The following is a 54,396-nucleotide window of genomic DNA, read 5'->3' on the forward strand; positions in this document are numbered from 1 at the left end:
TGTGGCCGGTGCCATGTTCGGCGCCTTCCAGGGTTTCGTCTCGCCGGAATCCTTCTCCCTGACCGAATCCATTGCCGTGCTGGCCATGGTGGTGCTGGGCGGCATCGGCCACATCCCCGGCGTGGTGCTGGGTGGCGTGATCCTGGCCGCGCTGCCGGAAGTGCTGCGCCACGTGGTGGAGCCGCTGCAGATGGCCATTTTCGGCCGTGTCTGGATCGATGCCGAAGTGCTGCGTCAGCTGCTCTACGGCCTGGCCATGGTGGTCATCATGCTGACCCGCCCGGCTGGCCTGTGGCCCTCGCCGCGCCATGAAGACCGTCCCGAAGTGGACCATACCAAAGTCGGCACGACCGGCGAAGTCAAAGCCTAAGCTGGAGCACAGAACATGACACAGACACTGCTCAAGATCCGCGACGTCAGCAAGCGTTTCGGCGGCCTGCAAGCCCTGAACGGCGTGGGCATCACCATCGAGCGCGGCCAGATCTATGGCCTGATCGGCCCCAACGGCGCCGGCAAGACCACCTTCTTCAACGTCATCACGGGCCTGTATCAACCGGACACCGGCAGCTTCGAGCTGGACGGCAAGCCCTATAGCCCCAGCGCCCCGCACGAAGTGGCCAAGGCCGGCATCGCCCGCACCTTCCAGAACATCCGCCTCTTTGGCGAGATGACCGTGCTGGAAAACGTGATGGTCGGTTGCCACGTGCGCACCAAGCAGAACGTGTTTGGTGCGGTCTTCCGCCACAAGGCAGCCCGTGACGAAGAAGCGGCGATCCGCGCCAAGTCGCAGCAACTGCTGGACTTCGTGGGCATCGGCCAGTTCGCCAAGCGCACCGCGCGTCACCTGTCGTATGGTGACCAGCGTCGCCTGGAAATCGCCCGTGCCCTGGCCACCGACCCGCAACTGCTGGCGCTGGACGAACCGGCAGCCGGCATGAACGCCACCGAGAAACTGGGCCTGCGCGAGCTGCTGGTGAAGATCCAGGCCGATGGCCGGACCATCCTGCTGATCGAACACGATGTGAAGCTGATGATGGGCCTGTGCAACCGCATCACGGTGCTGGACTACGGCAAGCCGATTGCCGAGGGCGTACCGGCCGACGTACAGAAGAACCCGGCGGTGATCGAAGCCTACCTGGGCGCGGGACATTAACTAATGGCGGCCTCGAAATCGGTTGCGCAGCCACTTGCCGTTCGTCCTGAGTAGCGGCGCAGCCGCGTATCGAAGGGGCGCAGGCGCGTCTTCGATACGGCCATGAATGGCCTACTCAGCCCGAACGGTAGTGGATTGATTTCAGTACAGCCTCCAAGCAGCTAGCGAGAGCACAAAACATGACAACGAACATCCTCAAAGTCGAACAACTGAGCGTGGCCTATGGCGGCATCCAGGCCGTCAAGGGTATTGCGCTGGAAGTCAACGAAGGCGAACTGGTGACCCTGATCGGTGCCAACGGCGCCGGCAAGACCACTACCTTGAAAGCCATCACCGGCACGCTACCCAGCAGCAAGGTAGATGGCCACGTGTATTACATGGGCAATCCGCTGAAGGGCAAGAAATCCTTCGAGCTGGTCAAGGACAAGCTGGCGATGGTGCCGGAAGGGCGGGGCGTCTTCACGCGCATGAGCATCCAGGAAAACCTGCTGATGGGTGCCTACACCAGCAATGACAAGGGCCAGATCCAGGCCGACATCGACCGCTGGTTCGAGGTCTTCCCGCGATTGAAGGAACGGGCGGCGCAGATGGCCGGTACCTTGTCGGGTGGCGAACAGCAGATGCTGGCCATGGCACGCGCGCTGATGAGCCACCCCAAGCTGCTGTTGCTGGACGAGCCCTCGATGGGCCTGTCGCCGATCATGGTGGAGAAGATCTTTGAAGTGATCCGCAATGTGTCGGCCCAGGGCATCACCATCCTGCTGGTGGAACAGAACGCCAAGCTGGCGCTGGAGGCGGCGCATCGCGGTTACGTGATGGAGTCCGGCCTGATCACCATGGAAGGCGAGGCCAAGCAGATGCTGGATGATCCACGGGTCAAGGCGGCTTACCTGGGTGAGGGTTGATCATTGGCATTCGTGACGATGCGATAGATGATTGACTGCGTCCTCCATGAGATGCAGGTAACGTTGACGAAAAAAAGCGCAGCCTGGCTGCGCTTTTTTTTCGTCCATCCGCTCGGCATGCCGATGACACGGCAGTGACGGCCGGGTGCGGTATCAGGCCGCCTTGCGTGCTTTCACCTGATTGCGCAGGCTGCGCACCTTGTCGTGATTGGCCAGCACACCTTGATACTGGCGCTCCACGATCAGGCGGATATCGGTAGGCAGGTCTTCACTCAAGGCCTTGCGGTAGGCGTTGACGGCGGCATCCTCGCCGCGTTCGCATTCGTCCAGGATGCTCTCGTCATCGCGCCCGGTGATGGCGCTCTTCAGATTCACCCACTGGCGATGCAGGGTGCCGCCCAGCGTGCTGTGGCTGGCCGGTTCACCGCCCAACCGGCGTACCAGGTCCTGCAGGTCCAGCGCCGTCTGCGCACATTCGGTGGCGCGCACCATGAAGGTGTCCTTGTAGGGGATGTAGCGTTCCTGTGCGTCGTCGGCACAGGCGCGGAAACCCTTTTCGCCGTCGATGGAAATCTGGATCAGGTCATTGAGCGTGGAAATCAGGTGTTCGTTGGTCATGTTGCTCTCCTTTCTCGCTTGCTTTACGCCAATCGACACCGGCCCGCAGCCCGCAGGCGGCGCTGCCGGTATAGATGGGGTCAGTGGACGAACAGATAGATCAGCACCAGCAGGAAAGCCGGAACGCCACACAGCCATGCCAGGAAATACTTGCCCATGATGTTCTCCTTCTTGTTTATCGGATTCAGTTGGGTGGACGCCGCTCCCGATGCGGGAAGCCTGGGAGCCTGGGAGTCGGCGCTGCTTTTCGATTGCATGCTGTCATCCTATGAGCCCACTCCGGTGATTTCCATCGGACGGCGGCGCAAGCGCATGTAGGAAACAGCCCTGCTTTCCCTTCCGCAAGCATCCCGGCAAAAATCCGCTCGCCAGCCTCTATCCGGAATATGCCGGAATGCCGCAATCCCAATGCCGACAAGACTTTGCGCTTTGTCCTACAAGACAATCGGCAGGCGTCCTATAGAGCCCGACAGTAGGGCCTCGCTATCATTTTTCCCCATGTTGTACAGGTTTCCCGGCGTAACAGGGCAAGGCCTGATGGCCTGGCCCGGCCGATGATCCGCAGGCCCGGATGATCCGGGTCCGGATCAAAGATGTGATCCCCCGACCACCCTGACCACGAGGAGACGCACCATGAACAAGAAGACCATCACCGGCCAATTCCAGTTTGCCCTGGGCAAAGTCCAGGAAGGCGTCGGTAGCGTGCTGGGCAATGTGCAGCTGCAACGTGCCGCCCAGCGCCGCCAGATGGATGGTCGCATCATGCACGCGGTCGGCGAGGCGCAGGATCTGATCAAGCGTTCCCTGCGCCAGCGCGCGGGTTCGGTGTGAAGCCTGTGTAAATCAGGCGTCAGCCATCAGCTATTACCTGCGGGAGACGAGATGAGTATTGCCAGAAAATTGTTGTGGGCTGCCGGCATGGCCGGGGTCGCCGTCTGCGCCACCCTGCGTGTACTGGCCCGTGATGCAGCGCGTCGTGACCAGCGCCAGCAGAGCCTGGCACTGCAGCGCTGGGAAGACGAAGGCGGCAGCGCCCGCACCGTGGCCCAACGTGGCCGCCGTGGCGCCGATAACCGCGGCAGCCGCGGTAGCCGTGCCGTGCGGTAGTGCAGCACCCGGGCGCCTGGCTTATTGTCCTACAAGGCAATCGGGCTGGCGCCGATAGCGAGCGCAACAGGGGCTCAGTATCTTGAACCTACTCGCTGACGTGATGAAGGACGTAACGAAAGCAAGCAATGCCGATGCATTGAAAACGGTAAGAAAACCGTAAGTGAAGGCTCACAAGAACTCACAAGCAACGAAGGCGCCGGAGACTGCGTCGCACTATCGCAATCACCAGGAAAGTCGCCGGCACGATGAAGAACAACGGAGGAGGAGATCATGGACAAGCTCGTGCTCGGATGGCTTCTGGGTGTGCCGGTGCTGATGCTGATCGTTCTGCAGTACCTGATGTGAGCAGATTCTGAAGGCGCCAACGACGCTGGCGACGCTATCAGCGCGTGCCATTGAACCCGAAACGAATACATGGAGGGCAAGTATGCAAGCCAACAAATTCAAGACCGTCCGTAGCGATGTGCAATCGCTGCTGCAACAAGCCCAGGACCTGTTCGCCGAAGCGGCCAACACCACCGGCAAGAAGGCCGATGACCTGCGTGCCACCGCCCAGGATCTGCTGGAGCAGGCCCTGAGCACCGCCCAGGATGCACAGGCCGCCGTGGTGGAAACCGGTCGTCAGATCGTCACCAGCACCGATGACTACGTCCAGTCCAATCCGTGGCGTGCCATTGCCATCGGCACCGGTATAGGCCTCCTGGTCGGTCTGGCCGTCGGTCGCTGCGCTGACCACGACTGATTTCCCATTCCGTTGCGATGCCTGCGCGGCATCACGGCTGCAGCCAGGCGCTCCGCATGCGGGATACAGGACAACACCCCCATAGCGAAGTGCATTAGTCAAGAAACCGGAGAAAAGGAATGACCACCATGACCAAGAATCCCCCGAAGACCGACGTCAAGAAAAAAGCCGATTTCCACCTGGACAAGGAAGCCATTCGCGCCGCCGCCAAGAAGATCGATGACGGTGCCGTGACCGAAGGCTATCGCGGCAACCGCGAGGAAGTCGTCGCCATGCTCAACGATGCGCTGGCTACCGAGCTGCTGTGCGTGATGCGCTACAAGCGTCACTACTACACCGCCAAGGGCCTGGAAATCGAGGCCATCAAGGGTGAGTTCCTGCAGCACGCTCAGGAAGAGCAGAGTCACGCTGACCAGATTGCCGAGCGCATCGTGCAGCTCAATGGCGAGCCGGATTTCAACCCGAAGACCATCGCCGAGCGCAGCCATGCGCAGTATGACGAGTCCTCCGATATCAAGGACATGATCCGCGCCAACCTGGTGGAAGAGCGTGTGGCCATCGAGGCCTACCGCCAGATGATCGAGCGCATCGGCGACGATGATCCGACTACCAAGCACATGCTGATCCAGATCATGGCGCAGGAAGAAGAGCACGCCGATGACATGAGCGATCTGCTGGGCCTGTAGATCCGGCAACCGTTGCAAGCATGGGCGCGAGAGCGCAAGCGAGAAGGTAATGAGAACGTAACGAGGGGCCATCCCCCTCGATCTGAACCCCAACCCACAACGAGGAGATCACCATGAACTGGGACATCGTGGAAGGAAACTGGAAGCAATTCAAGGGCAAGGCCAAGGAACAGTGGGGCAAGCTGACCGACGACGACCTCGACGTCATCGCCGGCAAGCGTGACCAACTGGCCGGCCGCGTGCAGGAGGCCTATGGCGTGAGCAAGGACGAAGCCGAGAAGCAGATCCGTGATTTCGAGGATCGCAACAAGGACTGGCGTCAGTAAGCCGCCTGCCTCGAGCAAGCCCGCACCGGAGTTGGAGTGAGTGTGAGTGAGACCGTGAGCAGCAAGCGCAAGTGAAATCGCAGGACCGCAACATCGTAGTACGCAGGCCGCTCACCCGGCCTGCATAAGAATACGGCCCCAGGCCGCAACCCAGGCTATCAAAGCAAACCATGAGGAAGGACAACACAATGAAAAAAATCATCGCAACCATGATCTTCGGCGCTGCCGCCATCGGCATGCACGGCGCAGCCTTCGCAGCTGACCCGGCCGCCGCACAATACAAGGCCGACAAGTCGCGCGCCGATGCCGACTACAAGGCAGCCAAGAAGAAATGCGGTCCTTTGAAGGGTAACGACCAGGACGTGTGCGAGAAGGAAGCCAAGGCCGCCCACGAATCGGCAATCGCTGATGCCAAGGCCAAGCGCAAGGGTAGCGAAGCCGACAAGGATGCGCGCAAGGACAAGAACGATGCCAACTATGACGTCGCCAAGGAAAAGTGCGACGCCGTGAGCGGTGACGCCAAGGACAAGTGCGTGGCCAACGCCAAGGCCAAGTACGGCAAGTAATCCGGGTTCTTCGGCCGTAGGCCGATAAACCATCGATTGACCATCGATTGACCATCGATTGACGATCATGCGGTTTGCGCCCGGTAGATAGTCCGTGGCGCGGCCGCCAGACCAAGCTTATCCCCCAACAACATAGGAGTTTCATCATGTCGCTGACCAAAATGTCCCTGACCAAGCGTTTCCTCGGTTTCTTCCTGGCCCTGTTCATGGTTTCCCTGGTGGGCTGCGCATCCAGCCCGGGCAAGGAAGGTACCGGCGAATACGTCGATGACGCCGTCATCACCACCAAGGTGAAGGCCGCCATCTTCAACGAGCCGAACCTGAAGTCCTCGGAAATCAATGTCGAAACCTACAAGGGCGTGGTCCAGCTGTCCGGTTTCGTCTCCAGCTCCACCTCGGCTGCCCGTGCTACCGAACTGGCCCGTGGCGTCAAGGGTGTGGTCTCGGTGCGTAACGACCTGCGTCTGAAGCAGTAAGGTCGGGAACTTGTGAGCGCGCGACCGGTCTGTTGACCGGTCTGCGCTTGTCCCGCTTAAGGACTTGCTGCTTGCAGAGCGTCTCGGAACGATCCGGTGCGTTCCGCAAGAAGACAGGTCAGGTGCAGTCGGGTATAGTTGGAATCCGTTGCTGCCGGGCATGCGCAAAGCCGGCCAGGGAAGGGCGGCGCGGCGGGAAAGCGGGACCATCCCGCGGACTTGATTACCGCGTAAAACGGCGTAGAACCAGAGTACAACTACAAATCGTACCAAGCAGCGCCCACGGCGCTGGCGTTTCAATTCACTGCTCAAAATTGCCATGACAAAAATACTTGTAGTCGATGACCACGCGGTCGTACGGGCAGGTGTACATCATTTCATTTCGGAAATACCGTCGATGGAAATCGGCGGCGAGGCCAGTACGGCGGAAGAAGCCATCCGTCTGGTGCGGACCCAGGACTGGGACATCGTCCTGCTCGACATCGCAATGCCCGACAAGAGTGGCGTCGAAGTCTTAAAGCAGATCAAGCGGGAAAAGCCGGAGTTGCCGGTGCTCATGCTGTCCATGCATCCAGAGAGCCGCTATGCGGTGCAGGTGCTGCGCAGCGGTGCATCCGGCTACGTGCAGAAGGAGGCGCTGGCCACCGAGCTAGTCAACGCCATCAATACCATCCTGCGCGGTCACAAGTACATCAGCTACGGCGTGGCCGAGCTGCTCACCAGCGAGCCGGTGGATTCCGAAAAGCCGCTGCACGAGACGCTTTCGCAGCGGGAATACGAGATTTTCTACAAGCTGGGTCAAGGGCAGGGCGTGACCCAGATCGCCGACGAGCTGTGCCTGTCGGTAAAGACGGTCAGTACCTATCGTTCGCGCGTGCTGCAGAAGATGAGCATGACCAATAACGCGGACATCATTTATTACGCGATCAAGAACAACCTGATCGACTGAGATCCGGCGACCCGGGCGGTTCCGGCCAGGCAGCACAGGCTGCAGAGGCTGCATGAACCAGACGGGGTCGCAGGCAAGGAAGAGTGGTACATCGCATCATGGACGACATTCTCAACATCAGGCCCCAGCGCGACGGCGACGGGACGATCCTGCGGCTCTTCCTGGTGGAAGATTCGGAGGACGTGCGGGACCTGATTGTCGAGAGTCTGGCCGAAATTGCCGGTGTGCGCCTGGTGGGTTACGCCGAGACCGAACTGGAAGCCCTGCGTCATCTGCAGGAGAGCAGCTATGACGTGCTCATCCTGGACATCCAGTTGAAGCAGGGCAACGGCATGAGCCTGTTGCAGTCGCTGGCGCGCTCCAATACGCGCCGCCAGAGCGAGGTGAAGGTGGTCTTCAGCAATCACGTCAGCCCCACCTATCGGCGCGTGGGCGTGCAATGCGGCGTACAGCACTTCTTCGACAAGTCCTCCGAACTGCCGCTGCTGTGTGACCTGTTGCAGGAATTGGCCAAGCAGAAGGGGGGCAAGTCCGGGCGGACCTCGTCGAACAACAATTCGCCGCAAGGGCCGGCCCAGGCGGGTGGGGTATAAGCAGGATTTTGCTGCATGATTTGTGCAGCCAACGATCGCGGCGCCAGGGCTGTTCGGCGCGACCGCGGTGCACCAGACAACGAGAACCGATCATGGCACGCAGCCTGCCCGGAGTCCGAAAGACCCTGACGCAGGCTTGATGTCCGAAACGTACGGACAGCGCGGACAGCACGGATCGCACAAGAACGAGGGATTCCCGACGATGCAGAAGAACCAAGACGGACTTCGTCCGTCCTCCGCCGACATCCAGAACAGCGCATCGGTCGAGTATTTCGCGGCATCGCACGCCAATTACAGCGGCATGGTGACGCTGGCCATGGGCCTGTCCATGGCCGTGATCCTGCTGGGCATCGTGGTCCTGCTGACCGGTTTCCTGGGTGAGGAGTACCGGCGACTGCTGTCAGGCCTGCTGGCCGTGCGCGAACTCACGGCCGGTGGTTTCATCGTGGGCGCCCTGGCGCTGTACCTCAATTGCATGAATTCTGCGGTGCGCCGCCCGCTGCTGCGGCGCATCGCCGTCGGGCTGGCCGTGCTGCTGCTGGTCGGCGGGCTGGCATCGCTGGCGCACGGTGTCATGTACGCGCTGGGCTGGCTGCCGCTGGAGGGCGCCGACACGATTTCGCCACTGGCGATCCCGCCCTTGCTGTCGCTGGGCTTTGTGCTCATGGCGACCGCCTTGCTGCTGCATGACTGGCGCCTGCTAGGCGGCTACTATCCGGCCGAATACCTGGCCTTTGCCCTGATCGCGCTGTCCGCCATTCCGCTGGTCGGTTATCTGTACGACGTCAGCCAGTTCATCTATCTCGATTTCCCGCTGCCGGTGTCGTTGCTCTCGGCGCTGGTGTTCGCACTGCTGGGGGCGGCCTTGCTCATGGCACGCCCGGCACATGCCCTGATGGCGGTGATCATGCGCATCGCGCCGGGCGGCCAGATGTTGCGCCATCTGTTGCCGCAGACGCTGTTCCTGCTGCTGGCCTTCAGCCTGTTGCTGAACTGGGGCATGACGCATGGCTGGATCGTGCCGGAGCTGGTCTTGCCGACGCTGACCCTGATCAATGGCGCGATCGTGCTCTTCATCTTCTGGGGCTCGGCCAGTCGGCTGGATAGCGAATATGGCGAGCGTACCCGCAATGCCCAGAAACTGGCCGAGACCAGCGCCTTGTTGAACGCCGTGAGCGAAAGCACCAGCGACCCGATCTTCGTGAAGAATCGCCAGGGCCTGATGATCTTCGCCAACCCGGCTACCCTGCATAAGCTCGGCAAGACCTGGGAAGAGGCCATGTACCGCTCCAGCCGCGAACTCTTCCTGGTGCAGGAAGAGGCCGATACGGTGGACCGCGATGACCGTCGTGTCATGGCCTCGGGCAAGCCCGAGAAGCTGGAACAGACCCTGCATTTGCCCGAGGGCGTGGTCACCTTCCAGACCGCCAAGGTGCCCTGGTTCGGCAAGGATGGCAGCGTGCAGGGCGTCATCGGCATCAGCACCGACATCACCGAGCGCAAGCAGGCCGAGGATGAACTGCGCCAGCGCGAGAGCCAGCTGGAAAAGACCGTGATCCAGCGTACCGCCCTGCTGCGCGAACTGACCAATCACCTGGAAACCGTGCGCGAAGAAGAGAAGCGCGCTATCGCCCGCGAGCTGCACGACAACATGGGCGCCTCCCTGACCGCCCTGTCGATGCACCTGGAAGGGGTCTACCAGATCCTGCCGCCGGATGAAAAATGGGCCGACCGCAAGACCCGCATGCAGGGCCTGATGAAGTCGCTGGTGGCCACCACCCGACGCATCCAGACTGAACTGCGGCCCAATACCCTGGACCTGTTCGGTCTGAAGGCAGCGATCTCGGAACAGCTCGACGAACTGCACGAGCGCACCGGCATCGCCTGCCACGCCAGCCTGCCGGACGAAGACGTGGATGTGGGCCACGAGATGGAGATTGCCATCTACCGCATGCTGCAGGAGATGCTCAACAACGTCACCAAACATGCCAAGGCCAGCAAGGTGGATGTGATCCTCGATATCGACGAAGACCACGTGGCCCTGACCGTGCGCGACGATGGCGTGGGCATTCCCGAAGAGCGGCGCGACAATCACAAGACCTATGGTCTGCGCGGCCTGCGCGAGCGGGCTACCTTCTTCGGCGGCGAGGTCGATATCCGCTCCACGCCGGGCAAGGGGGCCTTTATCAGCATCAGCCTGCCGATCCGTCCCGAGTTGGCGCCCAGCGAGGCCTGAGCGGCGCAAACCGAGTCCTTTCCCGCACATCCATCACCCTTCCGAAAGCCGCCCCCAGGGCGGCTTTCTGCGTTTTTGTGAGGATTTTTCGGCACCGCTTTTCCTGCACGGTTTTTCGTTTTTTCCTACGCGCGAAAGGGCGACTCTCTTATGGGCCTGGCGCAGGCTCATCGATACCATGGAGTCATCGTCGCAGTCTGACCCAAAGGGTGGACCAGGCGGCGGTGCCGGCAAGCAGGCAGGAATGTCCTGACGTTGCAGCCGGGACCTATCAGGCAATCAACCACAAAGGAGCCATCATGAACAAGGATCAAGTCAAGGGTAGCTTGAAGGAAGTGGCAGGCAAGGTGCAAGAGAAGACCGGTGAACTGACTGGCAATACCAGCCAGCAGGTCAAGGGCGCTGCCAAGCAGGTGGAAGGCAATGTCCAGAAGTCCTATGGCGACGCCAAGGAAGCTGCAAAGAACTAAGTGAAGTGGGCGCGCCGTCGCCGTGAATGCCGCCCGGGTTCTGAGGAGCCCAAGACATTTGCGGTGGCCGGCGGGATGGCAGTGTAGGAATCTTCCTACGCCAGAATCGGAAACGGCTGATTTTGTGATGCAGCAATTTCCGCGACCATGTCGTCATGGTGCTGGTAGAGCCGGGAAATGGAAAAGAGTTCTCGGGTTGCCGCATGAAATTTTTGCTCACCGCCAAGAAGGGACCCCTGAAAGGGCAGACCATGAAAAAAACAGTCGGTATTTGCATGCTGGTAGCCGTTTCGGCTCTTGCCTCCTCCGCTTATGCAGCACCCCGTCAGGCTGATGACAGCGCAGCGCGCTGGTCGGCCTCCACGATGGATCGTCACATGCCGGTCGATGCGACCCGCCTGCAGAAGGCAGGTCAAAAGAAGTTCCGGTACATGGACATGGCCGAAGGCCGTCGTTCCAGGTTCATGCGCGAAGCTGTCCTGCTCTATGGGCAAGAGGCTGGTGTGTACACCCCGGACGTCGCCCGCGAAGCCGCCAAGGCTGCGCCGCAAGCTCCGGCTGCGCGCGTGATCATGCGTCCGATGACCTGATGCCCTTTCGGTAATCCGTTCGTTGGACTCTATTCGACAATGAGGAAGGAGTAGTCATGAAAACAATTCAAAAACTGGCAGTGACTTCGGTAGCCATCTTTGCCTTTTCCGCGATGACCGGCTGCAGCAACATGTCCGCGCGCGACAAGAACACAGCCATCGGTGCAGGCGCCGGTGCGGTGGGCGGTGCGGTGCTCACCGGTGGTAGCGCCATCGGTACCGTCGGCGGTGCCGCCGTGGGTGGCGTGATCGGTAACCAGGTGGGCAAGTAAGCCGGGCTGACCAGGTTGTCAGCTACAGCGTGCAGGCTATCGAGGCCTGCGCTCAAGGAATGCATCAAACGCCGTAACGATGGCCATCGTTACGGCGTTTTCCATTGGTGGCTTGCACTTGGGGCCGGCGCAGGGGTACCCCCTGCAGCCAGGCAGCAGGCTAAACCGGCATTGGCTCAGGAGGCCGGCTTGGCGCCTGTCGCCTTGTAGTCGTCATAGATGCGGCGGGCGCGCGCCGCATCGTCCTTGCGGGCTGCGGCGGCTTCCTTGCGGCAGGTGCTGGCCTGCTTGCCACGCTGTGCCTTGCAGTCGGCCAATGCCTCGGCGTAGGCAGCGGCGGTCTCCTGGTTGAGATTGCGCAGCCGTTCCTTGGGAGTGTCGGCGTTCTGATACCAGCGGGCTGGATCGCCATTGGCCAGCTTGTCCTCGCCGGCGTGGCTGGATGCGGCCGTCAGCATGGACAACGCGGCCAGGCAAACGGGCAGGGAGGATGCGAGGAATTTGTTCTTCATCTGTTATAGGCCTCATCACGCAAACGCGAAAACTTCATGGGGATGGGCCATCTGCCGTGCCCGCAGCGTATAACAAGCCAGCTGGACACAAGGCAAACGGCGCGGTCGGTGACAGGGCACCGACCGCGCCGTGTTCCCTTCCGCAGGCCGATGGTATCAGGCTTGCATCCGGGAGGGGAGGGTCGCGGGGAAAGCGTCAGGGGCGCTGGCAGCAGGGCGGATTCAACCGCATTGCTGCCGCCCCGTCTTATATCTTCCCGAGCAGCAACAGGATCAGCAGGATGATGACGATGGTGCCGGCGATACCGCTGGGACCATAGCCCCAACCGCGGCTGTGCGGCCAGGCCGGGATCACGCCGAGCAGGATCAGGATCAGGACGATGAGCAGGATGGTGCCGAGGGTCATGGAGTTTCTCCTTTGTTATTGAATTCGTTCTTGCCCGCCAGGGTGCAAGCGCCGGGTCGTTCGTTGTTGCTCGTTGTTGCTCGTTATTGCTTGATGTTGCTCGTTGATGCTGAGCCATCATAGGCCCGGCCCCCCTGTCCCCGCGATCAGCGCCCGTCGCAATATGCTGTAGGAAAACCCGGCAATGCCGGGTAGGCGGGCGCCTCGGTCCGTCCCCAGCGGAGGACCCAATGGGCCGCTGATCACTCCGCCTTGCCGCCAACTTGGTGCAAAGCACAAATGAAGTGCGGCCCGAGCTCATGTTGACGGTGCGCGAACCCCCTCGCCGGACCGGTCTTGAGTCTTGGTCAGGGCGCCGTCAGTGCAGGCCGGGTGCGGCTTTGCGGGCGATTATCATGCGCTGGCACAGTCTTTGCTGAATTGACGACATAGCGCAGACAGTGCGCAACAGATGTGAAGGTGTGACCAACGGCGGTCGCATCGTCCCGGACAAAGGCGTCTTCCGACATGGTCATCCATGACGGGACACGCCTTTTTTTTGTTGATGGCTTTCGTCAATGTCAATTCGCAACGCAAGGGGAAGGGTGCTATGGAATTCAACGCTCAGGCGGACCAGGCAGGCAAGCTCGCAGATATCGAACCGGCCACGCCGGCAGGGACGGTCGACATGGTGGACGGCAAGCGCCGCAAGCTGATACAGGGTGCAGGCCTGGCGGCCGGGACCGGCATGCTGGGACTGACCAGCGGCGGCGCCTGGGCCGCCGGTTCGGACAAACCGGAAAAGGAAGAGGTCAAGATCGGCTTCATTCCCCTGACCGACTGCGCTTCGGTGGTGATGGCCTCGGTGCTGGGCTTCGACAAGAAGTACGGCATCAAGATCGTCCCCAGCAAGGAAGCCTCCTGGGCCGGCGTGCGCGACAAGCTGACCAATGGCGAGCTGGATGCGGCGCACGTGCTCTATGGCCTGATCTACGGCGTGCAGATGGGCATCGGCGGGCAGAAGAAGGACATGGCCGTGCTCATGGGCCTGAACCACAACGGCCAGGCCATCACGCTATCCAAGAAGCTGGCCGACAAGGGCGCCGTCGATGGCGCTTCGCTGGCCAAGCTGATGCAGACCGACAAGCGCGAATACACCTTTGCCCAGACCTTCCCCACCGGCACCCACGCCATGTGGCTGTATTACTGGCTGGCCGCCAACGGCATCCATCCGATGAAGGATGCCAAGGTGATCACCGTGCCGCCGCCGCAGATGGTGGCCAATATGCGGGTGGGCAACATGGACGGCTTCTGCGTGGGCGAGCCCTGGGGCCATCGCGCCATCGTCGACGGCGTGGGCATCACCGCCATCACCACCCAGGACATCTGGAAGGACCACCCGGAAAAGGTGCTGGGTACCTCGCTGGAGTTCGTCCAGAAATACCCAAACACCTGCCGCGCCATGATGGCCGCCATCCTGGACGCCAGCAAATGGATCGACGCCTCGCTGGCCAACAAGAACAAGATGGCCGAGGTCATCGCCGACAAGTCCTATGTCAACACCAGCAAGGACGTGATCGACCAGCGCATCCTGGGCCGCTACCAGAACGGACTGGGCAAGACCTGGGACGACCCCAACTACATGAAGTTCTACGACGAAGGCCAGGTCAACTTCCCCTTCCTGTCGGACGGCATGTGGTTCATGACCCAGCATCGCCGCTGGGGCCTGCTCAAGAGCGATCCGGACTACCTTGCCGTGGCCAAGTCGGTGAACCAGATCGATCTCTACAAGGAGGCTGCCGCCATGACCAAGACGCCCCTGCCCAAGGAAGTCATGCGCAGCTCCAAACTGGTCGATGGCGTGGTCTGGGACGGCAAGAATCCGGCTGCCTATGCGCAGTCGTTCAAGATCAAGGTGTAAGCCTCGGCGGCCAGCGCTGGCAGTGCAGCCAAAGCGCTGGCCGTCACAGTGAAGTGTCATCAGCAAGGGGAAAGCGATGAGTGCAGTCATGGAAAACATCATGGGCGATAACGCCAAGCCCGCCGGCAACAGCCAGGTTGCAGCAGTGGCTGCGGCCAGCCAGGCGCAGCCGGCATCGGTGGCACCTGCCACCACGACCAGGGTACGCAGCGCCAGGAAGCGCCTGGCCGCAGGCGGGCTGTTCATGCGGGTGGTGCCGCCGGTCCTGGGCGTGGCGCTGCTGGTACTGGTGTGGCAGATCATTGCGCTGAAGACCGCAAGTTTCCCCACGCCATGGGTCACCCTGAAGGAGGCCGGCGTGATGTTTTCCGATCCCTTCTATCGCAACAGCCCCAATGACCAGGGCATAGGCTGGAACGTGCTGGCCTCGCTGCAGCGGGTCGGCATGGGCTTCGGCCTGGCGGCGCTGGCGGGCATCCCGCTGGGGTTTGCCATCGGCCGGGTGGAATTCCTCTCGCGCATGTTCGGCCCCATCATCAGCCTGCTGCGCCCGGTTTCGCCACTGGCCTGGCTGCCCATCGGGCTGCTGGTATTCAAGTCGGCCAATCCGGCGGCGATCTGGTCGATCTTCATCTGCTCGATCTGGCCGATGATCATCAACACCGCCGTGGGCGTGCAGCGGGTGCCGCAGGATTACATGAACGTGGCGCGCGTGCTGAACCTGTCGGAGTGGAAGGTGCTGACCAAGATCCTGTTCCCCTCGGTATTGCCCTACATGCTGACGGGCGTGCGCCTGTCCATCGGCACCGCCTGGCTGGTCATCGTGGCCGCCGAGATGCTGACCGGCGGCGTGGGCATCGGCTTCTGGGTCTGGGACGAATGGAACAACCTGAACGTGCCGCACATCATCATCGCCATCGTCGTCATCGGGGTGGTGGGGCTGGTGCTGGAGCAATTGCTGGTGGCTCTGGCCAAGGCCTTTACCTATGAACAGGTCAACAACTGAACAGGCGGGAGCACATCATGGATAACATCAACGGCAAATTCATCGACATCCACGGCGTGGAGATGGTGTTCCATACCAGAAAGGGTGACTTCCACGCGCTGCGCGAGATCAACCTGACGGTGGCCAAGGGCGAGTTCATTACCCTGATCGGCCACTCCGGCTGCGGCAAGTCGACCCTGCTCAATCTCATCGCCGGCCTGCTCAAGCCCAGCGACGGCGTGCTTCTGTGCGCCAACCGCGAGATCGGTGGCCCGGCCCCGGAGCGGGCGGTGGTGTTCCAGAACCATTCGCTGCTGCCCTGGCTGACCTGCTATGAAAACATCTACCTGGGCGTGGAACGCGTCTTCGGCGCCAGCGAAAACCGCACGCAACTGCGCGACCGCACCCGCGCCGCGCTGGCGCTGGTGGGTCTGGGCGCGGCCGAGACCAAGCGTCCCAATGAAATCTCCGGCGGCATGAAGCAGCGCGTAGGCATTGCCCGTGCACTGGCGATGGAACCCAAGGTCCTGCTGATGGACGAGCCTTTCGGCGCCCTCGATGCACTGACCCGCGCGCACCTGCAGGATGAACTGCTCAAGATCGTTGCCAAGACCGAATCGACCGTGGTCATGGTGACCCATGACGTGGACGAAGCGGTACTGCTGTCGGATCGCATCGTCATGATGACCAACGGCCCGGCCGCCACCATCGGCGAAGTGCTGGAAGTGAAGCTGGCCCGGCCGCGTGACCGGGTGGCGCTGGCGCAGGACGCGCAGTATGGCCTGTACCGCACTGCGGTGCTGGAATTCCTGTATCGCAAGCAGGCCCATCCGGCACGCGAGGCGGCCTGAGTCGCCCTGGCCTGGAGTCTGGGCTCCGGCCCCGGCCCTCGCGCAGGCGCGCAGATGCTCAGTGTGTTGCGCGCCTGTCCGCTTTTCGTTGCATCGTTGGAAGGAAGCCTGCCATGTCCACCCTGGCCTTGATCGATACCGCACCCGACCGCGAGGCCGAGGATGCATCCACCGTGCCGTTGTCGGGAGAAGTCTTCGGCGCCATGATCAATCTTTCCGGGCGCCGCCGTTTCACCTCACAGCGCCTGGTGCTCTACGCAGTGCTGGCCTCGCAGGGGCAGCAGGGAGCCTGTGCTACCGCCCGCGAGGCGCTGGCCCTGTTCAGCAATGCCCATGCGGCCCTGCTCAAGCGGTCGGGTGATTTGCCCGGGGTGTTCTGCCCCGAGCTGGAAGAGGTCTATTACGGGCGGCCAGCCGGCGACGCCCGCATCACCGCATTTGCCGCACTGGCGCAGCGGACCCTCAACGCCATTGAAGACCGTCTCAAGAGCGGCCCCGAACTGCTGGCGCAACTGGTGCAGGAGACCACGCCGCTGCTGGGCGTGCTCAACGAGATCACGGCGGTCTACGAGGCGCAGTCCAGGAAGCATGCGCGGCTCATGCGCGAGCAGTTGCGCGGGATCATGACCGACATCGAGGTCATCGCCCGCGAAGCCAAGATGGTGGCCTTCAATGCGCGCATCGTGGCGGCCCGTTCGGGGCAGGCGGGCAAGGAATTCTCGGTGGTGGCTGGCGTGCTTTCCAACATCACCGGCGAGATCGATGAACTGGTCAAGGAAGCCCTGAGCGGCGCAGCGGCCTGAGTGGGTTTCAGGGGGCTTCAGCGGGTTTCAGTGGACATCACACTTCGCGCCTGCAGGCGGCCCATGCCACCAGCAACCAGGCGGCCAGGAAGGCCGCCCCACCCAGGGGCGTGATGGCGCCCAGGATGCGCGTTCCCGTCAGCGCCAGCAGGTAGAGGCTGCCGCTGAAGACGACGATGCCGGCCAGCATCAGATTGCCGGCCCAGCGCATTGCCGCACCGGCCATGCGCGGCATGAGCAGGGCGATGGCGATCATGCCCAGCGCGTGCATGACCTGGTAGGTCACGGCGGTATGCCAGATCGCCAGCATCTCTTCCGAAATCATCCGCTTCAGGCCGTGCGCGCCAAAGGCGCCACAGCCGACGGCGATGAACATGTTGATGGCGCCGGCGGCGATCAGGGTGCGTTCTTTCATCGGTGGCTTTCTTCGTATCCGGGGCGGCTCAGTACGGGCGCTGCGACCTGCCCAGCCGATATTCATGACGCAGCACGAACTGTGAGGTGGCAATCAGACCGGATAGCCCCAGGATCAGTTGCGTGAGCGTATCGGGCGGCAGTACCCAGACCGAGCCGGCAGGGGCGGGGACATTGGCGGCTGCGCTGATGACGGGGGCCGCCCAGGCAGCTTCCTCGCTGACATCCAGCAGGATCTGGCCTTCCGGTGTGGTGTGCAGATAGATCTCGCCGCCCAGTTCCAGTGTGAAGCAGATGCCCTGGCCGGCGTTGACGGTGTTCATCTTGTGGCGGAACACCACTGCCTGCAGTTCGCGGTTGTAGGTATCGATCCAGGTTTCCACTTCGTGGACGTTCTGCAGGACGATCCAGCGTCGCGGCGCGGGGATGGAATCGGCACCGGCAACGGCGTCATCCGGGAAGATCGGTTCGGGGGCTTGATCGGACATGTCGGTGGGCAGGGCAGGCAGACTCGGTAAAACCGGAAGTATACCGGATCAGCTCTCCCGCGCCGTGGCCGGGTCCTGCCGGGTGCCTCGATCAAGATGCCAGGCCACCGATGCCTGGCCGGCCAGTTCGCGCACTTCGCGCAGGCGGGCCATCTCGCTGTGGGACAGGCGTTCGCTGTGGCGGCGCAAGCCACCCAGGTCGTGCAGGGCGGTCTCGGCGTCGATGCTGGCCAGCCCGGCCTGGCGCTGCAGGCGACGCAAGGTCGATGGCGGCTGGTGGGCGACTACCGCCTCCAGATAGTCACGATTGGCCTTGAGACCGAGCGCGATGCGTTCGCGCGGCGAGGCGCCCAGTTCGGGCCATAGCGCCAGGGCGGCCAGCAGGGCGACGGCGCTGCCGATCAGGTTGTCCAAGGCCCGGGCCGAGGCGATGCCGACACCAGGTTGCAGCATTTCCGTCACGCAGATGAACAACATGGTCAGGAACACCACGAACACCGTGTAGTTCACCAGCCGCAGGGCGATGGCCAGGCCGGCCAGCATCACCGCCACCAGCGGCAGCACCCAGCTCATGCCGGAAGCCACATGGAGCAGGCTCAGTGCCAATGCACCGCCCAGCAGGCTGCCCAGGATGCGTTCCAGGCAGCGCGTCCAGGTCTGGCGTGCCGCACCTTGCAGTACTACCACCACGGCCATCGTGGCCCAGTAGGGATAGCCAAGCTGGAACACCTGGGCCGCATAGAATACCGCCGCCACACCAGCGGCCTGGCGGGCGCCCTGTTGCAGGCCCCGGCCCAGCCCGGTGCGCCAGGCGGGTTGCAGTGTGGGTGGCACGGCGGCGGCGGGCGACGCATCGGGTTCATCGCTACCGTGCTCGGCCCGGTATTGCGCCCAGGCGGGATCGGACAGCAGCAGCGTGTGGGCCTGCATCAAGGCCGACAGGCAGCCAGTCATCAACGGGTCGGCCAGCTGGCTGGCGCGCCTTATGTCGATGGGGCGGGACTGGTTCGATGGCAGCGGGATCTGTGGCGGCAGCGTCAGCCTCTGGTAGGCGCGCAGCACTACGATACGCGCCACCCTTGCCACGATGCGCCGCTCGGCGGCCGAGCCCAGTTGCTGGATGGCGGCGTGTTCCAGCGCGATCAAGGCGCTGAAGATCATTTCACAGGCCTCCAGCAGGCGCCGATAGGGCTGGGCTCTGTGGCCGGAGGAGCGTTCATGAGGCTGCAGCATCGAGCGCAGCCGTTCCAGGGCCAATCGCACGGCGCGGCGGTGTTCGCCGTGTTCGCTGTGCCATTGCTGTTCCCGATGCTGGCCGTCGCGCGCGGCGAGCAGGTCGCGGCTCATGTCGAGCATGCGCAGCAGCGCCGCCTGCGCGGCCTGGCGCAGGGCCGTGTGTTCGTCGATACGCCAGAAAAGATTGATCAGCAGCCACGCCCAGAGCGCGCCGATCAGGAAAGATGCGGCCTGCAGCGCCGCCAGCGCCGGCGCATGCGGGAAGCCCGCCGCTACCACCGCCACCACCGCCAGCAGCGTCCCCAGCAGCGCTGCGGACTGGATCGCACCGGTCAGCGTGACGCTGAGCAGCACCATCACCGGTGCGGCGAGCAGGGCCGCATGACTGCTCCAGGAGGCGCTCCAGGAACCGATGAATGCCACCGCCGTGCCCGCCACCGCAAAGCCGGCCAGCAGGCGCCGCCGCTGGGTATGCGGCCCCGGGGCATCGCACAGGCAGGTCCAGAAGGCGGCGAACACGGCCCAGGCCAGCCAGTGCTGACCGCTGATCATGGCCGCCGCCAGCGGCAGCGCGATGGCCAGGCAGGCGCGCCAGCCTTCCTCGGCACTGAACTGCTCCTGCAGCAAGGGGAAGGAGCGCAACTCCAGCCGTCGCGCGGCACGACGGGTGAATGCGGCCATCCGGCTGGCAAGCCGGCCATGGCGGTGCGGCAGGGACGGACGGTGAAGGAAGGTGAAGGGCGTACGGGCGGTTTTCATCGGGACTGCATCAACGCGGTGGGACCACTTTGAAAGGATATGAGGAGTTTCTTTCACGAATACTACAGGCGACCTGCATCAATGCGCAGGGCCTGGAGGTAGTAGGTCTGGGAGGTCGGGGGCGGTCGATCTCTTCGCTACCTCCCGTGCCAAGCACTTTCCATGCCGGTGGTGTTGCCGCCGGTCGGGTTTGGCGGAGATGGGTTGCGGTGAGGGGGAGCCGGCAGGCGGGGAAGTGCCTGCGCGGGGGGGGGACTGGCGGGACCGCGCCTTCAGGCCCCGAAGCGCTGCAATACCGTCACTGCCTCGGCGCCCAGCAAGGGACCTTCCACGCTGACCGCAGGTGCAGAATCTTGCACCACGTCAGCTGCGCGCAGGGGAAGTTGCGGCCCGCCCAGCGCGTCGCCGATCTGCGCAGTGGAGGCGGCATAGATCACGCGGCCGATGCCGCCCCAGAACATCGCGCCGCAGCACATTGCGCAGGGTTCGCCACTGGCGTAGACGGTGGCGCCGCGCATGGCTTCCAGCCCCAGCTCTTTCTGTGCGCGCCGCACCAGCACCATTTCGGCGTGGCCGGTGCAGTCGGCGGCGGTGTTCTGGTTGTTCATCGCCGTCATCAGCACCTTGCCGTCGGGCGCGACCAGGGTGGCGCCGAAGGGCATATCGCCGCGCTTGAGCGCTTGTTCGGAGGCATCGATGGCCAGGCGCATGGCGGCGTGGTCTTGTTCGTTGAAGGGGACGGGGATACGCATGGTCGGCCTCACATTTCGTCGATCGGGGTGGTGGCTTGTGCTTTGTCGAGCGTGAAGCGGCCGCTGGCGTTGAGGTAGAAGCTGGCGCCGAAGCGGCCTACCGGATGATAGTCCTGCAGGCGCACGCGCCATTGTTCGGTATCGACCAGGCCATCGCGCGCGGCCAGCCATTGCACGCGGCCGATGAAGATGTAGCGGCTGGCCGTTTCCAGTTTTTCATGCAGCACGCATTCAAAGGCGACCGGCGCCTCGGCGATGCGCGGCGGCCGGATCGTCTGCGCCGGCACGGGGTGCAGGCCGGCGTGCTCCAGCTCGCTCTGGTGTGGCGGCAGGGTGGCAGCGCAGGCGTCCATTTGCGCGCACATGGCCTCGTCGGTCAGGTGCACGACAAACTCGCCGGTGCGCAGGATGTTGGCTGCGGTGTCCTTGAGTGCGCCGTCCTGCAGGCGGTTGATGCTGACCATCACGATAGGCGGATCTTCGCCGAGCATGTTGAACATGGAGAACGGCGCGGCGTTGACCGTGCCGTCTTCGCCCAGCGTGGTGATGAGCGCGATCGGGCGCGGCACGATCAGGCTGGCCATCAGCTTGTAGCGCTGGTAGACGCTGAGTTCGGCGAAGTCGATTTCTGTCATGGCGTTTTCTTCATATTCCTTGAAGCGATTGTGAGCTTTCGGCTTGCCCCGTTTGCTCTCCCGAACAAAGCAAGCCGGTATCGGTAGCCAGGGTCAGGGTTGCTTGCCCTGGATGCCTTCCACATACCACTTCATGGTCCAGAGCTCGGACTCGGGTACGGTGCGGCGGGCGGCGACCTGCAACTGTCCGCCCTGGTTGTTGATGGGGCCGGCGAAGGGCTGCAAGGTGCCGGCGACGATGGCCTTGCGGCGCTCTTCCGCCTGCGCCACTACCTCCTTGGGCAGCCCGGCGTTGTAGGGGGCGAGCTGGAAGATACCCTCCTTCATGCCCCACTTGGTGTCCTCCGCCTTCCATTGGCCTTCCAGCACCTGCCGCACCTTGTGGACGTAGTACACGCCCCAGTTCAGCGTATTGCCGGTCAGATGCGCCCTGGGACCGAAGCGGCTCATGTCGGAGTCCTGGCCGAAGGCGTACAGGCCCTTGCTTTCCGCCACCTGCACCGGTGCCGGCGAGTCGGTGTTCTGGTAGAACACGTCGGCGCCTTGCGCGGCCAGCGTCTGCGCGGCATCGCGCTCCAGGCTGGGGTCGTACCAGGCGTTGATCCACACCACCTTGGCGTTGACCTTGGGGTTCACACTGCGAGCACCCAATACGAAGGCGTCCAGGTTGCGGATCACCTCGGGGATCGGAATCGGCGCCACATAGCCCAGCGTATTGGTCTTGGTCATGCGTCCGGCGATGGTGCCCAGCACATAGGCGCCTTCATAGAAACGCGTCTGGTACAGGCCGACATTGCGCGCCATCGTGTAGCCGGAGCAGTGTTCGAAGATCACGTCCGGGTTTTCCTTGGCCACGCGCAGCACCGGGTTCATGAAGCCGAACGAGGTGGCGAAGATCATCTTGCAGCCGTCATCGATCAGCTGGCGCATGACACGCTCGGCCTCCGGCGTTTCCGGCACGCGCTCGACGAATACCGTCTCGATGCGGGCGCCGAATTCCTTTTCCAGCATGCGTCGTCCGAGATCATGCTGGAAAGACCAGCCGATGTCGGCCACCGGCCCCGGATAGATGAAGCCGATCTTCAGCTTCGGTGCAGCGGCCAGGGCGGCGAACGGTTGCGAGGACGCAGCTACGGCGGCGGCGCTGGATGCAAGCAGAAATTGACGGCGGTTCATCACGGCGGGGCTCCTTGTTGGATGGATGGATCAGTGGCGAAAATTCGCTGTGATCGTATACATGCAATTTGGATGCCAGCCTTTGAATTATATTATCTATATGATTTTAAAGAAAATATTGTATTTATATGTATTGTATACAATTTTGAAAATGAACGCAGATGGGCGTTTTGCTCGTCCAGGGTGCTAGTCGTGCACCAGACGTGGGCAGTCCGGCGCCGGTGATCGGCGGTGGGGATGTGGGGAGAATGGACGCGGAGGAAGCTCAGAAAGCGCGGCGCAATGCGTCGGGCTTTTCTTCCGGCAGGCGCAGGCGGCCTTCCAGCGCCAGCAGGTGGCGTTCCATCTCGGCGCTGGCGCCATTGCCATCGCGCAGTGCCAGCAGGTCCACCAGGCGGCTGTGCTCGTCATGCTCGCAACTGGCCTCGCCGGGGGCTTCGTAGAGCGCGACGATGAGGGAGCAACGGGTCATCAGTTCGGTCAGCATGCGTTGCAGTACCTGGTTGCCGGACAGCTCCGCCAGCGCCAGGTGAAAGCCGCCAGCCAGGGCGACCCAGCGCGGGTGGTCGCCGTCATGCAGCGCGGCGTGCTCGGCCTGCAGGCGCTGCCGCAGTTTGGCGACGTCACCGTGGTCGATCTGGCGCGCCACTTCGCGCACGATGGCGCCTTCGATCGCCCGTCGGGCGGCGAAGACATCGCGTGTCTCCTTCGGTCCCGGTGTCGCCACCGCGGCGCCCTTGTTGGGTACCACATCGACAATGCGCAGCTCCGACAGCCGCCGCAGCGCTTGGCGCACCACGGTGCGGCTAACGCCGAACTGATCGCACAGGCTGGCCTCCTGCAGGCGCGTTCCGGGCTTCAGTCGGCCGTGCATGACGGCATTGAAGATGGCCTCGTAGACGGTCTGGTCGAGGGTTTCCGGCGTGTCGGCGGTGCGTTGCGGTTTCATTGGGCAGAGTGGGTTGCAGGGTGGCTGGCCGTGCAGGAGCATACACAGGCCGGCGGTATCATAACGCGCCACGGGCTCGGCCGGGCTGGCGCATCTGAATAAGCAAGGGGTGCGCCCGACGGCGGGGGCGGGGAAGCGGCTGAGGGACGGAGATGAAAAGAAAAAAGCCCACGTCAACGTGGGCTTTTTTCTTGAGACTACTGCTGAATTTCTGGTAGGCCGTGCGGGACTCGAACCTGCGACCAACGGATTAAAAGTCCGCTGCTCTACCAACTGAGCTAACGACCCGAAAGACCGCTATTATAGGCAAACTCTATCGACAGTGTCAACACTCTAGCACCACGTGTTGATGTCCAATCATTCTGCAGCCCGTCACGCGCCGACACGGTGCCGGCGCTGACTGGCCATTACTTCAATGACGCCATCCGTTCCTTGCCGGTTTGCGCGGCCGGGGTGTTCGGATACTTGGCGATCAATTGCTCCAGGGTCTTCTTGGCGGCTGCCTTGTCCTTCAACTCGGCTTGCGAGCTGGCGATGTTGAGCAGGGCGTCGGCGGCCTTGGGGTTGTCCGGATAATTCTTCACCACCACTTGCTGCGCGGCGATTGCACCCTTGTAGTCGCGCTGGGCGTACAGGGAGTTGCCTTGCCAGTATTGCGCCGAGGGGGCGTAGCCGGATTGCGGATAACGCTTCAGGAAGTCGGCAAAGGCATTGCCTGCTCCCTTGTAGTCGCCACCCTTGAATTGCGACAGCGCCGCATCATAGGCCTGCTGTTCGGACACGCCCACAGCCACGGTCTGGCCGTCCACGCTGACCTGCTGCGGCTCTAGCTTGCGCAGGCGCGCATCCAGATCGACGTAGAAGTCCTTCTGACGTTGCTGGGCGTTGGTAATCTCGTTGGTCAAGACCTCGATCTGGCCGCGCAACGCGGCAATCTGCGACTGCAGGTTGTCGTTGCGGTCCGAGAGGGTCAGGACACTGTTCTTGTCGGCCTTGTTGGCGACGTCGCGCTGCAGGGCTTCGATCTTGGAGCGGATGTCCAGGATGGCCTTGCGTGCTTCGTCATCGTCAAACATGCCGGCACGGGCGGTAAGCGGTAGGAAAGCCGTGGCGGCCAGCAAGGCCGCCACGGTCACCGATTTCAGTTTGAAAGCGGTATGCATGTCGATTATTGATAAGCGATGTCAGCGCGACGGTTCTCGGCGTAGGACGATTCATCCTGGCCCAGTGCCTTGGGCTTTTCCTTGCCGAAGGAAACCGCTTCCACTTGTGCATCCGACACGCCCAGCAGGACCAGGGCCTTGCGGACGGCTTCAGCACGCTTCTGACCCAGGGCCAGGTTGTACTCGGCGCCACCGCGATCATCGGTGTTGCCCTGGATGATGACCTTGCGATCCTTGTGCGCCACCAGGTACTTGGCGTGGTTCTCGATGACGGTACGGTATTCCGGCTTGACGGTGTAGCTGTCGTAGTCGAAGTACACGCTACGCTTGGCCAACACGCCTTGCGGGTCGTTCAGCGGATCGACGGAACCGGCGTTGACGGTGCCCACCGAGCGGGTGTCAGCGCCGTTGCTGGCGCCGTTCTGCACGGGAGCGTTAGCCTTGTCGTCCAGCTTGGTGGACGAGCAGGCGGCCAGCAGGACTGCACTGGAGACGATGAGGGCGAAGGTACTGATAGTGCGCATTTTGGATTTCTCCTTGTCGTGATGAAAGCAATATTGGATTTCTTTATTTCATGAACGGACCCCAGGTCGGTTCCCTGATATCACCGGCCTGCGTCGTGAGACGCTGTTTGATTCGGCCGTCGACGGAGACGACGGCCAGGGATCCGCGACGACCAGATTCCGTCGCGTACATGATGTATTTGCCGTTGGGCGCAAAGCTGGGCGATTGGTCGCGACCGCCGTCGGAGAGGCGGGTCTCCTGGCCATTGGTCAGGTCCAGCGCATAGAGCTGGAACAGGCCGTCGCGACGCGAGATGAAGGCCAGCGTCTTGCCGTCAGGCGAAATGCGCGGGCTGATGTTGTAGCTGCCGTTGAAGGTGACGCGCTGCGGCGAGCCGCCATCCAGGCCGACCTTGTACACCTGCGGGCCGCCGCTGCGGTCGCTGGTGAAATAGATGCTGCCGCCATCGGGCGAGAACTGCGGTTCGGTATCGATGCCGGCGCTGTTGGTCAGGCGACGCAGGCCGGAGCCGTCGGCATTGATCACGTAGACCTGGGTCAGGCCGTCGCGGGTCAGGGCCACGGCCAGGCGCGAACCGTCCGGCGACCAGGCCGGGGCCGAGTTGCTGCCCTTGAAGTTGGCCACGATGGAGCGCTGGCGGGTCACCAGGTTCTGGATGTAGACCACCGGCTTCTTCATTTCGAAGGAGACGTAGGCGACCTTGGTGCCATCGGGCGACCAGGACGGCGAGATGATGGGCTCATTGGAGCGCAGCGCCACCTGGGTGCCTTCGCCATCGGCGTCTGCCACTTCCAGGCGATATTCGCCGCCTGACTTGGTCACGTAGGAAATGCGGGTGGAGAAGATGCCGGGGATGCCGGTCAGCTTCTGATAGATGTCATCGGCGATCTTGTGGGCGGTCAGGCGCAGCAGCTGCGGCTGGGCGCCGATGGAGAGCGCCGACAGCTGGCTCGACTGCACGGTGTCGAAGAGGCGGTAGCGCACGTCGAAGCGGCCATCGGCCAGGCGCGTGACGCTACCTACGGCCAGCGCATTGGCGCCGCGCTTCTGCCAGTCGCCATAGTTGATGGCGGAGGAATCGGAGAGGGCATCGCCATTGTCGATGAGCTTGAAGATGCCGCTGCGGGCCAGGTCGGCCTTGACCACCGAGGTGATCTGTTGCGGTGCCGATTCCTCGCCGGGGAAGGCGGTGATGGCGATCGGGATCTGCGAAGCACCCACGCCGGTGATCTCGAAGCGGATCTGCGCCTGCGAGGCCGGGGCGAAGGACAGGCCGGCCACCACGGCGGTGGCGGCGGCGATGCTGGTCAGGTAACGGGCTTTAATCATCGTTTACTGATCTTTCGGATAATGGGTGAAAGTGAAGCTGGACGGTACCTTGCCATCCTTGTCGGCCGGGAAGGGCTGCGACTTCATGATGGCCGTACGCACGGCTTCGTCGAAGCCCGGCACGCCTGAAGGTTTGTTCACACGAACCGTGCGCACGCTACCATCCGGGAACAATTCGACAGTGTACTCCCCGGCTGGGTTTCCGCTCACGCCGCTGTTATCGAACACAGTGTTGCTGCGGATCTTGGCACGCAGCTTGTTGGCGTAATCGGGGCTGCCCTTGGGACCCTGCGACTTCTCGGCCGTGCCGGTACCACCGGTGGCGCTGGTGGCCTGGCCCATCATGCGCTTCAGGTCTTCCTGGCGGCGCTGTTCGGCGGCCTTGGCGTCGGCGGCGGCCTGCTGCTGCTTCTTCTTGTCGGCAGCCTGCTTCTCGGCATCAGCCTTCTTCTTGGCCTCTTCTTCCTTCTGTTTCTCTTCCTTCAGCTTCTTCTGCTTTTCGGCTTCCAGCTTTTCCTTCTTTTCGCGGTCAGCCTTGTCCTTTTCGGCCTGCTCCTTCTTCTCGCGCTCGGCCTTTTCCTTCTCGGCCTTGAGCTTGTCAGCCTTTTCCTGTTTCTCTTGCTTCTCCTGCTCTTCCTTGCGCTTCTTTTCCTTTTCAAGGGCGATATCGGGCTTCTCGACCTTGGGTTCGTCGATCACCTTGGGCGGGACTGGCTTGGGTTCAGGCTGGGGCTGCGGTTGCGGCTTGGGCGGTTCCACCACCGGGTCCGGTTCGGGCTGGGGCGGGGTGGGCAGGGGGGCGGCTTCCTTGTATTGCGGGTCCCAGATCTCGGCTTCCACCGTGAGCGGGGTCTCGCTCTGCCAGCGGATCCCGATCCAGAAGAACAGGAACAAGGCCACGTGCATCACCAGCGCCAGCGTGATGGCGCGCCAGCGGCCCGGTGCCTTGGGGATGTTGTAGTGTGCGTTATCGCTCATATCGCTGGGGCGTGCGCTTACTTGGTGGCCAGGCCGACCCGCGCGATGCCCTGTTTCTTCGCTTCCGAGATCACCTGGACCACTTCGTCGTACTTGATTTCCTTGTCCGCCGAAATCATCACGGCCAGCTCGGGATTGTCTTCATGCAGCTTGCGCAGGCGCTCCGACAGGTCGGTCTTGCCGGTCACGGTCTCGGCCTTCTTGCCGCCGCTCTTGGGGCCGTTGATGCGGATCGTGGCCTGGGTATTGGGCTTCAGGGCGATCTCGATGTAATCCGACGGCGGCTGGGTGGACTTGCCGGCCGTGGGCAGGTTGATCACGCTGGGGTTGGTGATGGGCGTGGCCACCATGAAGATGATCAGCAGCACCAGCATCACGTCGATGTAGGGGACGACGTTGATTTCCGACTTGAACTTGCGGGGACGGCCCCCGCGCATCGATGACCCAGCCATTAGCGTGCCTGACGTTGCAAGATGTTGGAGAACTCTTCGATGAAGCTTTCGAAGCGGATCGCCAGGCGATCGATGTCGTGCGAGTAGCGGTTGTAGGCGACCACGGCTGGGATCGCGGCGAACAGGCCGATGGCGGTGGCGATCAGGGCCTCGGCGATGCCGGGGGCGACGGCCGCCAGGGTAGCCTGCTGCACGTTGGCCAGGCCGCGGAAGGCGTTCATGATGCCCCAGACGGTACCGAACAGGCCCACATACGGGGACACCGAACCAACCGATGCCAGGAAGGCCAGGTGCGATTCGAGGGCGTCCATTTCGCGCTGGTAGGCGGCGCGCATGGCGCGGCGGGCGCCGTCCAGCAGCAGGCCGGGTTCGACCGCGCCGCCACGGGCCGTGACCGAGGCCTTGGCCTTGGTGAATTCACCCATGCCGGCCTGGAAGATGCGTTCCATCGCGCCACCGCTACCGGCCTTGCGGCGATTGGACAGGGCTTCCTGGTACAGCGCCGACAGGTTGCCGCCGGACCAGAAGACGCGTTCGAATTCCTCGGTCTGCACGCGCGCGGCGCGGATGGTGAACATCTTGCGGAAGATGTAGGTCCAGCTGATGATCGATGCCGACAGCAGCAGCAGCATCACCAGTTGCACCAAAACGGACGCGTTTGCGATCAGTGAAATGAAGGACAGGTCTTGTGTGACGTTCATGGGGAAATGTGGCGGCGTGGCAGCGGTGAATGGATTGGTAAGTCGGCGGTTTGTATCTTTTGTTCAGTTGTAGATTCAGTTACATGAAACAAAAGACGGTCATTGTAGGGAGAAGGTTTCCGGCACGGATATCGTCCCAAGCGGCAAGATTGCCTGTTGGGGCAGTTGTGCTACCTGCCATAAAGGTCCGGATGAGCTTTTCCGTTGACATCATGCGGCTTTCTTGATGCAGGCGAGCACTTCTTCGGGAATGGGGCGCGGGCGGAACGTGGCTGCGTCCACGCAGACCACGGTGATGCTGCCCCGTGCCAGCAACGTCGCGTCCTGGTCGCTGGCGGCATTGCCATCCCCCGACGGCAGGCGCCAGGCCTCCTGGGAAAATTCCATGGAGGCATTTCGAAGTTTTTCGACCACGACGGTCAGGCGGAGTTCATCGTCCAGGCGCGCTGGCGAGAGATAGTCGACGTTGGTGTTCCTGACCACGAAGATGGCGCCGGTGGTCTCGGCCAGGTGTTGCTGCTGGAAACCGAAGGAGCGCAGCCATTCCGTGCGGGCGCGCTCGAAGAACTTCAGGTAATTGGCGTAGAAGACCACGCCTCCGGTGTCGGTATCTTCATAGTAGACCCGGATGTTCCAGTCGAATGGACTACTGGCGGCACTCATATGCTTCTTGTTATTGGGAAATCTGCTGTGGCAGCTGAAAAGAAATCAAGGAAGCGGAAAGCCATCAATGCGAACTGGGTGTTGCCTCAAATGCAAGATTTAGTGGAGGTCACGCATCTTGCACTGGGGAACTGATCGCAAAGGGGCTTGCAAATGGCGTTCCTGCGGTGCCGGAGCGTTCCCGGCAAAAACGCCATTTTACCCCATCCCTTACTGTTTGCGCTTGATGTTGAAGGGGCTGAAGCCCTGGCAGGTCGGCATCAGTTCCATGTAGTTGATGTTGACGTGTGCCGGCATGGTGGCGACCCAGAAGGCGGCTTCGGCGATATCGTCGGCCGTCAGCGGGGTAGTGCCTTCATAGACCTTGGCGGCCGCGCCGTCATCGCCCTTGAAGCGCACATTGGAGAACTCGGTGCCGCCGCACAGGCCAGGGGCCAGGTTGGTGGCGCGCACGCCAGTACCCACCAGATCGGCGCGCAGGTTCAGGGTGAACTGGTCGACGAAGGCCTTGGTGGCGCCGTAGACGTTGCCGCCCGGGTAGGGGTAGGCGCCGGCCACCGAGCCCAGGTTGATGATGGTGCCGCTGCCGCGCTTGACCATCTCGGGCAGCAGGGCGTGGGTGATGGTGACCAGACCCTTGACGTTGGTGTCGATCATGGTTTCCCAGTCCGACAGCGCGACTTCGTGGGCCGGGCCCAGGCCCAGGGCCAGACCGGCGTTGTTGATCAGGACGTCGACCTGCTTCCAGTCACCGGTCAGGCTGGCCAGGCCGGCGTCGATGGAGGACTTGCTGGTCACGTCCAGCACCAGCGGCAGTACCTTGTCGGCACCCAGTTCCTTGACCAGGTCATCCAGGCGCTCCTTGCGGCGACCGGCGGCGATCACCTTGTGACCATTGCCGGCGAATTTGCGCGCCATGGCGGCGCCGAAGCCTGCGGTAGCTCCCGTAATCAACACGACCATCTCTTGATTCTCCTGTGTGTGGCGTAAGAACCGGTGCCGGTGCTCAGGTCGCAGGCGGAACGGCGTCCCTGCGCTTCACCCCGGCGATCCCGGAAGAAAACGAAATTGTAGCCCAAAGCCGGTTTTTACGAAGTGCGGCTCGCTTTTGGTGCTGCTGCGGGGCCGGTTGGCGCATGTTGCGCCTGCGCCATGGTTCTTGCCGAAATCGCCCCATTTCACTACAATGCGCTCACCATTTCGTCTCACGTGACTGGCGAAACGTCGGGTAAAACCGACCAAGATGGGGATCCATCGGGAAGCGTGAGATTTCAACAGCCGTGCGCCTGGGCAGCCGAATGGACAGTACGACTGAGGCTGCCCGCAATCCCCCCGTATTTTCTGGCCCTCATTCGATTTTGGAAGTCGAGCATCAGGCATGCCTTCGCGCAGCCGGTGACCCGATCTTCGGCCGCACCTCATCAATTTGGAGAAACACCATGTTTGACAAGAACCAGACTCTCGCGAAAGTCGATCCCGACCTGTGGTCTGCCATCCAGAAGGAAAACGCACGCCAGCAGGATCACATCGAGCTGATCGCTTCTGAAAACTACACCTCGCCGGCCGTCATGGAAGCGCAAGGTTCGCAACTGACCAACAAGTACGCCGAAGGCTATCCGGGCAAGCGCTACTACGGTGGCTGCGAATACGTGGACGTGGCCGAGCAGCTGGCCATCGACCGCTTGAAGGCCCTGTTCGGCGCCGAAGCCGCCAACGTGCAACCCAACTCCGGTTCCCAGGCCAACCAGGGCGTGTTCTTCGCCATGTTGAAGCCGGGCGACACCATCATGGGCATGTCGCTGGCAGAAGGCGGCCACCTGACCCACGGCATGGCACTGAACATGTCGGGCAAGTGGTTCAACGTCGTCTCCTATGGCCTGAACGACAAGGAAGAGATCGACTACGAAGCCATGGAAGCCCTGGCTCGCGAGAAGAAGCCCAAGCTGATCATCGCTGGCGCCTCCGCCTACTCGCTGCGCATCGACTTCGAGCGCTTCTCCAAGATCGCCAAGGAAGTCGGCGCCTACTTCATGGTCGACATGGCCCACTATGCCGGCCTGATCGCCGCCGGTGTGTACCCCAACCCGGTGCCCTTCGCCGACTTCGTCACCTCGACCACCCACAAGTCCCTGCGCGGTCCGCGCGGTGGCGTGATCCTGATGAAGGCCGAGCATGAAAAGGCCATCAACTCGGCCATCTTCCCTGGTATCCAGGGCGGTCCGCTGATGCACGTCATCGCCGCCAAGGCCGTGGCCTTCAAGGAAGCCGCTTCGCCCGAATTCAAGGCCTACCAGCAGCAGGTGGTCAAGAACGCCGATGTGCTGGCCAAGACCCTGATCAAGCGTGGTCTGCGCATCGTCTCCGGCGGTACCGAGTCGCACGTGATGCTGGTGGACCTGCGCCCCAAGGGCCTGACCGGCAAGGAAGCCGAAGCCATCCTGGGTTCGGCCCACATGACCTGCAACAAGAACGGCATCCCCAACGATCCGGAAAAGCCGTTCGTGACCTCGGGCATCCGCCTGGGCAGCCCGGCCATGACCACCCGTGGTTTCAAGGAAGCCGAGGCCGAGAAGGTCGGCAACCTGATCGCCGACGTGCTGGACAACCCGCATGACGCGGCCACCATCGAGCGCGTCAAGGTCGAGGTCAAGAAGCTGACCGACGCCTTCCCGGTCTACGGCTGATTGTCTCTGACGTGACGACGCCGGTCCGATGCGGGCCGGCATCGTCGGTCTGCCGGATCGATGTCTTGCCCGACGGCGCCCGTTTTTGCGGGCGCCGTCGTTTATCTGCACTACGATACGATGGCTGTCACGGTGAGCGGGTGCAATACTGCGCCCTCTGCGCCAGGTCGCGAAGTCGTGCTGCAATACGAAGTCAGGAGGGTGGTCCTCCTTGTCCAGTCCAACCAAACCACTGCTGCCATGAAGTGCCCATTCTGCAATCACGAAGATACCCCGGTGCTGGACACCCGTCTGTCCGAGGACGGTCATTCGATCCGCCGTCGTCGCCGCTGCGGCAATTGCGACAAGCGCTTCACGACCTACGAGCGCATCGAGCTGACCCTGCCGGTGATCGTCAAGAAGAATGGCAGTCGTACCGAGTTCGACCCCAGCAAGCTGCGCGGCAGCCTGATGCTGGCCCTGCGCAAGCGACCGGTGTCGGCCGAGGCGGTGGACATGGCGATCCAGAGCATCCAGGACAAGCTGCTGCAGAGCGGCGAACGGGAAGTGATGTCGGGGCAGGTGGGCGAGCTGGTCATGCGCGAACTCAAGCGGCTGGACAAGATTGCCTATATCCGCTTCGCCTCGGTGTACAAGAGCTTCGAGGATGTGACCGAATTCCAGGATGCCATCGATGAGGTGGGGCAGGAGCGCAAGGGCGCGAGAAAGCGCGAGAGCTGAGCTGCGTTGCACTGCGTCCGGTGCAAACTGGACGGGCATAAAAAAACGGCTGCAGATGCAGCCGTTTTTCTTGAATCAAGTCCCGCCTGTGCCGCTGTGCCGGCATCCTGAACCTGACGGTTCAAGTTGGCTGCAGTAGTTCAATTTCGGGTTCATCGGTCTAGCGACGCTCACGCCCATCAAACGATCCCACAGCCTATGCTCGTAAATGGTTCAAGGAATATATGGCAATCGCGAACACGGCAGGAGTACGAAGTCTAACCCATTCACCGCCGCTCTCCAAGACCTGAACGAAAAATTTCTGGGCGATTTTGTAACCAGTGTTTCGACAGGCTGATTCGCCGCGCCGTCACGAACTACCAGCAACACATGAAATGAAAATGGCTGCCCGAAGGCAGCCATTTTTCTTGCGCTGTGCAGATTGGTCCGGATATCCGAACAGTTCAGAACAGTTTTTCCTGTGGCGCCAATGCCTGGTCCACCACCTCGGTGATGGCGGTGATCTGTTGCTGCCACTGGGCAATGGTGAGACCGGCGAAGGGGCCTTCGGCACGTTGCATGGTCAGCAACTCGGCAGCGATGCCCAATCCGGCCATCACGGCGATGCGGTCGGTGCCCTTGATGCGACCGGCATCGCGGATGGCGCGCATCTTCTGGTCGAGATAGGCCACGGCGTGATGCAGCGCGGCTTGTTCGCCTTCCTGGCATGCCAGGGTGTAGGACTGGCCCATGATCATGGCCTGGATCTGGATGGTGCTCATGCGGTCTCCTCATCGGCCGACAGCGCGGCTTCGGGGGCCTCGGCGACCTCGGCCACCGGCAGCTGCGCCAGGACGGTGCTCACGCGCCGGTAGGCATCATCCACCCGGCCGGAGAGGGTGGTGTTTTCTTCGGAGAGCAGTTTGACTTTCCGGCGCAGCTCGGCATTTTCTTCGCGCAGGCCTTGTGCCAGCTTGGCGAGCTGAGTGACTTTTTCAGCCAGTTGCAGGAATTCTGAACTCATGTGGTGATTGTTCGCAGGATGGAATTGCGCTGGCGGGCGCCAGTACGTGTCAGGAATGTTCAAGTTTCGTTGCGTCGACCTGCATGATTATAAGCGCTTTGCGACACACCCTGAACAAGAACGGCTGCACGGAGCAGCCGGAAGAACTTGGTACGTGGCATTGGCGAATGGTTCCCCATAGGCGGCAGTTACGTGCATTTCATTGACGACAATCGTGGGTGATGCCTGGCGGAAAACGCTCACTCGCTGCGGCGGGCGGGCTGACCGTGCATGCGCATGTAGCCCTGTTGCAGCACGAAGTTGTCGAAGGCGGTCAGCAGGGGATGGTACTTCTCGCTGTTGCGCTCCAGTTGCATCAGGGCATAGCCGGCAGCTTCCAGCGTGGATAGCTGCTCCGGCTTGTGCGACTTGCGGATGGTGTAGCGCGAGGTGGGGGTATCGATCAATACCATGCGCGGCAGGGTTTGCAGGATGGGGTTTTCGAAGAGCATCTTGCGGCTCTTGCGCCAGGTGCCATCGATGATGACCAGGCGGATGCGCTGCAGCGTCTGGCGCTTGTCCACCGTCATCGTGCGGGCGTCGAAATGGGTGGTCTCGGGCGTGGCGGCGTCATCGGTGTAAAGCAGGATCGGGTGCACCGGCTCGCTATCGGGCACGTTGCGCACCCGCGACGGTGCATGCAGCATCTGCTGCAGTTCGTCGGGATCGAACGCCGAACCGACGACGAGCTTGCTGTACGGCAGGCTCAGATGCAGCAGCCGCACGCTGTTCTTGGCGTTGTTGACTTCCAGCGGGTGTTGCAGGATCAGGACATCGATGGCGTGATCGATGGGAGAGGTCCAATGGCAGATGCATGCCGAAAGGGCACGCTGGCAGATCGGGCAAATCAGTCTGCGGGAGGTGTGTGGATCGTGGTTGGAAACCAAAATTATCAGCCTTCTCTAGTTGCGCAATGGTCATCTCGTACAGCAGTGCAGACGTTGGCAAGGGGCAGATGCCCGGTTGCCAGACGTTTGGATGGACCCGTTGTTTGTGGGGCGTAGATTGGACTGAGTGTTGTTAGGCGTCAATCGACATAAAGCGAAGATATTCTCGATTTTTACGGAAATTGAATTGGCATTTTGCAGATTCCCGTTTACCGGCCACGCTCTTCCCTGTTCCATAAAGGGTTTTGGCTGCGCAGCCTGTATTTCGACCTGTTCTGTCTTTACACCTTGAGGTAGTCCTCGCGTCCGCCCAGCCAGCGTGCCAGGTGTCGGTCCACGATGTCGGGCGCATGTTGCAGCAGGGCCTGGGCGGTATCACGGGCCTTTTCCACCAGCCACTGGTCGGTGCCCAGATCGGCAAAGCGCAGCATGGCTTCGCCCGACTGCCGTGCCCCCAGGAATTCGCCGGGGCCGCGGATATCCAGGTCGCGCCGCGCGATCTCGAAGCCATCCGTCGTTTCACGCATGGTGGCCAGGCGTTGCTTGGCGGTGCCGCCCAAGGGGCCCTGGTACAGCAGCAGGCACACGCTGGCAGCCGATCCACGCCCGACCCGTCCGCGCAACTGGTGCAATTGCGACAGGCCGAAACGCTCCGCATGCTCGATCACCATCAGCGAGGCATTGGGCACGTCCACGCCCACTTCGATGACGGTGGTCGCCACCAGCAGATGAATGGCGCCGCGCGTGAACCCCTCCATGACGATCTGTTTTTCCACCGGCTTCATGCGCCCGTGGACCAGTCCGATGGTGAGGTCCGGCAAGGCCGCCGACAGGGCCGCATGGGTATCGGTGGCGGTCTGCAACTGCAGTGCCTCCGATTCCTCGATCAAGGGACAGACCCAGTAGATCTGCTTGCCTTCCAGCGCCGCCGCATGTACCCGTTCGATCACTTCGTCCCGACGGTTCTGATCGATCACGCGGGTCACGATGGGCGAGCGTCCCGGCGGCAGTTCATCGATCACCGACACTTCCAGGTCGGCGTAATAGGTCATGGCCAGCGTGCGCGGAATGGGCGTGGCCGACATCATCAACTGATGCGGCACGGCGGCGGCATCACGGTCCTCCGGATTGAAGCTCTTGTTGCGCAGCGCCAGCCGCTGGCCGACGCCGAAGCGATGCTGCTCGTCCACGATCACCAGCCCCAGGTTCTCGAACTGCACCGTGTCCTGGATCAGTGCATGGGTACCGATGACCAGGCGCGCTGCGCCCGATTCGATATGGGCCAGGGCCTCGGTCTTTTCCTTTTTCTTCTGGCTGCCGGAAAGCCAGGCCACACCCACATCCAGCGGCTCCAGCCAGGCCGCGATCTTGCGGAAGTGCTGCTCGGCCAGGATTTCGGTGGGCGCCATCAGCACGGCCTGGCAGCCACTGTCGATGGCCTGGGCCGCCGCCAGCGCCGCCACCACCGTCTTGCCGCTGCCCACATCGCCCTGCAGCAGACGCTGCATGGGGAAGGACTGGCGCAGGTCGGCACGGATTTCCTCCAGCACGCGTTGCTGCGCGCCGGTCAGCTGGAAGGGCAGGACCTTGGTCAATTCCTCGGTGAGGCGCCCGGTCACCGGCAAGGCCCGCGCGGTCTTGGCGCGCCGCGCTGCTTGGGCGCGCTTGAGCGAAAGCTGCTGCGCCAGCAGTTCATCGAACTTCATGCGGATCCAGGCCGGATGTGACTTTTCCGTCAGGGCGTATTCATCCACGTCCGGCGGCGGGTTGTGCAGCAGTCGCACCGATGGCTCGAAGGTGGCTAGGTCCAGGGTCTGCAACATCGAGGGCGGCAGCGTATCGCTCCAGTCCAGCCGGCTCATGGCATTGGCAATGGCCTTGCGCAGGTAGGCCTGCGACAGGCCTTCGCCGGCAGGGTAGACCGGCGTAAGCACGTCGGGCAGCGGCGCCCCTTCGTTGACCACCTTGTAGGAAGGATGGACCATCTCGGCCCCGAAGAAACCATGTCGCAGCTCGCCGCGCACCCGCACCCGGGTACCTTCGGCCAGCTGCTTGGTCTGGCTGCCGTAGAAGTTGATGAAACGCAGCGTCAACTGGCCGCTGTCGTCGCCCACCGTCACGATCAGTTGCCGGCGCGGGCGGAACTGCACTTCGCAGGCCGTCACCACGCCTTCGACCTGCACCGTCTGCAGGCCGCGCAGGGAGGCCTCGCCGATGCTCATGAGGCTGGTCTCGTCCTCGTAGCGCAGCGGCAGGTGCAGCACCAGGTCCATGTCATTGTGCAGGCCCAGCTTGGCCAGCTTGTTTTCGGGCTTGGCGGGGCCGGCCTTGCTGCTCTTGCCGGTCTTTGCGCGGCTGGCAGGCGAGGTCGTGGAGGCGTTCTTTTTCGCGGTAGGTGGCATGGGCAGCATGTCGGCAGAATCGCGCTATTGTACTGTGATTAATTACAGTATCAAGCCTGCCACCCGCCGGTCTCGCTGTCCGGCTCCCCGCTTTACTGTCCGCAGCTCTTGCGCCTAGGCGATGCCGGCACCATGGGAATCAAGGTGTCGCCCAGTTGCAAGTCATACGATGGTGAAGCTTTCCATTGCAGCGTCTTTCCTTCCAGCGCTTCGCGCAACTGGGCGACGCAGTGGGAAGGCATGCGGAAAGTACCAATGATCTGCCATTGGCCCTGGGCATCCTCGGCCAGCAGCACAGCGGGGCTGTTGCCGTCGATGATCAGCACTTGTTCGCGTCGTGCGCCGGGCGGTTTGACGAGGTAGGCGTCGCAATCGCTTGCAGTGCTACGCAGGCAACCTGGCACCCAGGCATCTGCTTCCATGGCGTCCCAGGTTTTTTCGACAATGGCCGCAGGCAAGTGACTCCCCTCAGGGTGCATGCGCACGGTGGAGCCAGGTTTGCCCTCGGGTTTTTTGTTCTGGGCGAGCTGGAAGGCATGCTCGGTTTGCAGTGCAAGCTGGACCTCCTGGTGTAGGAACGACAGCCGTGGGTCATGGATTTGGACAATATCGGCCAGGGCTTGCACACCGTAGCGCTGGCCGTGGTAACGCATGAATCTCACGTCCAGCCGCTCTGGCGTGATCTGGCCGGAGCGCAGGCGCGCCAGTTGATCGGCCACGGCAAGGCGCGCCGGGTCCGCCAAGGGCGTGAGGACGGCCACCGAGACAGCCAGGATGGTGAAGCTGGCCGCGACGTTGACCGGTGCCATGACGACCATGCGGGCGGCGCGCCACAGTGCGGCCAGGTAACCGATGGCATAGATGCTGGCCACGGCGATACACAACGCGGCACAGACGCGCTCGGGCGTCCAGCCGTATTGGCTCACGCGCAGGCCAAGGGCACAGGCCGCCAGCACCACCAGCGGCAAGGGCAGCGCGCAGGCCACGCGCAGCGACCATCGGATCAGGCGCGCCGACGCTGCCTCGTCGGACAGTCCATCCTGATAGACCATGTTCGCCAGCACCACCAGCAAGGCAGTCGTTCCCAGCAGGACGGCAGTGGCGCGACGGGTTTCCCACAGCGGTTGCAGGCCGGTGACGCACAGGCCCGCCAGGAAGCCGGCCGCGATCAGTACCGCCAGCGGCAGCAGCCAGGACAGCATCGTCAGCAGCAGCTTGCGCAGGTTGGCAATGATGGCCGGCTTCACATCGGTGAGGTGCAAGGCCCCCGCATAGGCGAGGGCGGTGACCGGCATGAAGAACCAGGGGCTGCTGATGATGGCGAGAAAGAGCGGGCTGAACAGTGCGAACAGTGCGGCTCCGACCATCAGAATGATCCACAGCGCCGCGTTGAACAGGCAGGCAAAGGCCGCTTGCAGCACCAGCTTCCACGCCCAGGCGAAATAGCTGGGGTAGCTGGCGATCCAGCGCTGGTCCTGGTGGGCGGCTAATGCCATGGCCTGGGCGATGAACAAGCCGTGCCACATCAGGAGCACCAATTGCAGCGAGGGCTGGAGGTGGAGGGCCGTATCGCTCTGCCAGGCGCTGAGGGCGGGCTCGTTGAGCCATGCTCCGATATCGGTACGCCAGATGTCGTAGAACGCCAGTGAGGAGATGATGGCCGCCAACAGCAGGAGCCACAGCGCCAGCTTGCGCGGCTGCATGTGGGAGAGGCTGGAAATGGCGATCGGCGGCAGGAACAGCGCCAGCAGCAACACGCAGCGGAACAGCGTGGGATGCAGCGCCAGCCCGGTCTTGTCGCTCCAATGGCGATACAGCACATACAGCACCACGCCCTGGGCCAGCCCGATGGCCAGACGCAGGGTGCCGATGCTGCCTGGCTTGGGTGGTGTGGCAACGGGATCGCCGCGATCGGCAGCCGAGGAGGGTAGGTCGGGGAGGGAGGGGGGGATTTGTGTTGTCATTGGAGAAAGGATGCGTTGTCGTCTTGCGCCAGGAGAGCTTCTGCTCTGCGTTCGAGGGCGACCAGTCGGCCTCGAAGGCGTAAAATAGCGAGTTTGTCATTTGAAGCGCATCGGTAGCCGGCGAGATTTCGGGAGAGTTTCTTCCCCGTTGAGCAGACCAGTGTGCGTTCCATTCCCATGTATTCCCTATCCGACTTCGATTTCGATCTCCCCCCCGAGCTGATCGCCCAGACCCCGCTGGCCGAGCGCAGTGCCTCGCGCCTGCTGCAGGTGCAGGGTGCGCAGCTGACCGACCGCCGTTTTTCCGACATCGTCGACCTGCTGCAGCCCGGCGACCTGCTGGTCTTCAACGATACCCGCGTGATCAAGGCGCGCCTGTTCGGCGTGAAGGAAACCGGCGGCAAGATCGAGGCCCTGGTCGAACGCATCCTCGATGCGCGTACCGTGCACGCCCAGGTGCGCGCCTCCAAGTCGCCGCCGCCGGGCAGCCGCATCCGCCTGGCCGATGCTTTCGATGTCACGGTGGATGAACGTTTCGGCGAGTTCTATACGCTGCACTTCCCGGCGGACGCCTTCGAACTGCTGGAGCAATACGGCAGCCTGCCCTTGCCGCCCTACATCGATCACGAAGCCGACGCCTACGACGAAACCCGCTATCAGACCGTCTACGCCAAGGAACCCGGCGCGGTCGCCGCGCCCACCGCCGGCCTGCACTTTGACCAGGCGCTGCTGGAACAACTGGCCGCGCGCGGCGTCAAGCAGGCCTTCGTCACCCTGCACGTGGGCGCCGGCACCTTCCAGCCGGTGCGGGTGGAAGACCTGTCGCAGCACAAGATGCACAGCGAGTGGTACACCATCTCGCCGGAGACGGTGGAGGCCGTGCGTGCCACCCAGGCCGCCGGCGGGCGCGTCGTCGCCGTGGGCACCACCAGCATGCGGGCGCTGGAGTCCGGTTCGCAGAGCGGCCAGCTCCAGGCCGGCAGCGACGACACCCAGCTCTTCATCACGCCCGGCTACACCTTCAAGACCGTCGACCTGCTGGTGACCAATTTCCACCTGCCCAAGTCGACCCTGCTGATGCTGGTCTCGGCCTTCGCCGGCTATGCGCACATCCGCGCCGCCTACGCCCATGCGATCGCGCAGCAATACCGCTTCTTCAGCTATGGCGACGCCATGTTGCTGACCCGTACCTGAAACATCGAGAGAAACAGAGAACCCCATGCTGGAATTCACCCTCCTGAAGACCGACGGCCGCGCCCGTCGTGGCCGCGTCAAACTGAACCACGGCACCGTCGAGACCCCCATCTTCATGCCGGTCGGTACCTATGGTTCGGTCAAGGCCATGTCGCCGCTGGAACTGAAGGAAATCAATGCCCAGATCATCCTCGGCAATACCTTCCACCTGTGGCTGCGCCCGGGGCTGGAAGTGGTCAGCAAGTTCGGCGGGCTGCACAAGTTCATCGGCTGGGACAAGCCCATCCTGACCGACTCCGGCGGCTTCCAGGTGTTTTCGCTGGGAGAGATGCGCAAGATCACCGAAGAGGGCGTGCACTTCGCCTCGCCCATCAACGGCGACCGCCTGTTCCTCTCGCCGGAGATCTCGATGCAGATCCAGCGCGTGCTCAATTCGGACATCGTCATGCAGTTCGACGAATGCACGCCCTACGAGATCGATGGTCGCCCGGCCACGCGCGAAGAGGCCGGCAAGTCCATGCGCATGTCGCTGCGCTGGGCCAAGCGTTCCAAGGATGAATTCGACCGCGGCGAGAATCCCAATGCGCTCTTCGGCATCGTCCAGGGCGGCATGTTCGAGGGTTTGCGCGACGAGTCGCTGGCCGGGCTGGAAGAGCTCGGTTTCGACGGCTTCGCCATTGGCGGCCTGTCGGTGGGCGAGCCCAAGGAAGACATGATGCGCGTGCTGGAACACGTCGGCCCGCGCCTGCCGGCCGACAAGCCGCACTACCTGATGGGCGTGGGCACGCCCGAGGATCTGGTCGAAGGCGTGGCCAATGGCGTGGACATGTTCGACTGCGTCATGCCCACCCGCAATGCGCGCAATGGCTGGATCTTCACCCGCTACGGCGACGTCAAGATCAAGAACGCCAAGTACAAGAACGACGACCGTCCCTTCGACGAGACCTGCGACTGCTACGCCTGCAAGAACTTCTCGCGCGCCTACCTGCACCACCTGCACCGCGCCGGCGAAATCCTCGGGGCACGCATGAATACCGTGCACAACCTGCATTACTACCTGCAGCTGATGCAGGAGATGCGCGACGCCATCGACGCCGGTACCTTCCAGGACTTCGTCAAGAAATTCAAGGAAGACCGCGCCCGCGGCGTGGACTGAGCCAAGCCGGCGCGGGCCGGTGAACAGGCCTGGCGCAATCGTGCAAGGTTTGGGAAGAATTGTTCATATCCCGTTCCGGTCGTCGACCATGCCATCCCCGCCGGATCTCAGTTTCCGGCCGTTTTCTGCTCCAGGCACAGCGTAAAGCAACTACCCTGGCCTACCTGGCTCTGCACGCTGATGGCACCGCCCATCAGGTGCGCCAGCTTCTGGCTCAGGTACAGGCCCTGGCCCATGCCCTCATGCTTGCGTGAGGCCGAGGCGTCGAGCTGGGTAAAGGCGCGAAACAGCTTCTGCTGATCCTGCTCGCTGATGCCGCAGCCGCTATCCTGCACCTCGATGAAGGTGGTGGTGCTGTCACCATGCGGCTGCTGGCGCCATCGCACCCGCACCTGCCCGTGCTCGCTGAACTTGATGGCATTGCCCACCAGGTTCAGCAGGATCTGCCCCAGCGCCCGACGGTTGGTGTGGATCACGGTTTCCCTTGTCCCCGCTTCTGCTCCCGCTCCGGCTTCCACCTCCAGCAGCAAGCCCTTCTTCTCGGCGGCCGGCCGCAGCGTGCTCACGGTTTCATCGATCAGCTGCGAACAGAGCAGGGCCTCGGGAATCAGGTCGGCGTCCTCGGTCTCCATGCGCGACACATCCAGCAGGCTGGTGATCAGGCCCAGCAGGTGCTCGGCGCTGTCGTGTACCGTCTGCAACTGCTGTTCCTGTTCCGCCGTCAACGGACCACCCATGCGGGTGAGCAGGATGTCGGTGAAGCCCAGGATGGCATTGAGCGGGGTGCGCAGTTCATGCGAGGTATTGGCCAGGAAGCGGTTGCGTGACTCCATGGCTTCCTGCAGGGCGCGGTTCTTTTCGGCCAGGTCTTCTTCGATGCGCTTGCGGTCGCTGATGTCGCGCACCGCGATCAGCAGGAAGGTCTCGCCTTCCACCACCAGCGGACTGAGGCTGACGTCAACCGGGAACTCGCTGCCGTTGCGCTTCAATCCGCACAGGTCGGGCGTCGGGTTGCTGGCCAGCGGTGCGGCATGGTTCAAATAGGTCGTCAGGTTCTGCGCGTGCATGGCCAGAAAGCGCTGCGGAATGAGTACATCGATGGCGCAGCCGGTCAGCTCGGCTACCTCCCAGTCGAACAATTCGCCGGCCCGGCGGTTGGCCAGCACGATGCGGTCCAGCGCGTTGACCACGATGATGCCGTCCGGCAGCGAATCATAGAGGCCGTGTACGCTGGCGGCGATCAGGCTGATGTCGCGCAGCACGGTGGCCTGGCTGATATCGCGCTTGCAGGACAGGACGTATTGCGGATGGCCCTGCTCGTCGCGCAGCAGCTTGTTGGACACTGACAGGTGCAGCAGGGAGCCATCCTTGCGACGCCGGATGGATTGGCACTCGGCACGCCCCAGGCTGATGGTATCGGCGAAGACGCGGTCTTCCTCCATGCGCCGTTCGGGCGGCACGATGAAATCCGAGAGATGCTGGCCCAGCACTTCCTGGGCGGCATAACCGAAGATCTGTTCAGCGCAGCGGTTCCAGTAGATCACCTGGCCTTGCATGTCCATCAGGACATAGGCGTCCGGCGCTTCACTGAGCAGCAGTTGTTCAAGTTGCAGCATCGTCGTCGCTGCCGGTTTGTTGCAGGCGCAGGAGCCGGTCGTGGACCTGGGCAGGAAGGCCCTGCCAGAGCGACTTGCCGGCGATATGCATGGTCTGCGTCCAGTCCTGCCAGTCTTCACCGGCCTGCTGGTACAGCTCGGGGAAGTCGTGCGGTGCCAGCTGCAGTTGTGGTAGCGCCGTGGCGACCTTCTGTAGCGCCGCCTCGGCCAGTTGCGGCGCGCCGCAGCCCAGCTCGGCCATGGCCGAGGACAGGTACAGGGTCCAGATGATTTCCAGCGGACGTGGCGCGGGCAGGGCGTCCGGCAGGCTGGGCGACTCGTAATGCAGGACCGCGTCGCAGAAGAGTTCAGGAATCTTCCAGTCCTGCATCAGCGCCGCGGCGATGTTGAGGTGGTTGAAGCCGAACAGCGACTGCTCCATGGCCAGCTGGGCCGAAGGCTCCAGCACCCGCGTGAGCAGCGAGGAATAGCCGGTCGGATGGGCCGAGGCCAGGGTCAGCTTGCCGATGTTGGCCAGGAGCCCCGTGGTAAACATCTCGCCCAGTGGCGCCACCCGGGTATGGCCGCTGATGGCCTGGGCGCTGCAGGCCATGGCAAAGCTGTGGGCCCAGAATGCAGGCAGCTTGAAGTTGGTGCAGGAGGCCGGCGCCGTGGTCTCGGCCAGCGACAGCGCCAGGGCCAGCTGGCGCACCGCCTGCAGGCCCACCAGCAGCATGCTGTCCATGCTGACCGAGGCGATCGGTCGCACCCGGTGCGCATTGAGCACGTTGACGATGCGGATGATGCGTCCGGACAGGGCCGGGTCGGCCTGCACCAGATGGATCAGTTCGGCCATGTCCGGATCGTCCTGCGCGCACAGGCGCATGATGGTCAGGCGCACCCCGCCCGGCGAGGGCAGGGCCTGGGCGCTCCTGAGCTTCTCGAACAGGGTCGGTTCAATGAAGGTCAGCATCATTTGCTTTCCTGGTAGCGGTTGTGGATGTCGAGCACGTCATTCCAGCCGGCGAAGAAGGCCTCCACGCAGCGCGGGTCGAAATGACTGCCGGCATTGTCGCGCAGATAGAGCGAGGCGTCTTCCAGGCTCCAGCCTTTTTTGTAGGGGCGCGTCGAGGTCAGTGCATCGAACACATCGGCCACGGCCACGATGCGGCCATAGAGCGGGATGTCTTCGCCCTTGAGACCGTTCGGATAGCCGCTGCCATCCCACTTCTCGTGGTGGGTGCGGGCGATCAGCGAAGCCGTCTGCAGCAGCGGGGAAGGGCTGTCGCGCAGGATGTCGGCGCCGATCTGGGCGTGCAGGCGCATGACCTTGAGTTCTTCCTCATCCAGCCGCCCGGGTTTGAGCAGGATATGGTCGGGGATGCCCATCTTGCCGATGTCGTGCATCGGCGCGGCATTGAACAGCAGGTCCTGTTCTTCCTGAGGCAGGCCCAGTTGGGCGGCGATGATGCGGGTGTAGTTGGACATGCGCAGCAGATGCTCGCCGGTCTCGGGGTCGCGATAGCCGGCCGCGCGCACCAGCAGGTCCATGGAGTTCAGCGCCAGGGTATTGCTCTGGTGCGACTTCTGTTCCACTTCTTCGGCCAGGTGTTCGATCTTCTGGCTCATGGCCAGCTGCGACTTGCGCATGGCCAGCATGTTCTTGACCCGCGCCAGCAGCTCCACCCGGTTCACCGGCTTGGAGAGGAAATCGTTGGCCGTCATCTGCAGCGCCTGGTGGCGTACCTGCAGGCCCATGTCGGCGGTGATCATGATGACCGGCGTCATTTCCTGGCCCGGCATGGCGCGAAAGCGCGACAGGAAACCCAGGCCGTCCATGCCCGGCATCATGTAGTCCAGCAGGATCAGGTCGGGCTCGTGGGTGCCACACCAGTCCAGCGCCTCATAGGCGTCCGGACAGGTGCTGATGCTGGTGTCCGGCAACTGCGCCAGCATGTGCGTGAAAAGTGAAAGATTGGTCTTGTCGTCATCGACGATCAGTATTTTCATGTGCTCCCCCGGCCCCTCTGTTGTATGTGATCACGCAGCGCGGCGAATGCGGTGGCACATTCCCCGGCCAGCGTGCGTACCTGCGCCAGTTCCCCCTGGCGGGCAGCGATTTCCATCTGACGTCCCAGCTGACCCAGTGCCTGTATCCCCAGGTTCAGGCAACTGCCGGCCAGGCGATGGCCCAGGGCCTGGATTTCGCCCAGCAGGGGTTCGCTGGCCTGGACCTGGCGCGCCAGGTCCTCCATCACGGGTCCGGTATGTTCGATGAACATGTCCAGCATGTCGCTGGCCAGCCCGGTGTCCTCGCCAAAGAGTTCCTCCAGGCGGGCTTCGTCGATGATCGGCAAGGCCTGCTCGGCCGCCTGCTGCGGCGCTGCGGGCGGCAGGTAATGCGTCAGCATCGCCGCCAGTTGCGAGCGCAGCAAGGGCTTGGTCAGATAATCGTCCATACCCGCCTCCAGGCATTGTTCGCGATCACCGGCCATGGCATTGGCGGTCATCGCGACGATGGGGGTATGCATCAGCTCGCCCTGCATGCGCCGGATGCGGCGCGTGGTTTCGTAGCCATCCAGGACCGGCATCTGGCAATCCATCAGGATCAGCGCATAGTCGCGCTGCGCCAGCTTTTCCAGTGCCTCCGCACCATTGGAGGCGATATCGACTGCGTAGCCCATGGCATTGAGCTGGTACACCGCCACCTTCTGGTTCATTACGTTGTCTTCCACCAGCAGCAGGCTATGCGCCTCCTGCGGCCCCTGCAGCCCTGGCGAGCGCGCCAGGACCGCTGGCGCTGCATCGACCTGCTGCTCCCCCTTGCCCGTTCCATTCATCTCCCCCATCACCGCGCGCAACAGCTGCTGCTTGCGCAGCGGCAACTGCAGCACGGTGGCTGGGGTGGGTGTTGGTGATCCGTCTATATTAAGGCCGTGTACGCCGTGGTCAAGCAAGACGCACGTCATGCCGGGGCGGGCCGACTGCAGCTGCGCCAGTACCGCCGGGGCCGGCATATCGCGTACCTCCGAACTGACGATGACGGCATCGATGCCCGTGGTCGTGGCCAGGGGGCCGGTCAGCGCGGCCAGGGCGTCATTGGCACTGCCGTAGCGCACTGTCTCCAGACCGGCCGCGCGCAGGGTTTCATGCAGCATGGCGGCACTGGCGTCGTGGGTTTCGATGAGCGCCACCTGTCGCTTTTTGGCTGCAAAGCTTCTGGGCGGCAACGCCGCCGATGTCGCCACAGGAATCCCCAGTTCGAACCAGAAACAGGAGCCCGCACCGGGGCTGCTGTCGACGCCGATATTGCCGCCCATCAGTTCGACCAGCCGCTTGCAGATCGACAGGCCCAGGCCGGTGCCACCGTATTGCCGCGTGACCGAACTGTCGGCCTGTGAAAACGGCGAGAACAGGCGCCGCATGGTTTCCTCATCCATGCCGATGCCGCTGTCGCGCACCTCGAAGCGCAGCCGGCAATGATCACCCGCCACGTGCAGCGCCTGCACTCGCAAGAGCACCTCGCCGCGGTGGGTGAACTTGAGCGCATTGCCCAGCAGGTTCAGCAGGATCTGGCGGATGCGACCGGGGTCGCCCAGCAGCCTGGGCGGCAGACGCGGATCCACATGCGCCAGCAGGCGCACCTGCTTTTCGCGGGCCTTGAAGGAGAGCGCTTCGGCGCTGGCTTCCACCACTTCCAGCAGATCGAACTCGACCACGGCGATGTCCATCTTGCCCACATCGATCTTGGAAAAATCGAGCACGTCATTGACGATGCCCAGCAGGGCATTGGCCGAATCCTCGATGGCCTTGGCGAATTCGGTCTGCTGGCTGTCCAGGCGTGTGGTGCGCAGCAGGCCGGCCATGCCCAGCACGGCATTCATGGGCGTGCGGATTTCATGGCTCATGGTGGAGAGGAACGCGCCCCGGGTCAGCATGGCGTGATCGGCCGCCTCCTTGGCCAGTACCAGGCTGCGTGCGGCACGCTGGTTCTCGCGCATGAAGCGCAACAGGATCAACGCCCGCACTCCCCACAGCGCCAACAGGCCCAGCGTGAGCCAGGCCGGCAGATCGGTCTGCCACAGCGCGAACACCGCCAGCGCCGCAAAGCAGGCTTCCGACAGCAGCAACAGCACACGCCCGTCGCGCGGCGCTGATGGAGGGACTGCCTCTGGTCTCACGAAATGATCTCCATGCTTTTTTGAACTCCGATGGTGGCTGGCAGGGCGGCGCGGGATCACCTCCCCAAGGCCTGGGACATTGAAATCAATTATAACGAATTGGTTTGTAAATTGTGAAAATTGCTTTATTCGTTCGCATTCTAGCCACGAAATGGGGTCAGGAAAAGGCAGGAAAAACCCGATGGGTTTGTTGTGGATAAGTCAAAAAGTCTTTATTGAAGCCGCTCATCGACCGATCGAGTCAGTATCGATGGTGAAAAAATCAACTGTGTTAATTTATCCTGCCAAATTAATTTAATTGATTTAATCGATAAATTTAACTAAAATAGATTCATAGTCGAAGAATGCAGTGGCCCAACTGATGACAAGGAGCCTGCGATATGAACAATCTGAACAATCCCCCCTCGAAGGTACTGTCCCGTCCGCATCTGCTGCGCTGGAGCGCCACGCTGCTGATCGTGACACTGGTGCTGTGCGGCTGGTCGCGCCAGCAGTTGCAGGCCGCCACCACGGCGCGGCTGGCCGTTTCGGCCGTGGTGCCCACGCGCTGCAATGTGGTGGTGCAGATCGTCAACGGCAGCGCTGCCGTCTCCAATACCTGCGGCGGGGTGATGGCCGGCAGCCCGGATGGACGGGCACTGCTGCTGGTGGACCAGCGCGAACGCTCGGTGCTGGTGGTGTACTGATTGCCGGCCTCTTCCCAAACCTCATTCCCCGACCTGATTTCTCACCTGATCCCCGACCGGTCCTGACCCCGCCTGCCACGGCGGCTCCTGCCGCGCGCCCCTCCAGGGCGGCGGCCGTGAAAATAGCCATTTCTCCCTTGATCTGCGGCAAGACGTCCCGATTTGGCGTCATAGCGCTGGTGCAGTGCTAGAATGCAGGGCTATTTTTTAATCAACCTTTGGAGCCTTACGTGTTTATTTCCGACGCATACGCGCAAACGGCCGCAGCAGCCCCTGGTGGCGCGATGGGCAACCTGGCCAGCTTCCTGCCGATCATCCTGATGTTCGTGGTGTTGTACTTCCTGATGATCCGCCCGCAGATGAAGCGTCAGAAAGAACAGAAAGCCATGATGGACGCACTGGGCAAGGGCGACGAAGTCGTCACCTCCGGTGGCATGCTGGGTCGCATCACCAAGGTGGCCGATGGCTACATCACCATCGAAGTGGCTGAAGGCACCGAAGTCGTCGTGCAAAAGGGCGCTGTCACCACCCTGCTGCCCAAGGGCACCATCAAGGGCCTGTAATGGCCTGACCGGTTCGGTCGGCCCGCGTGCCGGCGAACCCATGGGCGCATCGCTGATGCGCCCATCTTGTTAGAACCCTGCGGTTTTTCCACCCGGGTTCTGAACAGGGCGGCAGGTCCCTGCCGTCCTCTCCCGCAAGCACGAAGCACAAGACCATGAATCGTTACTCTCTCTGGAAATACGCACTGATCGTCCTGGCCCTGCTGTTCGGCGTGATCTATACCGTCCCGAACTTCTTCGGCGAGTCCCCCGCGGTGCAGATCAGCAGCGCCAAGTCGACCCTGAAGGTCGAACCCGCCGTGGCCGGCCGGGTGGATCAGATCCTGAAACAAGGCAATCTCGGCGCAGAGAGTGTGGCGTTCGACAACACCGGTTCGCAGCCCTCGGTGCGCGCGCGTTTCGCCACCACCGACATCCAGTTCAAGGCCAAGGCCCTGCTGGAAAAGGAACTCAATACCGACCCCAGCGACCCGACCTATATCGTCGCCTTCAACCTGCTGCCCAACACGCCGCAGTGGCTGCAGAGCCTGCACGCCTTCCCGATGTATCTGGGCCTGGACTTGCGCGGTGGTGTGCACTTCCTGATGCAGGTCGACGTCAAGGCCATCGTCAACAAGCGTCTGCAAGGCCTGCAGGCCAGCGTGCGCGGCCTGCTGCGTGACAAGAACATCCGCCACAGCGGCATCAACCGCAGTGGCGACAGCATCGAGATTTCCTTCCGCGATGCCGATACCCGTAACAAGGCCCGCGCCGCCCTGGGCGAACTGCAGGAAATGCTGCTCACCGACGCCGGTTCGGGCGATGACCTCAAGCTGGTCGGTACCCTGCGTCCGGAAGCCATCAAGCAGACCCAGGAAGACGGCGTCAAGCAGAACATCAGCACCCTGTCCAAGCGCGTCAACGAGCTGGGCGTGGCCGAGCCGCTGATCCAGCGCCAGGGCGCCGAGCGCATCGTGGTCGAGCTGCCGGGCGTGCAGGACGTCTCGCGTGCCAAGGACATCATCGGCCGTACCGCCACCCTGGAAGTGCGCATGGTCGACGAGAGCGTGGTGCGTGGCACCGAAGAGACCTCGGCCATCCCCTTCGGCTCCGAGCTGTTCAAGGTCGGCAAGGGTGCCCCGGTGGTCCTGAACAAGGAACCGGTACTGACCGGCGACTACATCTCCAACGCCTCGGCCAGCTTCGATGAAAACCACCAGCCGGCAGTCAGTATCGACTTGAATGGCGACGGCGGCCGCAAGATGCGCGAAGCCACCCGCGACAAGGTCGGCAAGGCCATGGCCATCGTCCTGTTCGAAAAGGGCAAGGGCGAAGTCCTGACCGTGGCCACCATCCGTTCCGAACTGGGTTCGCGCTTCCAGATCACCGGCATGGGTTCGCCCGAAGCCGCCAGCGACCTGGCCCTGCTGCTGCGCGCCGGTTCCCTGGCCGCACCGATGGACATCATCGAGGAACGCACCATCGGCCCGCAACTGGGTGCCGACAACATCAAGAAGGGCTTCGACTCGGTGCTCTACGGCTTCCTGGCGATGGCTGTCTTCATGGTGATCTACTACCAGCTGTTCGGTTTCTTCAGCGCCCTGGCGCTGTCGGTGAACGTGCTGCTGCTGGTGGCCCTGCTGTCCACGCTGCAGGTGACGCTGACCCTGCCGGGTATTGCCGCCATTGCGCTGGCACTGGGTATGGCGATCGACTCCAACGTGCTGATCAACGAACGCATCCGTGAAGAACTGCGCGCCGGCAATTCGCCACAGGCCGCCATCGCGGCCGGTTTCGACCGCGCCTGGGCGACCATCCTGGACTCCAACGTGACCACCCTGATCGCCGGCCTGGCGCTGCTGATCTTCGGTTCCGGCGCCATTCGCGGCTTTGCCGTGGTGCACTGCCTGGGCATCCTGACCTCGATGTTCTCGGCCGTGTTCTTCTCGCGCGGCGTGGTCAACCTCTGGTATGGCCGCAAGAAGCGCCTGACGGGCCTGGCCATCGGCCAGATCTGGAAGCCCGAGAGCGAGGTGCTGTCCACCTCCGGCAAGGCTTCCGCCAAGCGCGACGTCAAGTAAGCGACGGCTCACCCGAAACAGCAGCACAGCCAGATTTGAGCCGGTCGCCCCTCTTGTGGCGCGACCGGCACCGAAAGGATAGTGATGGAATTTTTCCGCATCAAAAAAGACATTCCCTTCATGCGTCATGCCCTGATCTTCAATGCGATCTCGGCACTGACCTTCGTGGCCGCGGTGTTCTTCCTGTTCTCCAAGGGATTGCACTTCTCCATCGAATTCACCGGCGGCACGGTCATGGAAGTGGCCTACAACAAGCCGGCCGACCTGGAAAAGATCCGCAAGTCCATCGAAGGACTGGGTTATCGCGACACCCTGGTGCAAAGCTTCGGCACCGCCCAGGACGTGATGATCCGCCTGCCCGCGCAGGCCGGTGTGAACGCCAGCCAGCAGAGCGAGAAGGTCAATGCCGCGCTGAAGGCGGACGACCCGGACGTGCGCCTGCAACGGGTGGAATTCGTCGGCCCGCAGGTGGGTGACGAGCTGGCCCATGACGGCCTGCTGGCGCTGGGCATGGTGGTGCTGGGCATCGTGATCTACCTGGCCTTCCGCTTCGAGTGGAAGTTCGCGGTGGCGGCGGTGATCGCCAACCTGCACGACATCATCATCATCCTGGGCTTCTTCGCCTTCTTCCAGTGGGAATTCTCGCTCACCGTGCTGGCCGCCATCCTGGCCGTGCTGGGGTATTCGGTCAACGAATCGGTGGTGGTCTTCGACCGGGTGCGTGAAGCCTTCCGTGACCGCCGCTTCGGCAAGCTGTCCGCGCCGGAAGTGCTGAACCACGCCATCACCAGCACCATGTCGCGTACCGTCATCACCCACGGCAGCACCGAAATGATGGTGCTGGCGATGTTCTTCTTCGGTGGCCCGACGCTGCACTACTTCGCGCTGGCGCTGACCATCGGCATCCTGTTCGGCATCTATTCGTCGGTGTTCGTTGCCGCCGCCCTGGCTATGTGGCTGGGCGTCAAGCGCGAAGACCTGATCAAGCCGGTCAAGGTCAAGGACGAGAACGGCGGCGCCGTGGTCTGATCCCGCACCACCGCCAATGAGGGCCGCAGCGTTCGCGCTGCGGCCCTTTTTCGTGAGAATCCCGCAAGGACGCAAAGCCGGGATAATGCTTTACTTCACCCCATTGCATCACCGAATGACGTTTTTTTGATCATGAGCACATCCACCGACCTGCACGATATCGACTATGAACGCCGCTTCGGCGGCGTGGCCCGCCTGTATGGCGCCGCCGCTCTGCAACGCTTTGGCCAGGCGCGGGTGTGCGTGGTCGGGGTAGGGGGCGTGGGATCGTGGATCGTCGAGGCACTGGCGCGCAGCGCCATCGGCCATCTCACCCTGATCGACCTCGACAACCTGGCCGAATCCAACGTCAACCGCCAGATCCACGCCCTCACCGAGACCCTGGGTCAGGCCAAGGTCACGGCCCTGCATGAGCGTATCCGGCAGATCAATCCGACCTGCGTGGTGACCGAGGTGGAGGATTTCGTCGATCCCGAGAATGTGGAGCAGATGCTGGGTGGCGGACGGTTCGACTACGTCATCGATGCCATCGACAACGTGCCGGCCAAGGTCGCCATGATCGCCTGGTGCCGCAAGAACGGCATGCCCATGGTCACTATCGGCAGTGCCGGCGGCCAGATCGATCCCACGCAGATTGAAATCCGCGACCTCTGCCGCACCGAGCAGGAACCGCTGTTGGCCAAGGTACGCAAGCGCCTGCGCTCGCAGCACGGCTTCCCGCGCGGGACGAAGAACAAGTTCCACATCGATGCCGTGTTTTCCACCGAACCCCTGCGCTTTCCCGAGTTGGCCGAGGGTGAGGTTTGCGAGGTTGCTCCCGCCGAAGACATGGATGTCGGCGAGGATGTCGTCGACAGCACGCAAGCCGGTGTTACCGGCCTCAATTGCGCCGGCTTTGGCTCGGCCATGGTGGTGACCGCTACCTTCGGCCTGGTGGCGGCCGCCCATGTGTTGAAGAAGCTGGCCGCACAGGCCGATATCGCTGCCGCAGCCGGGTGAACTGCAGGCCGTCAGCCCTCAGTGTCCGCCGCCTTCATCGACCCGGTGCGCGGATACGCATAGCAGGACGCTAGCCGTGACCAGTACCATGGCCGCGATTTCCAGCAGGGTCGGCCAGCGCTGTTCCCACAGGAAGCCATAGAGCAGCGCGAACAGGGTCTCGAACAGGATCATCTGGCCGATCATGGTCAGCGGCAGCAGCCGGCTGGCCTTGTTCCAGCAGGCATTGCCGAACAGCGAGGCAAAGATCGCCACCCCCGCCGATACGCCGATGAAGTGCCACCATTCACTTTGTGGATGCGGTTGCAGCATGATCGTGAAGGCCGGTATTGCCACGAACAGTGACAACAGCCCGGTGACCACGCCGATCAGCAGGTTCCAGTCATGCGCCGAGATCGCCTGCAGGCGTCCCAACCAGCGGCTGTTGCCAACTGCGTAGGTGGTCCACGACACCAGCGCGGCCAGCGCGCAGAAGAACCCGATCACGCCATCCCCAAAACCACCAGTGCTGGCACCCACCGCGCCACTGCCCAGCGACTGCCACGCCACGCAGGCGATGCCTGCCAGGCCCAGCGCCAGGGAAGGCGCCAGCTTGCGCAAGGGCAGTGCACCGTGGCCACGGCTGCCGATGATGGTCACCGCCACCGGCAGGAAGCCGATCACCAGCGAGGTCATCGCCATGCCGCCCAATTGCACGGCACTGGCCAGGAACACGTAATACACCACATTGCCCAAGAGGCTCAGCCACACCAGCGCCCGCCATTCGGCGCGGCCCAGGTGCGGCAGCAGCTTGCGCAGGCGCGGCGCGATCAGCACGGCGGCGAACAGGCCATAGGCCAGGTAGCGCCCGGCCGTCAATTGCCAGGGCGAGAAGGCGCGGGTCAGTTCCGGCGCCAGGAAGACCAGGCCCCAGGCGGCGCCGGCCAGCGCGCCGTAGAAGATGCCTTGCAGGATGGTGTTGGAACGCATGAATCGGGGTGGTCGTGCCACGACAGGTGTGCAAAGGCTGGCAGTATGCCGCAGCCGGGCCCGCCTGAATTGTCGTGGACTACGGTTTTATTGTGCAGGCCTGCGAACCTGACCATTCACATCGCGCCACCGCCGGAAGAACCGGCAGGCGGAAATACAAACAACAACGCCGGCACTGGGCCGGCGTTGTCGGTGATGACGGGGCGGGGTGGGTCAGATCACCGTGCCGAACAAGCCCGCGCCCACAAAGGCCAGTGCTACCGCGCCGATGCCCATGGACAGGTAGGCCAGCACCGCCACGCCGGTGATGATGGTGGCCGAGGCCAGCACGATGGCCACCTGCAGCATGCCGGCCGCCATTTCCATCTTCTCGTACTTCTCCATGTAGGCATGCGCCTCATGCTCGGCCTCGCGCGCCTTGTGCGCCAGTTCCTTCTTGCCTTCGCCGCTCTTCTCGTCGCTGTCGTAGTGGGCGATGGCGTCGTCCAGCTTGGCGATGGCCGAACTGACCCGCTCATCCTTGGGGTTGCCCAGCAGCGTGAGCTGCTGCTTGGCCAGTTGCGCCGCATTGCCACGCACCGACTTGGCCTGGAAGAAGGACCACAGGTTGGCCGCCTCCTGGTGTTTCAGGATGACCTCGGTCTGGTAGGACTTGGACATGGTTTCGGTAATGGCCAGCACCAGCGCCAGGATGGCGATGAGCAAGGCCAGCTTCTTGTTGCCGGACGCATGGGCGTGCTCGGCGTGTTCCAGGTTTTCGGTGGCTTCCGTCATGATGGTTTTTGTAATGTGGAGGAAATGAGGTCCGCCCGAGAGGGGGCGGCGTTCCAAGAACGATTCACATCAGGAACGGTTGACCTGAATCATTGCAATACTCGTATTTTCCTGCGGCATGG

General features: G+C 62.8%; 59 protein-coding genes, 1 tRNA gene, 1 other RNA gene and 1 riboswitch. Of the genes, 29 read left to right on the forward strand and 32 right to left on the reverse strand.

From position 1 onward, the window contains the following. The 3 genes from HFRIS_RS17215 to HFRIS_RS17225 all read left to right on the forward strand — a co-directional run. Positions 1–370: ABC transporter permease subunit (locus HFRIS_RS17215; protein WP_039876222.1), on the forward strand; the 370-nt coding region annotated here is incomplete at its 5' end. A 15-nt stretch (positions 371–385) separates the two neighbouring features. Then, positions 386–1,153 (forward strand): ABC transporter ATP-binding protein, encoded by a 768-nt coding sequence (locus HFRIS_RS17220; RefSeq protein ID WP_006464705.1) that lies wholly within the window; start codon positions 386–388, stop codon positions 1,151–1,153. Positions 1,154–1,332: 179 nt separating this feature from the next. Continuing rightward, positions 1,333–2,058 (forward strand): ABC transporter ATP-binding protein, encoded by a 726-nt coding sequence (locus tag HFRIS_RS17225; RefSeq protein WP_006464706.1) that lies wholly within the window; start codon positions 1,333–1,335, stop codon positions 2,056–2,058. Between the two features lie 153 nt (positions 2,059–2,211). Here HFRIS_RS17225 and HFRIS_RS17230 read toward each other — a convergent pair whose 3' ends face one another. Together HFRIS_RS17230 and HFRIS_RS25610 are read right to left on the reverse strand one after the other, a co-directional pair. Continuing rightward, a complete protein-coding gene (locus HFRIS_RS17230) occupies positions 2,212–2,676 on the reverse strand; it encodes a PA2169 family four-helix-bundle protein (RefSeq protein ID WP_006464707.1) in 465 nt (154 codons plus the stop codon). 80 nt (positions 2,677–2,756) lie between these two features. Beyond that, complete coding sequence (locus tag HFRIS_RS25610) at positions 2,757–2,933, reverse strand: hypothetical protein (RefSeq protein WP_167331829.1); 177 nt, start codon at positions 2,931–2,933, stop codon at positions 2,757–2,759. 376 nt (positions 2,934–3,309) lie between these two features. Here HFRIS_RS25610 and HFRIS_RS17235 point away from each other — a divergent pair, with 376 nt between their 5' ends. The 13 genes from HFRIS_RS17235 (at position 3,310) to HFRIS_RS17295 (ending at position 11,692) form a co-directional block, all read left to right on the forward strand. Continuing rightward, a complete protein-coding gene (locus tag HFRIS_RS17235) occupies positions 3,310–3,507 on the forward strand; it encodes a CsbD family protein (protein ID WP_006464708.1) in 198 nt (65 codons plus the stop codon). Positions 3,508–3,558: 51 nt separating this feature from the next. Beyond that, positions 3,559–3,783 carry a hypothetical protein gene (locus tag HFRIS_RS17240; RefSeq protein WP_039876224.1) on the forward strand — a complete coding sequence of 75 codons (225 nt, stop codon included), beginning with the start codon at positions 3,559–3,561 and terminating at the stop codon, positions 3,781–3,783. Positions 3,784–4,213: 430 nt separating this feature from the next. Further along, positions 4,214–4,528, forward strand: a complete 315-nt coding sequence (locus tag HFRIS_RS17245) for an ElaB/YgaM/YqjD family protein (protein ID WP_006464710.1) — start codon at positions 4,214–4,216, stop codon at positions 4,526–4,528. A gap of 119 nt (positions 4,529–4,647) precedes the next feature. Further along, the gene (locus tag HFRIS_RS17250; RefSeq protein ID WP_006464711.1) at positions 4,648–5,214 is read left to right on the forward strand and encodes a ferritin-like domain-containing protein; all 567 of its coding nucleotides are present in this window, start codon (positions 4,648–4,650) and stop codon (positions 5,212–5,214) included. Positions 5,215–5,327: 113 nt separating this feature from the next. Then, positions 5,328–5,540 carry a CsbD family protein gene (locus tag HFRIS_RS17255; RefSeq protein WP_006464712.1) on the forward strand — a complete coding sequence of 71 codons (213 nt, stop codon included), beginning with the start codon at positions 5,328–5,330 and terminating at the stop codon, positions 5,538–5,540. A gap of 188 nt (positions 5,541–5,728) precedes the next feature. Next, the gene (locus HFRIS_RS17260) at positions 5,729–6,106 is read left to right on the forward strand and encodes a hypothetical protein (RefSeq protein WP_006464713.1); all 378 of its coding nucleotides are present in this window, start codon (positions 5,729–5,731) and stop codon (positions 6,104–6,106) included. Positions 6,107–6,252: 146 nt separating this feature from the next. Continuing rightward, positions 6,253–6,582 (forward strand): BON domain-containing protein, encoded by a 330-nt coding sequence (locus HFRIS_RS17265; RefSeq protein ID WP_006464714.1) that lies wholly within the window; start codon positions 6,253–6,255, stop codon positions 6,580–6,582. A gap of 319 nt (positions 6,583–6,901) precedes the next feature. Continuing rightward, positions 6,902–7,531 carry a response regulator gene (locus HFRIS_RS17270; RefSeq protein ID WP_006464715.1) on the forward strand — a complete coding sequence of 210 codons (630 nt, stop codon included), beginning with the start codon at positions 6,902–6,904 and terminating at the stop codon, positions 7,529–7,531. A 98-nt stretch (positions 7,532–7,629) separates the two neighbouring features. After that, positions 7,630–8,124, forward strand: a complete 495-nt coding sequence (locus HFRIS_RS17275) for a response regulator (RefSeq protein ID WP_006464716.1) — start codon at positions 7,630–7,632, stop codon at positions 8,122–8,124. Between the two features lie 202 nt (positions 8,125–8,326). Continuing rightward, positions 8,327–10,360, forward strand: coding sequence for a PAS domain-containing sensor histidine kinase (locus HFRIS_RS17280; RefSeq protein ID WP_006464717.1), 2,034 nt, complete (start codon positions 8,327–8,329; stop codon positions 10,358–10,360). A 299-nt stretch (positions 10,361–10,659) separates the two neighbouring features. Then, the gene (locus tag HFRIS_RS17285; RefSeq protein WP_006464718.1) at positions 10,660–10,830 is read left to right on the forward strand and encodes a CsbD family protein; all 171 of its coding nucleotides are present in this window, start codon (positions 10,660–10,662) and stop codon (positions 10,828–10,830) included. Positions 10,831–10,985: 155 nt separating this feature from the next. Further along, positions 10,986–11,420, forward strand: a complete 435-nt coding sequence (locus HFRIS_RS17290) for a hypothetical protein (protein WP_152486718.1) — start codon at positions 10,986–10,988, stop codon at positions 11,418–11,420. A 56-nt stretch (positions 11,421–11,476) separates the two neighbouring features. Further along, entirely contained in the window at positions 11,477–11,692 is a 216-nt protein-coding gene (locus tag HFRIS_RS17295) for a glycine zipper 2TM domain-containing protein (RefSeq protein ID WP_006464720.1), read from the forward strand. A 176-nt stretch (positions 11,693–11,868) separates the two neighbouring features. Here HFRIS_RS17295 and HFRIS_RS17300 read toward each other — a convergent pair whose 3' ends face one another. Both HFRIS_RS17300 and HFRIS_RS24965 read right to left on the reverse strand, forming a co-directional pair. Beyond that, positions 11,869–12,204 carry a hypothetical protein gene (locus HFRIS_RS17300; protein WP_006464721.1) on the reverse strand — a complete coding sequence of 112 codons (336 nt, stop codon included), beginning with the start codon at positions 12,202–12,204 and terminating at the stop codon, positions 11,869–11,871. A 247-nt stretch (positions 12,205–12,451) separates the two neighbouring features. Next, positions 12,452–12,610, reverse strand: coding sequence for a DUF3309 family protein (locus tag HFRIS_RS24965; RefSeq protein WP_006464722.1), 159 nt, complete (start codon positions 12,608–12,610; stop codon positions 12,452–12,454). Positions 12,611–13,199: 589 nt separating this feature from the next. Between HFRIS_RS24965 and HFRIS_RS17310 the strand changes: the two genes are divergently transcribed. The 4 genes from HFRIS_RS17310 to HFRIS_RS17325 all read left to right on the forward strand — a co-directional run bounded on the left by HFRIS_RS17310 (position 13,200) and on the right by HFRIS_RS17325 (position 17,149). Further along, positions 13,200–14,510 carry a CmpA/NrtA family ABC transporter substrate-binding protein gene (locus tag HFRIS_RS17310; protein ID WP_413445175.1) on the forward strand — a complete coding sequence of 437 codons (1,311 nt, stop codon included), beginning with the start codon at positions 13,200–13,202 and terminating at the stop codon, positions 14,508–14,510. A gap of 76 nt (positions 14,511–14,586) precedes the next feature. Then, complete coding sequence (ntrB, locus tag HFRIS_RS17315; RefSeq protein ID WP_039876227.1) at positions 14,587–15,516, forward strand: nitrate ABC transporter permease; 930 nt, start codon at positions 14,587–14,589, stop codon at positions 15,514–15,516. A gap of 17 nt (positions 15,517–15,533) precedes the next feature. Next, the gene (locus HFRIS_RS17320) at positions 15,534–16,346 is read left to right on the forward strand and encodes an ABC transporter ATP-binding protein (RefSeq protein ID WP_006464725.1); all 813 of its coding nucleotides are present in this window, start codon (positions 15,534–15,536) and stop codon (positions 16,344–16,346) included. Between the two features lie 113 nt (positions 16,347–16,459). Beyond that, positions 16,460–17,149, forward strand: a complete 690-nt coding sequence (locus HFRIS_RS17325) for a methyl-accepting chemotaxis protein (protein ID WP_006464726.1) — start codon at positions 16,460–16,462, stop codon at positions 17,147–17,149. A 37-nt stretch (positions 17,150–17,186) separates the two neighbouring features. Here the strand turns inward: HFRIS_RS17325 and HFRIS_RS17330 are convergent, their stop codons facing one another. The 16 genes from HFRIS_RS17330 to HFRIS_RS17405 form a co-directional block, all read right to left on the reverse strand. Further along, positions 17,187–17,564, reverse strand: coding sequence for a DUF423 domain-containing protein (locus HFRIS_RS17330; RefSeq protein WP_006464727.1), 378 nt, complete (start codon positions 17,562–17,564; stop codon positions 17,187–17,189). 28 nt (positions 17,565–17,592) lie between these two features. Then, positions 17,593–18,051: a hypothetical protein gene (locus HFRIS_RS17335; RefSeq protein WP_006464728.1), complete on the reverse strand. Its 459-nt coding sequence runs from the start codon at positions 18,049–18,051 to the stop codon at positions 17,593–17,595. 48 nt (positions 18,052–18,099) lie between these two features. Continuing rightward, entirely contained in the window at positions 18,100–20,046 is a 1,947-nt protein-coding gene (locus tag HFRIS_RS17340; RefSeq protein WP_006464729.1) for an FUSC family protein, read from the reverse strand. A gap of 272 nt (positions 20,047–20,318) precedes the next feature. After that, positions 20,319–20,798 (reverse strand): nucleoside deaminase, encoded by a 480-nt coding sequence (locus HFRIS_RS17345; RefSeq protein ID WP_006464730.1) that lies wholly within the window; start codon positions 20,796–20,798, stop codon positions 20,319–20,321. An 8-nt stretch (positions 20,799–20,806) separates the two neighbouring features. Further along, positions 20,807–21,433, reverse strand: coding sequence for a flavin reductase family protein (locus HFRIS_RS17350; RefSeq protein ID WP_006464731.1), 627 nt, complete (start codon positions 21,431–21,433; stop codon positions 20,807–20,809). Positions 21,434–21,526: 93 nt separating this feature from the next. Beyond that, positions 21,527–22,609, reverse strand: a complete 1,083-nt coding sequence (locus tag HFRIS_RS17355; RefSeq protein WP_006464732.1) for a BMP family ABC transporter substrate-binding protein — start codon at positions 22,607–22,609, stop codon at positions 21,527–21,529. 265 nt (positions 22,610–22,874) lie between these two features. Then, the gene (locus HFRIS_RS17360; protein WP_006464733.1) at positions 22,875–23,558 is read right to left on the reverse strand and encodes a GntR family transcriptional regulator; all 684 of its coding nucleotides are present in this window, start codon (positions 23,556–23,558) and stop codon (positions 22,875–22,877) included. 212 nt (positions 23,559–23,770) lie between these two features. Then, positions 23,771–23,846, reverse strand: a tRNA-Lys gene (locus HFRIS_RS17365). 119 nt (positions 23,847–23,965) lie between these two features. Further along, positions 23,966–24,721: a tol-pal system protein YbgF gene (gene ybgF, locus HFRIS_RS17370; RefSeq protein ID WP_006464734.1), complete on the reverse strand. Its 756-nt coding sequence runs from the start codon at positions 24,719–24,721 to the stop codon at positions 23,966–23,968. A 5-nt stretch (positions 24,722–24,726) separates the two neighbouring features. Continuing rightward, complete coding sequence (gene pal / locus HFRIS_RS17375; protein WP_006464735.1) at positions 24,727–25,245, reverse strand: peptidoglycan-associated lipoprotein Pal; 519 nt, start codon at positions 25,243–25,245, stop codon at positions 24,727–24,729. 43 nt (positions 25,246–25,288) lie between these two features. Next, on the reverse strand, positions 25,289–26,575 hold the full coding sequence (gene tolB / locus HFRIS_RS17380; protein ID WP_006464736.1) for a Tol-Pal system beta propeller repeat protein TolB: 1,287 nt from the start codon (positions 26,573–26,575) through the stop codon (positions 25,289–25,291). A 3-nt stretch (positions 26,576–26,578) separates the two neighbouring features. Beyond that, positions 26,579–27,553, reverse strand: coding sequence for a cell envelope integrity protein TolA (gene tolA / locus HFRIS_RS17385; RefSeq protein WP_006464737.1), 975 nt, complete (start codon positions 27,551–27,553; stop codon positions 26,579–26,581). Positions 27,554–27,570: 17 nt separating this feature from the next. Beyond that, positions 27,571–28,005: a biopolymer transporter ExbD gene (locus tag HFRIS_RS17390; protein WP_039876230.1), complete on the reverse strand. Its 435-nt coding sequence runs from the start codon at positions 28,003–28,005 to the stop codon at positions 27,571–27,573. Then, complete coding sequence (gene tolQ, locus HFRIS_RS17395; protein ID WP_006464739.1) at positions 28,005–28,706, reverse strand: protein TolQ; 702 nt, start codon at positions 28,704–28,706, stop codon at positions 28,005–28,007. Before tolQ ends, HFRIS_RS17390 begins: the two co-directional genes overlap by 1 nt. Positions 28,707–28,916: 210 nt before the next feature. Beyond that, positions 28,917–29,369: a tol-pal system-associated acyl-CoA thioesterase gene (gene ybgC / locus HFRIS_RS17400; RefSeq protein ID WP_006464740.1), complete on the reverse strand. Its 453-nt coding sequence runs from the start codon at positions 29,367–29,369 to the stop codon at positions 28,917–28,919. Positions 29,370–29,579: 210 nt separating this feature from the next. Further along, positions 29,580–30,332, reverse strand: a complete 753-nt coding sequence (locus HFRIS_RS17405) for an SDR family oxidoreductase (RefSeq protein WP_006464741.1) — start codon at positions 30,330–30,332, stop codon at positions 29,580–29,582. A gap of 236 nt (positions 30,333–30,568) precedes the next feature. After that, a riboswitch (ZMP/ZTP riboswitch) is annotated at positions 30,569–30,668 on the forward strand. Between the two features lie 140 nt (positions 30,669–30,808). On the opposite strand from HFRIS_RS17405, the gene glyA reads away from it, so the two are divergent. Both glyA and nrdR read left to right on the forward strand, forming a co-directional pair. Beyond that, positions 30,809–32,053: a serine hydroxymethyltransferase gene (gene glyA / locus HFRIS_RS17410; protein WP_006464742.1), complete on the forward strand. Its 1,245-nt coding sequence runs from the start codon at positions 30,809–30,811 to the stop codon at positions 32,051–32,053. 240 nt (positions 32,054–32,293) lie between these two features. Further along, positions 32,294–32,773, forward strand: a complete 480-nt coding sequence (gene nrdR, locus HFRIS_RS17415; RefSeq protein ID WP_006464743.1) for a transcriptional regulator NrdR — start codon at positions 32,294–32,296, stop codon at positions 32,771–32,773. A gap of 75 nt (positions 32,774–32,848) precedes the next feature. Here nrdR and ssrS read toward each other — a convergent pair. From ssrS to HFRIS_RS17440, 6 genes are all read right to left on the reverse strand, one after another. Continuing rightward, positions 32,849–33,025, reverse strand: a non-coding RNA gene (gene ssrS, locus HFRIS_RS24970) — 6S RNA. Positions 33,026–33,216: 191 nt separating this feature from the next. After that, on the reverse strand, positions 33,217–33,534 hold the full coding sequence (locus HFRIS_RS17420; RefSeq protein WP_006464744.1) for a cell division protein ZapA: 318 nt from the start codon (positions 33,532–33,534) through the stop codon (positions 33,217–33,219). Continuing rightward, entirely contained in the window at positions 33,531–33,776 is a 246-nt protein-coding gene (locus HFRIS_RS17425; protein ID WP_006464745.1) for a hypothetical protein, read from the reverse strand. The genes HFRIS_RS17420 and HFRIS_RS17425 overlap by 4 nt, the downstream gene beginning before the upstream one ends. 239 nt (positions 33,777–34,015) lie before the next feature. Next, a complete protein-coding gene (locus tag HFRIS_RS17430) occupies positions 34,016–34,702 on the reverse strand; it encodes a tRNA-uridine aminocarboxypropyltransferase (protein WP_006464746.1) in 687 nt (228 codons plus the stop codon). Positions 34,703–34,983: 281 nt separating this feature from the next. Further along, positions 34,984–37,104, reverse strand: a complete 2,121-nt coding sequence (recG, locus tag HFRIS_RS17435) for an ATP-dependent DNA helicase RecG (protein WP_039876245.1) — start codon at positions 37,102–37,104, stop codon at positions 34,984–34,986. A gap of 92 nt (positions 37,105–37,196) precedes the next feature. Continuing rightward, on the reverse strand, positions 37,197–39,068 hold the full coding sequence (locus HFRIS_RS17440) for a DUF4153 domain-containing protein (RefSeq protein ID WP_006464748.1): 1,872 nt from the start codon (positions 39,066–39,068) through the stop codon (positions 37,197–37,199). A 177-nt stretch (positions 39,069–39,245) separates the two neighbouring features. Between HFRIS_RS17440 and queA the strand changes: the two genes are divergently transcribed. Both queA and tgt read left to right on the forward strand, forming a co-directional pair. Then, positions 39,246–40,262 carry a tRNA preQ1(34) S-adenosylmethionine ribosyltransferase-isomerase QueA gene (queA, locus tag HFRIS_RS17445; protein WP_006464749.1) on the forward strand — a complete coding sequence of 339 codons (1,017 nt, stop codon included), beginning with the start codon at positions 39,246–39,248 and terminating at the stop codon, positions 40,260–40,262. A 25-nt stretch (positions 40,263–40,287) separates the two neighbouring features. Then, a complete protein-coding gene (tgt, locus tag HFRIS_RS17450; protein ID WP_006464750.1) occupies positions 40,288–41,418 on the forward strand; it encodes a tRNA guanosine(34) transglycosylase Tgt in 1,131 nt (376 codons plus the stop codon). Positions 41,419–41,525: 107 nt separating this feature from the next. On the opposite strand, the gene HFRIS_RS17455 is transcribed toward tgt, so the two are convergent. Genes HFRIS_RS17455 through HFRIS_RS17470 form a run of 4 tightly spaced genes read right to left on the reverse strand, consistent with a single transcriptional unit; the run spans position 41,526 to position 47,194 of the window. Next, a complete protein-coding gene (locus tag HFRIS_RS17455) occupies positions 41,526–43,034 on the reverse strand; it encodes a PAS domain-containing sensor histidine kinase (RefSeq protein ID WP_006464751.1) in 1,509 nt (502 codons plus the stop codon). Beyond that, a complete protein-coding gene (locus HFRIS_RS17460; protein ID WP_039876234.1) occupies positions 43,021–43,989 on the reverse strand; it encodes an HDOD domain-containing protein in 969 nt (322 codons plus the stop codon). The genes HFRIS_RS17455 and HFRIS_RS17460 overlap by 14 nt, the downstream gene beginning before the upstream one ends. Further along, positions 43,986–45,023 (reverse strand): HD domain-containing phosphohydrolase, encoded by a 1,038-nt coding sequence (locus HFRIS_RS17465; protein ID WP_006464753.1) that lies wholly within the window; start codon positions 45,021–45,023, stop codon positions 43,986–43,988. Before HFRIS_RS17465 ends, HFRIS_RS17460 begins: the two co-directional genes overlap by 4 nt. Then, positions 45,020–47,194, reverse strand: a complete 2,175-nt coding sequence (locus HFRIS_RS17470; protein ID WP_039876236.1) for an ATP-binding protein — start codon at positions 47,192–47,194, stop codon at positions 45,020–45,022. The genes HFRIS_RS17465 and HFRIS_RS17470 overlap by 4 nt, the downstream gene beginning before the upstream one ends. A gap of 380 nt (positions 47,195–47,574) precedes the next feature. On the opposite strand from HFRIS_RS17470, the gene HFRIS_RS17475 reads away from it, so the two are divergent. From HFRIS_RS17475 to tcdA, 5 genes are all read left to right on the forward strand, one after another. Next, the gene (locus HFRIS_RS17475) at positions 47,575–47,880 is read left to right on the forward strand and encodes a hypothetical protein (RefSeq protein WP_006464755.1); all 306 of its coding nucleotides are present in this window, start codon (positions 47,575–47,577) and stop codon (positions 47,878–47,880) included. Between the two features lie 284 nt (positions 47,881–48,164). Next, the gene (gene yajC / locus HFRIS_RS17480) at positions 48,165–48,443 is read left to right on the forward strand and encodes a preprotein translocase subunit YajC (RefSeq protein WP_006464756.1); all 279 of its coding nucleotides are present in this window, start codon (positions 48,165–48,167) and stop codon (positions 48,441–48,443) included. 155 nt (positions 48,444–48,598) lie between these two features. Then, positions 48,599–50,503 (forward strand): protein translocase subunit SecD, encoded by a 1,905-nt coding sequence (gene secD, locus HFRIS_RS17485; RefSeq protein WP_006464757.1) that lies wholly within the window; start codon positions 48,599–48,601, stop codon positions 50,501–50,503. Positions 50,504–50,587: 84 nt separating this feature from the next. After that, a complete protein-coding gene (gene secF / locus HFRIS_RS17490) occupies positions 50,588–51,532 on the forward strand; it encodes a protein translocase subunit SecF (protein WP_006464758.1) in 945 nt (314 codons plus the stop codon). A 132-nt stretch (positions 51,533–51,664) separates the two neighbouring features. Next, positions 51,665–52,531 carry a tRNA cyclic N6-threonylcarbamoyladenosine(37) synthase TcdA gene (gene tcdA, locus HFRIS_RS17495; protein ID WP_039876249.1) on the forward strand — a complete coding sequence of 289 codons (867 nt, stop codon included), beginning with the start codon at positions 51,665–51,667 and terminating at the stop codon, positions 52,529–52,531. An 18-nt stretch (positions 52,532–52,549) separates the two neighbouring features. Here tcdA and HFRIS_RS17500 read toward each other — a convergent pair whose 3' ends face one another. Next, complete coding sequence (locus tag HFRIS_RS17500) at positions 52,550–53,500, reverse strand: DMT family transporter (RefSeq protein ID WP_006464760.1); 951 nt, start codon at positions 53,498–53,500, stop codon at positions 52,550–52,552. Positions 53,501–53,713: 213 nt separating this feature from the next. Then, positions 53,714–54,274 carry a DUF4337 domain-containing protein gene (locus HFRIS_RS17505; protein ID WP_006464761.1) on the reverse strand — a complete coding sequence of 187 codons (561 nt, stop codon included), beginning with the start codon at positions 54,272–54,274 and terminating at the stop codon, positions 53,714–53,716. Positions 54,275–54,396 lie beyond the last annotated feature (122 nt).

This window comes from Herbaspirillum frisingense GSF30, from assembly GCF_000300975.2.
GTDB lineage: Bacteria > Pseudomonadota > Gammaproteobacteria > Burkholderiales > Burkholderiaceae_D > Herbaspirillum > Herbaspirillum frisingense.

What these genes read in the sequence shown, in the direction of transcription:
- pal (WP_006464735.1), bottom strand. Translation starts at nt 25,245, where the DNA reads ATGCGCACTATCAGTACCTTCGCCCTCATCGTCTCCAGTGCAGTCCTG.
- recG (WP_039876245.1), bottom strand. Translation starts at nt 37,104, where the DNA reads ATGCCACCTACCGCGAAAAAGAACGCCTCCACGACCTCGCCTGCCAGC.
- HFRIS_RS17240 (WP_039876224.1), top strand. Translation starts at nt 3,559, where the DNA reads ATGAGTATTGCCAGAAAATTGTTGTGGGCTGCCGGCATGGCCGGGGTC.
- HFRIS_RS17465 (WP_006464753.1), bottom strand. Translation starts at nt 45,023, where the DNA reads ATGAAAATACTGATCGTCGATGACGACAAGACCAATCTTTCACTTTTC.
- HFRIS_RS25610 (WP_167331829.1), bottom strand. Translation starts at nt 2,933, where the DNA reads ATGCAATCGAAAAGCAGCGCCGACTCCCAGGCTCCCAGGCTTCCCGCA.
- HFRIS_RS17280 (WP_006464717.1), top strand. Translation starts at nt 8,327, where the DNA reads ATGCAGAAGAACCAAGACGGACTTCGTCCGTCCTCCGCCGACATCCAG.
- HFRIS_RS17455 (WP_006464751.1), bottom strand. Translation starts at nt 43,034, where the DNA reads ATGCTGCAACTTGAACAACTGCTGCTCAGTGAAGCGCCGGACGCCTAT.
- tolQ (WP_006464739.1), bottom strand. Translation starts at nt 28,706, where the DNA reads ATGAACGTCACACAAGACCTGTCCTTCATTTCACTGATCGCAAACGCG.
- tolB (WP_006464736.1), bottom strand. Translation starts at nt 26,575, where the DNA reads ATGATTAAAGCCCGTTACCTGACCAGCATCGCCGCCGCCACCGCCGTG.
- HFRIS_RS17220 (WP_006464705.1), top strand. Translation starts at nt 386, where the DNA reads ATGACACAGACACTGCTCAAGATCCGCGACGTCAGCAAGCGTTTCGGC.
- HFRIS_RS17475 (WP_006464755.1), top strand. Translation starts at nt 47,575, where the DNA reads ATGAACAATCTGAACAATCCCCCCTCGAAGGTACTGTCCCGTCCGCAT.
- tgt (WP_006464750.1), top strand. Translation starts at nt 40,288, where the DNA reads ATGCTGGAATTCACCCTCCTGAAGACCGACGGCCGCGCCCGTCGTGGC.
- ybgC (WP_006464740.1), bottom strand. Translation starts at nt 29,369, where the DNA reads ATGAGTGCCGCCAGTAGTCCATTCGACTGGAACATCCGGGTCTACTAT.
- HFRIS_RS17340 (WP_006464729.1), bottom strand. Translation starts at nt 20,046, where the DNA reads ATGAAAACCGCCCGTACGCCCTTCACCTTCCTTCACCGTCCGTCCCTG.
- HFRIS_RS17390 (WP_039876230.1), bottom strand. Translation starts at nt 28,005, where the DNA reads ATGGCTGGGTCATCGATGCGCGGGGGCCGTCCCCGCAAGTTCAAGTCG.
- HFRIS_RS17425 (WP_006464745.1), bottom strand. Translation starts at nt 33,776, where the DNA reads ATGAGTTCAGAATTCCTGCAACTGGCTGAAAAAGTCACTCAGCTCGCC.
- HFRIS_RS17270 (WP_006464715.1), top strand. Translation starts at nt 6,902, where the DNA reads ATGACAAAAATACTTGTAGTCGATGACCACGCGGTCGTACGGGCAGGT.
- yajC (WP_006464756.1), top strand. Translation starts at nt 48,165, where the DNA reads ATGGGCAACCTGGCCAGCTTCCTGCCGATCATCCTGATGTTCGTGGTG.
- HFRIS_RS24965 (WP_006464722.1), bottom strand. Translation starts at nt 12,610, where the DNA reads ATGACCCTCGGCACCATCCTGCTCATCGTCCTGATCCTGATCCTGCTC.
- secD (WP_006464757.1), top strand. Translation starts at nt 48,599, where the DNA reads ATGAATCGTTACTCTCTCTGGAAATACGCACTGATCGTCCTGGCCCTG.
- tcdA (WP_039876249.1), top strand. Translation starts at nt 51,665, where the DNA reads ATGAGCACATCCACCGACCTGCACGATATCGACTATGAACGCCGCTTC.
- HFRIS_RS17250 (WP_006464711.1), top strand. Translation starts at nt 4,648, where the DNA reads ATGACCACCATGACCAAGAATCCCCCGAAGACCGACGTCAAGAAAAAA.
- HFRIS_RS17325 (WP_006464726.1), top strand. Translation starts at nt 16,460, where the DNA reads ATGTCCACCCTGGCCTTGATCGATACCGCACCCGACCGCGAGGCCGAG.
- HFRIS_RS17350 (WP_006464731.1), bottom strand. Translation starts at nt 21,433, where the DNA reads ATGACAGAAATCGACTTCGCCGAACTCAGCGTCTACCAGCGCTACAAG.
- HFRIS_RS17225 (WP_006464706.1), top strand. Translation starts at nt 1,333, where the DNA reads ATGACAACGAACATCCTCAAAGTCGAACAACTGAGCGTGGCCTATGGC.
- HFRIS_RS17230 (WP_006464707.1), bottom strand. Translation starts at nt 2,676, where the DNA reads ATGACCAACGAACACCTGATTTCCACGCTCAATGACCTGATCCAGATT.
- HFRIS_RS17440 (WP_006464748.1), bottom strand. Translation starts at nt 39,068, where the DNA reads ATGACAACACAAATCCCCCCCTCCCTCCCCGACCTACCCTCCTCGGCT.
- HFRIS_RS17505 (WP_006464761.1), bottom strand. Translation starts at nt 54,274, where the DNA reads ATGACGGAAGCCACCGAAAACCTGGAACACGCCGAGCACGCCCATGCG.
- HFRIS_RS17320 (WP_006464725.1), top strand. Translation starts at nt 15,534, where the DNA reads ATGGATAACATCAACGGCAAATTCATCGACATCCACGGCGTGGAGATG.
- HFRIS_RS17355 (WP_006464732.1), bottom strand. Translation starts at nt 22,609, where the DNA reads ATGAACCGCCGTCAATTTCTGCTTGCATCCAGCGCCGCCGCCGTAGCT.
- HFRIS_RS17405 (WP_006464741.1), bottom strand. Translation starts at nt 30,332, where the DNA reads ATGGTCGTGTTGATTACGGGAGCTACCGCAGGCTTCGGCGCCGCCATG.
- queA (WP_006464749.1), top strand. Translation starts at nt 39,246, where the DNA reads ATGTATTCCCTATCCGACTTCGATTTCGATCTCCCCCCCGAGCTGATC.
- HFRIS_RS17345 (WP_006464730.1), bottom strand. Translation starts at nt 20,798, where the DNA reads ATGCGTATCCCCGTCCCCTTCAACGAACAAGACCACGCCGCCATGCGC.
- HFRIS_RS17260 (WP_006464713.1), top strand. Translation starts at nt 5,729, where the DNA reads ATGAAAAAAATCATCGCAACCATGATCTTCGGCGCTGCCGCCATCGGC.
- HFRIS_RS17335 (WP_006464728.1), bottom strand. Translation starts at nt 18,051, where the DNA reads ATGTCCGATCAAGCCCCCGAACCGATCTTCCCGGATGACGCCGTTGCC.
- HFRIS_RS17245 (WP_006464710.1), top strand. Translation starts at nt 4,214, where the DNA reads ATGCAAGCCAACAAATTCAAGACCGTCCGTAGCGATGTGCAATCGCTG.
- HFRIS_RS17500 (WP_006464760.1), bottom strand. Translation starts at nt 53,500, where the DNA reads ATGCGTTCCAACACCATCCTGCAAGGCATCTTCTACGGCGCGCTGGCC.
- HFRIS_RS17330 (WP_006464727.1), bottom strand. Translation starts at nt 17,564, where the DNA reads ATGAAAGAACGCACCCTGATCGCCGCCGGCGCCATCAACATGTTCATC.
- tolA (WP_006464737.1), bottom strand. Translation starts at nt 27,553, where the DNA reads ATGAGCGATAACGCACACTACAACATCCCCAAGGCACCGGGCCGCTGG.
- HFRIS_RS17420 (WP_006464744.1), bottom strand. Translation starts at nt 33,534, where the DNA reads ATGAGCACCATCCAGATCCAGGCCATGATCATGGGCCAGTCCTACACC.
- nrdR (WP_006464743.1), top strand. Translation starts at nt 32,294, where the DNA reads ATGAAGTGCCCATTCTGCAATCACGAAGATACCCCGGTGCTGGACACC.
- HFRIS_RS17235 (WP_006464708.1), top strand. Translation starts at nt 3,310, where the DNA reads ATGAACAAGAAGACCATCACCGGCCAATTCCAGTTTGCCCTGGGCAAA.
- ntrB (WP_039876227.1), top strand. Translation starts at nt 14,587, where the DNA reads ATGAGTGCAGTCATGGAAAACATCATGGGCGATAACGCCAAGCCCGCC.
- HFRIS_RS17460 (WP_039876234.1), bottom strand. Translation starts at nt 43,989, where the DNA reads ATGATGCTGACCTTCATTGAACCGACCCTGTTCGAGAAGCTCAGGAGC.
- secF (WP_006464758.1), top strand. Translation starts at nt 50,588, where the DNA reads ATGGAATTTTTCCGCATCAAAAAAGACATTCCCTTCATGCGTCATGCC.
- HFRIS_RS17290 (WP_152486718.1), top strand. Translation starts at nt 10,986, where the DNA reads ATGGTGCTGGTAGAGCCGGGAAATGGAAAAGAGTTCTCGGGTTGCCGC.
- glyA (WP_006464742.1), top strand. Translation starts at nt 30,809, where the DNA reads ATGTTTGACAAGAACCAGACTCTCGCGAAAGTCGATCCCGACCTGTGG.
- HFRIS_RS17265 (WP_006464714.1), top strand. Translation starts at nt 6,253, where the DNA reads ATGTCGCTGACCAAAATGTCCCTGACCAAGCGTTTCCTCGGTTTCTTC.
- HFRIS_RS17255 (WP_006464712.1), top strand. Translation starts at nt 5,328, where the DNA reads ATGAACTGGGACATCGTGGAAGGAAACTGGAAGCAATTCAAGGGCAAG.
- ybgF (WP_006464734.1), bottom strand. Translation starts at nt 24,721, where the DNA reads ATGCATACCGCTTTCAAACTGAAATCGGTGACCGTGGCGGCCTTGCTG.
- HFRIS_RS17360 (WP_006464733.1), bottom strand. Translation starts at nt 23,558, where the DNA reads ATGAAACCGCAACGCACCGCCGACACGCCGGAAACCCTCGACCAGACC.
- HFRIS_RS17275 (WP_006464716.1), top strand. Translation starts at nt 7,630, where the DNA reads ATGGACGACATTCTCAACATCAGGCCCCAGCGCGACGGCGACGGGACG.
- HFRIS_RS17285 (WP_006464718.1), top strand. Translation starts at nt 10,660, where the DNA reads ATGAACAAGGATCAAGTCAAGGGTAGCTTGAAGGAAGTGGCAGGCAAG.
- HFRIS_RS17300 (WP_006464721.1), bottom strand. Translation starts at nt 12,204, where the DNA reads ATGAAGAACAAATTCCTCGCATCCTCCCTGCCCGTTTGCCTGGCCGCG.
- HFRIS_RS17295 (WP_006464720.1), top strand. Translation starts at nt 11,477, where the DNA reads ATGAAAACAATTCAAAAACTGGCAGTGACTTCGGTAGCCATCTTTGCC.
- HFRIS_RS17310 (WP_413445175.1), top strand. Translation starts at nt 13,200, where the DNA reads ATGGAATTCAACGCTCAGGCGGACCAGGCAGGCAAGCTCGCAGATATC.